The organism is Brenneria sp. g21c3, from assembly GCF_040240345.1.
Classification (GTDB): Bacteria; Pseudomonadota; Gammaproteobacteria; order Enterobacterales; family Enterobacteriaceae; genus Brenneria.
In genome coordinates this window covers 230,687-288,357 of record NZ_JBEIAB010000004.1, presented here as the reverse complement: position 1 = coordinate 288,357, position 57,671 = coordinate 230,687, and the positions used below count along the sequence as shown (strand labels likewise).

Annotated in this window: 50 protein-coding genes (2 of these 50 running past the window's edge); 13 read left to right on the top strand and 37 right to left on the bottom strand. The window is 55.7% G+C overall.

The window, feature by feature from the left end; all coding sequences use genetic code 11:
• The 6 genes from ABRZ28_RS08695 to ABRZ28_RS08670 all read left to right on the top strand — a co-directional run.
• Positions 1-693 carry the 3' portion of a transporter substrate-binding domain-containing protein gene (locus ABRZ28_RS08695; RefSeq protein WP_330520029.1) on the top strand. 153 nt of this gene lie to the left of the window's left edge, so 693 of the gene's 846 nt are visible here — the last part of the coding sequence; its start codon lies off the left edge, out of view; its stop codon occupies positions 691-693.
• Entirely contained in the window at positions 693-1,439 is a 747-nt protein-coding gene (locus ABRZ28_RS08690; RefSeq protein ID WP_319603052.1) for an amino acid ABC transporter permease, read from the top strand. Before ABRZ28_RS08695 ends, ABRZ28_RS08690 begins: the two co-directional genes overlap by 1 nt.
• Positions 1,436-2,149, top strand: a complete 714-nt coding sequence (locus ABRZ28_RS08685) for an amino acid ABC transporter permease (RefSeq protein WP_319603053.1) — start codon at positions 1,436-1,438, stop codon at positions 2,147-2,149. The genes ABRZ28_RS08690 and ABRZ28_RS08685 overlap by 4 nt, the downstream gene beginning before the upstream one ends.
• Positions 2,149-2,898 carry an amino acid ABC transporter ATP-binding protein gene (locus ABRZ28_RS08680; RefSeq protein ID WP_319603054.1) on the top strand — a complete coding sequence of 250 codons (750 nt, stop codon included), beginning with the start codon at positions 2,149-2,151 and terminating at the stop codon, positions 2,896-2,898. Before ABRZ28_RS08685 ends, ABRZ28_RS08680 begins: the two co-directional genes overlap by 1 nt.
• A 19-nt stretch (positions 2,899-2,917) precedes the next feature.
• Complete coding sequence (locus ABRZ28_RS08675; protein WP_330520028.1) at positions 2,918-3,787, top strand: sulfurtransferase; 870 nt, start codon at positions 2,918-2,920, stop codon at positions 3,785-3,787.
• 68 nt (positions 3,788-3,855) lie between these two features.
• The gene (locus ABRZ28_RS08670) at positions 3,856-4,890 is read left to right on the top strand and encodes a Gfo/Idh/MocA family protein (protein ID WP_319603056.1); all 1,035 of its coding nucleotides are present in this window, start codon (positions 3,856-3,858) and stop codon (positions 4,888-4,890) included.
• A gap of 57 nt (positions 4,891-4,947) precedes the next feature.
• On the opposite strand, the gene ABRZ28_RS08665 is transcribed toward ABRZ28_RS08670, so the two are convergent.
• From ABRZ28_RS08665 to ABRZ28_RS08620, 10 genes are all read right to left on the bottom strand, one after another.
• Positions 4,948-5,886, bottom strand: coding sequence for an aliphatic sulfonate ABC transporter substrate-binding protein (locus ABRZ28_RS08665; protein ID WP_319603057.1), 939 nt, complete (start codon positions 5,884-5,886; stop codon positions 4,948-4,950).
• Between the two features lie 8 nt (positions 5,887-5,894).
• On the bottom strand, positions 5,895-6,749 hold the full coding sequence (locus ABRZ28_RS08660) for an ABC transporter substrate-binding protein (RefSeq protein WP_330520027.1): 855 nt from the start codon (positions 6,747-6,749) through the stop codon (positions 5,895-5,897).
• Positions 6,746-7,873 carry an LLM class flavin-dependent oxidoreductase gene (locus ABRZ28_RS08655; protein ID WP_330520026.1) on the bottom strand — a complete coding sequence of 376 codons (1,128 nt, stop codon included), beginning with the start codon at positions 7,871-7,873 and terminating at the stop codon, positions 6,746-6,748. Before ABRZ28_RS08655 ends, ABRZ28_RS08660 begins: the two co-directional genes overlap by 4 nt.
• Positions 7,874-8,026: 153 nt before the next feature.
• Positions 8,027-8,779, bottom strand: a complete 753-nt coding sequence (locus ABRZ28_RS08650) for an SDR family NAD(P)-dependent oxidoreductase (RefSeq protein ID WP_319603060.1) — start codon at positions 8,777-8,779, stop codon at positions 8,027-8,029.
• Position 8,780: 1 nt separating this feature from the next.
• A complete protein-coding gene (locus ABRZ28_RS08645; RefSeq protein ID WP_330520025.1) occupies positions 8,781-10,460 on the bottom strand; it encodes an ABC transporter ATP-binding protein in 1,680 nt (559 codons plus the stop codon).
• Positions 10,457-11,893 (bottom strand): NAD(P)-binding domain-containing protein, encoded by a 1,437-nt coding sequence (locus ABRZ28_RS08640; protein ID WP_330520024.1) that lies wholly within the window; start codon positions 11,891-11,893, stop codon positions 10,457-10,459. The genes ABRZ28_RS08645 and ABRZ28_RS08640 overlap by 4 nt, the downstream gene beginning before the upstream one ends.
• A 35-nt stretch (positions 11,894-11,928) precedes the next feature.
• Positions 11,929-12,789, bottom strand: coding sequence for an ABC transporter permease (locus ABRZ28_RS08635; protein ID WP_330520023.1), 861 nt, complete (start codon positions 12,787-12,789; stop codon positions 11,929-11,931).
• The gene (locus tag ABRZ28_RS08630; protein ID WP_330520022.1) at positions 12,789-13,766 is read right to left on the bottom strand and encodes an ABC transporter permease; all 978 of its coding nucleotides are present in this window, start codon (positions 13,764-13,766) and stop codon (positions 12,789-12,791) included. The genes ABRZ28_RS08635 and ABRZ28_RS08630 overlap by 1 nt, the downstream gene beginning before the upstream one ends.
• 32 nt (positions 13,767-13,798) lie before the next feature.
• Positions 13,799-15,406, bottom strand: a complete 1,608-nt coding sequence (locus ABRZ28_RS08625; RefSeq protein WP_330520021.1) for an ABC transporter substrate-binding protein — start codon at positions 15,404-15,406, stop codon at positions 13,799-13,801.
• 192 nt (positions 15,407-15,598) lie between these two features.
• Positions 15,599-16,597 carry a VirK/YbjX family protein gene (locus tag ABRZ28_RS08620; RefSeq protein ID WP_413556103.1) on the bottom strand — a complete coding sequence of 333 codons (999 nt, stop codon included), beginning with the start codon at positions 16,595-16,597 and terminating at the stop codon, positions 15,599-15,601.
• A 766-nt stretch (positions 16,598-17,363) separates the two neighbouring features.
• On the opposite strand from ABRZ28_RS08620, the gene ABRZ28_RS08615 reads away from it, so the two are divergent.
• The 3 genes from ABRZ28_RS08615 to ABRZ28_RS08605 are packed head-to-tail and all read left to right on the top strand — an operon-like array spanning position 17,364 to position 20,322.
• Positions 17,364-18,653 (top strand): O-acetylhomoserine aminocarboxypropyltransferase/cysteine synthase family protein, encoded by a 1,290-nt coding sequence (locus tag ABRZ28_RS08615; protein WP_330520117.1) that lies wholly within the window; start codon positions 17,364-17,366, stop codon positions 18,651-18,653.
• Between the two features lie 12 nt (positions 18,654-18,665).
• Positions 18,666-19,739 carry a homoserine O-acetyltransferase family protein gene (locus ABRZ28_RS08610; RefSeq protein WP_330520020.1) on the top strand — a complete coding sequence of 358 codons (1,074 nt, stop codon included), beginning with the start codon at positions 18,666-18,668 and terminating at the stop codon, positions 19,737-19,739.
• Between the two features lie 22 nt (positions 19,740-19,761).
• The gene (locus ABRZ28_RS08605) at positions 19,762-20,322 is read left to right on the top strand and encodes a YbaK/EbsC family protein (RefSeq protein WP_330520019.1); all 561 of its coding nucleotides are present in this window, start codon (positions 19,762-19,764) and stop codon (positions 20,320-20,322) included.
• On the opposite strand, the gene ABRZ28_RS08600 is transcribed toward ABRZ28_RS08605, so the two are convergent.
• The 8 genes from ABRZ28_RS08600 to dalD all read right to left on the bottom strand — a co-directional run bounded on the left by ABRZ28_RS08600 (position 20,305) and on the right by dalD (position 30,707).
• On the bottom strand, positions 20,305-21,834 hold the full coding sequence (locus ABRZ28_RS08600) for a DHA2 family efflux MFS transporter permease subunit (RefSeq protein ID WP_330520018.1): 1,530 nt from the start codon (positions 21,832-21,834) through the stop codon (positions 20,305-20,307). The two genes, ABRZ28_RS08605 and ABRZ28_RS08600, sit on opposite strands and share 18 nt — an antisense overlap.
• A 174-nt stretch (positions 21,835-22,008) precedes the next feature.
• Complete coding sequence (locus tag ABRZ28_RS08595; protein ID WP_330520017.1) at positions 22,009-23,214, bottom strand: HlyD family secretion protein; 1,206 nt, start codon at positions 23,212-23,214, stop codon at positions 22,009-22,011.
• Position 23,215: 1 nt separating this feature from the next.
• Positions 23,216-23,698 carry a MarR family transcriptional regulator gene (locus ABRZ28_RS08590; protein WP_319603070.1) on the bottom strand — a complete coding sequence of 161 codons (483 nt, stop codon included), beginning with the start codon at positions 23,696-23,698 and terminating at the stop codon, positions 23,216-23,218.
• A gap of 499 nt (positions 23,699-24,197) precedes the next feature.
• Positions 24,198-25,178, bottom strand: a complete 981-nt coding sequence (locus ABRZ28_RS08585; RefSeq protein ID WP_413556101.1) for an ABC transporter permease — start codon at positions 25,176-25,178, stop codon at positions 24,198-24,200.
• Between the two features lie 13 nt (positions 25,179-25,191).
• A complete protein-coding gene (locus ABRZ28_RS08580) occupies positions 25,192-26,691 on the bottom strand; it encodes a sugar ABC transporter ATP-binding protein (RefSeq protein WP_330520116.1) in 1,500 nt (499 codons plus the stop codon).
• A 47-nt stretch (positions 26,692-26,738) separates the two neighbouring features.
• The gene (locus ABRZ28_RS08575) at positions 26,739-27,698 is read right to left on the bottom strand and encodes a substrate-binding domain-containing protein (RefSeq protein WP_330520016.1); all 960 of its coding nucleotides are present in this window, start codon (positions 27,696-27,698) and stop codon (positions 26,739-26,741) included.
• A gap of 99 nt (positions 27,699-27,797) precedes the next feature.
• Positions 27,798-29,267, bottom strand: a complete 1,470-nt coding sequence (gene xylB, locus ABRZ28_RS08570) for a xylulokinase (RefSeq protein ID WP_330520015.1) — start codon at positions 29,265-29,267, stop codon at positions 27,798-27,800.
• A 33-nt stretch (positions 29,268-29,300) separates the two neighbouring features.
• Complete coding sequence (gene dalD / locus ABRZ28_RS08565) at positions 29,301-30,707, bottom strand: D-arabinitol 4-dehydrogenase (protein ID WP_330520014.1); 1,407 nt, start codon at positions 30,705-30,707, stop codon at positions 29,301-29,303.
• A 185-nt stretch (positions 30,708-30,892) separates the two neighbouring features.
• Between dalD and ABRZ28_RS08560 the strand changes: the two genes are divergently transcribed.
• Positions 30,893-31,855 (top strand): sugar-binding transcriptional regulator, encoded by a 963-nt coding sequence (locus ABRZ28_RS08560; RefSeq protein ID WP_330520013.1) that lies wholly within the window; start codon positions 30,893-30,895, stop codon positions 31,853-31,855.
• A 412-nt stretch (positions 31,856-32,267) separates the two neighbouring features.
• Here ABRZ28_RS08560 and ssuB read toward each other — a convergent pair whose 3' ends face one another.
• The 10 genes from ssuB to ABRZ28_RS08510 form a co-directional block, all read right to left on the bottom strand.
• Complete coding sequence (ssuB, locus tag ABRZ28_RS08555; protein ID WP_319603076.1) at positions 32,268-33,068, bottom strand: aliphatic sulfonates ABC transporter ATP-binding protein; 801 nt, start codon at positions 33,066-33,068, stop codon at positions 32,268-32,270.
• Positions 33,065-33,856, bottom strand: a complete 792-nt coding sequence (ssuC, locus tag ABRZ28_RS08550; protein WP_319603077.1) for an aliphatic sulfonate ABC transporter permease SsuC — start codon at positions 33,854-33,856, stop codon at positions 33,065-33,067. The genes ssuB and ssuC overlap by 4 nt, the downstream gene beginning before the upstream one ends.
• Before the next feature lie 750 nt (positions 33,857-34,606).
• The gene (locus tag ABRZ28_RS08545) at positions 34,607-36,283 is read right to left on the bottom strand and encodes a methyl-accepting chemotaxis protein (RefSeq protein ID WP_330520012.1); all 1,677 of its coding nucleotides are present in this window, start codon (positions 36,281-36,283) and stop codon (positions 34,607-34,609) included.
• A 700-nt stretch (positions 36,284-36,983) separates the two neighbouring features.
• Positions 36,984-38,006, bottom strand: coding sequence for a nucleoside hydrolase (locus ABRZ28_RS08540; protein WP_330520011.1), 1,023 nt, complete (start codon positions 38,004-38,006; stop codon positions 36,984-36,986).
• 119 nt (positions 38,007-38,125) lie between these two features.
• Entirely contained in the window at positions 38,126-39,736 is a 1,611-nt protein-coding gene (locus tag ABRZ28_RS08535; RefSeq protein ID WP_330520010.1) for a carbohydrate porin, read from the bottom strand.
• 40 nt (positions 39,737-39,776) lie between these two features.
• On the bottom strand, positions 39,777-39,941 hold the full coding sequence (locus ABRZ28_RS08530) for a hypothetical protein (RefSeq protein WP_330520009.1): 165 nt from the start codon (positions 39,939-39,941) through the stop codon (positions 39,777-39,779).
• Between the two features lie 199 nt (positions 39,942-40,140).
• Positions 40,141-41,535, bottom strand: a complete 1,395-nt coding sequence (locus tag ABRZ28_RS08525; protein WP_330520008.1) for a glycoside hydrolase family 1 protein — start codon at positions 41,533-41,535, stop codon at positions 40,141-40,143.
• A 40-nt stretch (positions 41,536-41,575) separates the two neighbouring features.
• Complete coding sequence (bglF, locus tag ABRZ28_RS08520; RefSeq protein ID WP_330520007.1) at positions 41,576-43,474, bottom strand: PTS beta-glucoside transporter subunit IIABC; 1,899 nt, start codon at positions 43,472-43,474, stop codon at positions 41,576-41,578.
• Positions 43,475-43,762: 288 nt separating this feature from the next.
• On the bottom strand, positions 43,763-44,614 hold the full coding sequence (licT, locus tag ABRZ28_RS08515) for a BglG family transcription antiterminator LicT (RefSeq protein ID WP_319603083.1): 852 nt from the start codon (positions 44,612-44,614) through the stop codon (positions 43,763-43,765).
• A gap of 170 nt (positions 44,615-44,784) precedes the next feature.
• Positions 44,785-44,976 carry a hypothetical protein gene (locus tag ABRZ28_RS08510; protein ID WP_330520006.1) on the bottom strand — a complete coding sequence of 64 codons (192 nt, stop codon included), beginning with the start codon at positions 44,974-44,976 and terminating at the stop codon, positions 44,785-44,787.
• A gap of 268 nt (positions 44,977-45,244) precedes the next feature.
• Between ABRZ28_RS08510 and pykF the strand changes: the two genes are divergently transcribed.
• Both pykF and ABRZ28_RS08500 read left to right on the top strand, forming a co-directional pair.
• Entirely contained in the window at positions 45,245-46,657 is a 1,413-nt protein-coding gene (gene pykF, locus ABRZ28_RS08505) for a pyruvate kinase PykF (RefSeq protein ID WP_319603085.1), read from the top strand.
• A 307-nt stretch (positions 46,658-46,964) separates the two neighbouring features.
• Positions 46,965-47,201 (top strand): major outer membrane lipoprotein, encoded by a 237-nt coding sequence (locus ABRZ28_RS08500; RefSeq protein ID WP_319603086.1) that lies wholly within the window; start codon positions 46,965-46,967, stop codon positions 47,199-47,201.
• 170 nt (positions 47,202-47,371) lie between these two features.
• Here the strand turns inward: ABRZ28_RS08500 and ABRZ28_RS08495 are convergent, their stop codons facing one another.
• From ABRZ28_RS08495 to sufA, 7 genes are all read right to left on the bottom strand, one after another.
• On the bottom strand, positions 47,372-48,394 hold the full coding sequence (locus tag ABRZ28_RS08495) for a L,D-transpeptidase family protein (RefSeq protein WP_319603087.1): 1,023 nt from the start codon (positions 48,392-48,394) through the stop codon (positions 47,372-47,374).
• Positions 48,395-48,931: 537 nt separating this feature from the next.
• Positions 48,932-49,345, bottom strand: a complete 414-nt coding sequence (gene sufE / locus ABRZ28_RS08490; protein ID WP_330520005.1) for a cysteine desulfuration protein SufE — start codon at positions 49,343-49,345, stop codon at positions 48,932-48,934.
• Between the two features lie 31 nt (positions 49,346-49,376).
• Positions 49,377-50,600: a cysteine desulfurase SufS gene (gene sufS, locus ABRZ28_RS08485; protein WP_319603089.1), complete on the bottom strand. Its 1,224-nt coding sequence runs from the start codon at positions 50,598-50,600 to the stop codon at positions 49,377-49,379.
• On the bottom strand, positions 50,597-51,931 hold the full coding sequence (gene sufD, locus ABRZ28_RS08480) for a Fe-S cluster assembly protein SufD (protein WP_330520004.1): 1,335 nt from the start codon (positions 51,929-51,931) through the stop codon (positions 50,597-50,599). Before sufD ends, sufS begins: the two co-directional genes overlap by 4 nt.
• A complete protein-coding gene (gene sufC, locus ABRZ28_RS08475) occupies positions 51,906-52,652 on the bottom strand; it encodes a Fe-S cluster assembly ATPase SufC (protein ID WP_319603091.1) in 747 nt (248 codons plus the stop codon). The genes sufD and sufC overlap by 26 nt, the downstream gene beginning before the upstream one ends.
• Before the next feature lie 81 nt (positions 52,653-52,733).
• Positions 52,734-54,230, bottom strand: a complete 1,497-nt coding sequence (gene sufB, locus ABRZ28_RS08470; RefSeq protein WP_319603092.1) for a Fe-S cluster assembly protein SufB — start codon at positions 54,228-54,230, stop codon at positions 52,734-52,736.
• A 13-nt stretch (positions 54,231-54,243) separates the two neighbouring features.
• Entirely contained in the window at positions 54,244-54,615 is a 372-nt protein-coding gene (gene sufA, locus ABRZ28_RS08465) for a Fe-S cluster assembly scaffold SufA (RefSeq protein WP_319603093.1), read from the bottom strand.
• Positions 54,616-55,085: 470 nt separating this feature from the next.
• On the opposite strand from sufA, the gene ABRZ28_RS08460 reads away from it, so the two are divergent.
• On the top strand, positions 55,086-55,487 hold the full coding sequence (locus ABRZ28_RS08460; RefSeq protein ID WP_319603094.1) for a hypothetical protein: 402 nt from the start codon (positions 55,086-55,088) through the stop codon (positions 55,485-55,487).
• A 137-nt stretch (positions 55,488-55,624) separates the two neighbouring features.
• On the opposite strand, the gene ABRZ28_RS08455 is transcribed toward ABRZ28_RS08460, so the two are convergent.
• Both ABRZ28_RS08455 and ydiJ read right to left on the bottom strand, forming a co-directional pair.
• Complete coding sequence (locus ABRZ28_RS08455) at positions 55,625-56,041, bottom strand: hotdog fold thioesterase (protein ID WP_319603095.1); 417 nt, start codon at positions 56,039-56,041, stop codon at positions 55,625-55,627.
• Positions 56,041-57,671: the 3' portion of a D-2-hydroxyglutarate dehydrogenase YdiJ gene (gene ydiJ, locus ABRZ28_RS08450; protein WP_330520003.1), read on the bottom strand. It continues 1,423 nt past the right edge of the window; 1,631 of the gene's 3,054 nt are visible here — the last part of the coding sequence; its start codon lies beyond the right edge, outside the window; it ends in the stop codon at positions 56,041-56,043. Before ydiJ ends, ABRZ28_RS08455 begins: the two co-directional genes overlap by 1 nt.

The following is a 57,671-nucleotide window of genomic DNA, read 5'->3' as shown; positions in this document are numbered from 1 at the left end:
GCGTTCCTTGACTCCTCTGGCGTAGCCAAGGGGCTGCATATCGATCTGCTGAACGACTTCACCCAGCGCTTGTCCAGTCGTCTGGGTAAAGAGATTAAAACCACGTTGGTTCCGGTGCTGCCTGCCAACCGAGTGCAATTCCTGCAACAAGGCAAATGCGACATCCTGTTTACCTCGCTGACCGTGACGGAAGAACGCAAAAAGCTGGTGCAATTTGTCGAGCCGTACTACTACGCGGCAGGCCCGGCGCTGCTCACCAAGAAAAGCGTGACCTTTTCCCGCTGGGAAGACGTGAAGGGCAAACCCATTTGCAGCAATCAGGGCTCAAGCTGGAACCTGCCGCTGGAGCAAAAATTCGGCGCCAACATTATCGCCTTCCAGACCCAGCAGGAAGTAGACCAGTCTTTACGTGACGGCCGCTGCCCTGCCCTGGTTTCCGATGATAGCTACCTCCAGTCGCGTTTCCTTAACGATAAAGACGGCATCTGGAAAGATTACGTCATTCAGGATCTGGCCCCCTTCACCGAAGGCCCATGGGGTCTGGCCGTGCGTTTTAACGAACCTGAATATACCCAGTTCAGCTCCGACGTAATCAAAGACTGGAATAAGCAAGGAACCATCATCGAACTGGCGAAAAAGTGGGGGCTTAAACCGGCGCCGTTTGCGTTAAAAGCACATGAAGAAGCGAATTGATGTTTTATATTGCCGAGTGGTTTAAAGCGTTAAATGAACAGACGGGATGGAACTTCTCGTTGTTTTATAACGCCTGGGAAGCGAGGAAATATCTGGCCGGGCTTGTCCTGGCCGTTAAGCTGGCGATCGGAGCGCTGATGGGTTCCATGCTGATCGGCCTGCTGTGCGTGTTTGCCAGACAAGCCCGCCTGCGTGCGCTGCGCTGGTTGATAACGGCCTATGTCGAATTCTTTCGTAATACGCCGGGACTGGCCCAGCTCTATTTTTTATTTTTTGGCATAGGCTCTTATTTCCACCTCTCCACCTACGGGCCTAACGGCGAGCTGCCGTTGATATCGCCGTTTCAGTTCGTGGTTATTGCGCTATCGCTGCAATACGGCGCCTTCGTCACGGAAATCCTGCGTGCGGGTATCGAAGCGGTGCCGCGCACCACGATCGAGGCCGCCGAGTCGCTCGGCTACGGCCGCGCCAAGGCCATGCTGCATATCATACTGCCGCTGGCGTTGCGCATCAGTCTGCCCGCATTGGGCAACAACATGGCCCAGATAGTCAAAAGCACCGCGCTCGCCTACGCCATTGCGGTGCCGGAGGCGCTGTATGTCGCCCATGAAATCTGGACCGAGCACTTTAATGTGGTCGAAATGATGAATGTGGTGCTGCTGAGTTATTTGGGACTCATGACCATTTTTACCTTACTGGTGAAAATGCTTGAGCAGTGGTTGAAGGTTCCGGGGCTTGGACGATGAATATCATAGAGACGATTTTTCCGCCGCAGAGCGCTTTCGCCATTTTATTTCCCTGGCTGCCGTTGATCCTGAAAGGTTTTGGTCTGAACCTGCTGATCTCCGTATTCAGCATGATTATCGGCGTACTGGCCGGAACCTTGCTGGGGGCGGCGCAAATGACGCGCATGGCCATTATTCGCATGCCGGCGCGTTTGCTGACGTTGTTTTTCCGCAACAGCCCCTGGTTGGTCATCATGTTTTACGTGATGTTCCTGCTGCCGTTCGAAATCAAAATAGCCGGAACCTGGCTGAGTTTCCCTGACTGGATCAAAGCCGTGGTGGCGCTGGCGATCCCGGTCAGCGGTTACACTTCGGAGATTGTACGCGGCGGGTTGAAATCAATACCGACCACGCAATGGGAGGCGGCCGCGGCGCTCGCCTTCGGCCCCGTCCGCACCACGCTCAAGATCATCTTGCCTCAGGCGCTGCGTCAGATGGTGCCGCCGGCCATGAATCTCTACTGTTCGGTCATTATGGCGACATCGCTTGCCAACGTCGTCGGGGTACAGGAGATCATGACGGTTACCCAGACCATCCTGACCACCGAAACCCGGCCGGGTCTGATTCTGCCGGCCTATGGCATTACGTTGGTGCTTTTCTTTGCGTTTGTTTTTCCGATCTCCCTGTTTTCACGCCGCCTGGAGCGGACATGGCAATTTGGAACCCGCTAATGACTGATACACACGCTTCACCCGCACAGGTGATCCTAACCGATGTCCACAAATCCTTCGGCGACACTGAAGTGCTGAGCGGCATTTCACTGTCCGTCGCCCGTTCGGAAATCGTCTGCATTATCGGTCCGTCAGGATCGGGCAAGTCGACCTTGCTGCGCTGTATCAACGCGCTGGCACCGATCGATTCCGGTTCGATTAAAGTCGGCGATACCGAGGTCAACGATGCCAGACTGGATGCGCTGACGCTGCGGCGCAAAGTCGGCATGGTTTTCCAGAGCTATAACCTGTTTCCCCATCGTACCGTACTGGAAAACATCATGATGGCGCCGATTCAGGTGCTCAAACAGCCGACGCGGGACGTTGAAGCCAGAGCCCGCCGGTTACTGGCGAAAGTCCATCTGGAAGCCAAGGCGGACGCCTATCCGGGCGAACTGTCCGGCGGGCAGCAGCAGCGGGTGGCGATTGCCCGGGCGCTGTGCATGAACCCTGAAGTCATGATGTTTGATGAAGTCACCGCGGCGCTTGATCCGGAAATGGTCAAGGAGGTGTTGACCACCATTCAGGATGTCGCCCGCGACGGCATGACCTGCATTCTGGTGACCCATGAAATGCGCTTTGCCCGCGAAGTGGCCGATCGCATTTATTTCACCGACAAAGGGCGCATCGTCGAAAGCAATACCCCCCGGGAATTCTTTGATAATCCACAGGATCCCCGCACCCAGGCGTTTCTGGCTAAAGTACTGTGATCATATCGGACATAAAATAATGACGCTCTCCCAACCTGAATCTCTGGTCAGTACGGCATGGTTGTCCACCCGACTGACCGACCCCGACGTGCTGATTTTTGACTGCACCACCCGTTTGCTGCCGGATGCCAAGTCGGTATATCGCGCTGAACCGGCGCGCAAAGATTTTGCGGCCAGCCACATCCCCGGATCGCAATTCATTGATGTACAAAATGATTTATCCGATAACACGCATCGCTATAAATATATGTTGCCCACGCCGGAAGCCTTTGCCGCCGCGATGACGCGCTTTGGCGTTCGTCCCGGCGTACGCGTGGTGCTTTACTCCCGCGCCGACCCCTGGTGGGCGACTCGCGTCTGGTGGTTGTTGCGCGTTTTTGGTTTTGACAACGCCGCCGTGTTGGATGGCGGGTTTGGGAAGTGGCAACGCGAAAATCGGCCGTTGGAAAGCGGATCTGGCCGACGGCCGAACGCGGGCCGGTTCACCGCGAAAGCGCGTCCGCAACTGGTGGCTCGGCGGGATGACGTGCTGGCCGCTATCGGCGATGAGCGGATTTGTCTTCTCAACGCGCGGCTGCCGGCGCAGTTTGCCGGTCTGGAAGGCAACAATTATGGCCGGGCCGGACGGATTACCGACAGTCGCAACCTCCCCGCCGCCAGCCTGTTCGCGACGGATAGCGGCACTTTTCTTCCGCGCGATCAACTGCGCGCCAACGTCTCCGCCCTCGGTCTGGACAGTAAAAAAGTGATTGCCTATTGCGGTCATGGCGTAGCGGCCAGCGCAGTGGTCTTTGCGCTGAACTTACTGGGCCATCCGGATGTCGCGCTGTACGACGCCTCGCTATCGGAATGGGCTGATAACCCCGAACTGCCGATGGATGTCGGCTAAGCCGGCTCAATCATTCATGCGCGCTTTACCGCTATTGCCCATCATTATTTTAGCAACAGGAGTACCCATTGATTTCCATCGGACTTATCGGCGCCGGACGCATCGCCTCGGTGCATGCCCGTCATTTGCAGAACCACCCTTTTGCCCGCATCGTCGCCGTGGCCGATCCGCTGTCGACGCGCGCGGCGGCCATCGCGGCGCAGCATAACGCGCGCGTGCTACCGAACGCGGAAGCCATTATTGCGGCCGATGATATTGATGCCGTGATCATCGCATCCTCAACGGAAACCCATTGTCCGCTCATGCTGGCGGCAGTGCGGGCGGGTAAAAAAGTCTATTGTGAAAAACCGCTGGCGTCCACGCTGGCGGAAGCCGGTAATACATTGCGTGAACTGGGTGAAGGACAACATCAGGTGATGGTCGGTTTTAACCGTCGCTTCGATCGTAACCATGCCGCGATACAGGCGGACATCGCGCAGGGGCGGCTTGGTCGGTTACAAACCGTGCAAATCACATCCCGCGGCCCGAACGCCGTTCCTTCCCTGGCGTATCTCCGGGTATCCGGCGGCCTGTTTTACGACAAGATGATCCATTTCTTTGACCTGGCGCGCTGGCTAACCGGAGAGGAGATAACCGAGGTTTCCGCATTCGGTTCGGTCATCGCCGACCCGGTATTTCTGGAAGCCAACGACGTGGATACCGCGATGGTCACCCTGCGCACCGCCAGCGGCGCGCTTTGCCAGATCGATAACGCGCGTCGCGCCGTGTATGGCTATGATGACCGAATCGAGGTATTCGGTACCGCCGGGCTGGCGGAATCCTCGCGTATCACGGAAGGCAGCGTAATGCGCATTTTTGATGACAAGGTGCTGACGGAAGGATTGCCGAAAGATCCGATGATACGTATGGCGCCCAGCTATGCCGCCGCCATCCGGACATTTGCCCAATTTGTGCGTGATTTCGGCACGCCGAAAGCCATGGCGGTTCCCGGCGTGTATGACGGTCTGCGCGCCCAGATCATGGCCGAGGCGGCAACGCGGGCCGCCGCTGAACGCCGGATTGTGGCGCTTGAAGAGGTGGAGGCGGAGATCGGCTCTCTGTAGTCCTCCTCCTCACGGCGGCCCGCGTTGATTTACCTGCAAGCGGGCCGACGTAACTCCTCAGGGCGCGAGGGTGACGACGTGTTGACGAATATCCGGGCGTTTGGCGATCAGTCCCTGTTGCAGATACCAGTCGGCGATGTGCTCGATATGGGCGATGGCGTCGTCATCCACCGGCGTGACCGGCACGGTGTTGACGCGGCCGAGCTGTTCCGCCAGCCCCTCGCCCAACTGCCCCATTTGCGCCGCCCAGATTTTGCCCGCCTCCAGCGGATGCGCTTTGGCCCAGGCGTTCTCCTGCTGCAACACCTCATAAATCCACGTCAGCACCTGCGGATGGGCGCGATAGAAGGTCTCGCTGACGAAATAGCCGGCGGCGTTTTCCGAACCGACTTCCTTGCCGTTGCTCAACAGCCGCGCGTCGTAGCTCTGCTGCGCCAGCGACAGGAAGGGATCCCAGACCGCCCAGGCGTCAACGTGGCCGCCGACAAAGGCGCTGCCCGTGTCCGACGGGCTGAGATAGGATTTTTGCACCTCGTTTTCCGCAATGCCGGCGCTGCTTAACGCGCGGGATAGCAGATATTCGCCGGTGCCGCCTTTGTTCACCGCCACTTTTTTACCGCGCAGGTCGTGAAGCGAACGGATATCGCTGGCATTGCGCACCACGATGCCTTCGCCGTCGGCGGGCATCGCCTGATACGCGAAGAAACGCAGCGGCGAACCGGCGGCGATGGCGGTGACGAACGCCGTGGAGCTGCCGGTGGTAAGGTCGATCGAGCCGGCGTTCAGCGCTTCATAAGCGGGCGCGGCGGCGGAGAACGGCCCCGCCCACACCACCTTGACCTGATGGGCCGCCAGCGCTTTTTCCAACGTGCCTTTTTCCTTCGCCAGCGCCAGATCGGTGGGGCCGTGCAGAAAACCGATGCGTAACGTGATGGTTTCGGCGGCGTGGGCCGCGCCGGCGCAAAGCAGCAACGCGCCAAGCGCGATGCGAGTCATCCGGGATATCATGCTGTTCTCCGATGTGAAAGCGTTAAGGCGGCGGGAATGAAACCCACCGCAAAAAGGTCGTCCGCCTGCCGCTGCTGTTCGGCGATTAGCGCGTCGTCGGCAGGCGTAATCCCCCACGGACGCGCCGCCAGACTCTGTCGCCACTCCGTCGCATGAATGGCGGGATTAAGGTGCCGAGCCAGCAAATCCGCGGCGAGGTCAATATTCTGCACAATCCAGCGATCGTTTTCCTCCAGTATTTGCACCACCCAGGCGGCGACGTCGGGATGAAGTTCCAGCCACGCCTGACGCGTCCAGAACAGCGAGCGATTGACGATCTCGTCCCCCACCGACGCCAGCGTCACGATATCCGGCGCGGCGCGGGCGCGGGTAAGCCAGGGATCAATCGCCAGCCAGCCGTCGATTTCACCGCCGAGCAGCGCGTCCAGCGCGGGCTGTCCCTGAATATCCAGCAACTGAACGTCATCGCGCTGTAAACCCTGCTTATGCAGCAGGCGGGCAAGGAAATGATCGGTAAAAGACCCTACCATCGCCGCCAGCCGCTTGCCGCGCAGCGAGGTCAGATCCTGCCCGGCGCGCGCCAGTAGCGCGCAACTGGCGTCGCGCGGCGGCGAACCGGCGAGATAGGCCACCGCCAGCCCCGTCGTCTGCGCGGTGATGGGCGGAGTCGACCCCGTGCCGACCACATCGACGCGGTTTGCCGCCAGCCACTCGCCGCTGCGCGCGCCCTCCTGATAATCCAGCCACTCCACCTGCCAGCCGCGCGCCGCCGCCAGCGGTTCGATCGCGGCGCGGTGACGCAGGATAAACAGCGACAAGTTATTAGGATGGCTGCCAAGACGTATTTTCATTCTGCCTTACCCCCGACCGGACGATCCCACAGGTTGCCCCAGGTAAAAATGTTATCGGCGTTATCCGCTGCCGGCGCAAGCGCCAGACGCGGCAACACCAGTTCGCTGAAACGATAGGCTTCTTCCAGCAGGGGAAACCCCGAAAGAATAAACACCTCGACGCCCGCCTCCTGATAGGCGCGCAGCGTACGTTCGACGGTTGCCGGGCTACCGACGATGGCGGTACCCGGCCCCGGCCGCACCAGACCGATGCCGGCCCACAGGCCGCTATAAATCTCCAGCTCGCGCGGGTCGGCGGGTTTTCGGTTATTGTGCAATGCGCTCATCCGCGACTGGCCGATAGAGTCGGAGCCGCTGGCGAGCTGTTGCCGCGCCTCGATAGCCTCGTCGTCCATGCTGGCGTAGAGCGCGTCGACGGCCTGCCACGCCAGTTCATCGGTTTCGCGCACGATGACGTAAAGGCGAATGCCGAACCGCAAGCGACGCCCGTGTTTTTCAGCGCGCGCCTTAACCTGGGCGATTTTCTCCGCCGCCTGCGGCGGCGTTTCGCCCCATGACAGATAGGTATCGATGTGCTTCGCCGCGACTTCCTGCGCCGCTTCCGACGATCCGCCGAACCACAGCTGCGGCGGCGTATAGCCGCCGTTGCTCAAGGCCAGCCGGGCGTTATCGATATGCAGATGCCGCCCCTCGAAGGTGACGGTTTCCTCGGCCAGCAGCGGACGCAGCACCTGCAAAAATTCGTCGCTCAGCGCGTAGCGTTCGTCGTGGTCAAGGTGCAATCCGTAAGCGCCGAGCGTATTTTTATCCCCGCTCACCACATTGAGCAGCACCCGCCCTTTGGAAAACTGGTTGAACGTGACGGCCATCTTGGCCAGCAGCGTCGGTGAAATTAAGCCTGGCTGAATGGCGATAAGAAACTTCATCCGTTCCGTGTAGGGGATCAGCGATGCGCCCAGAATCCAGGGGTCGTGAGCGCCGGTGGCGAGCAGCGCGCCGGTAAAGCCCAGATGATCGACGGCGCGGGCGATCTGCTGAAAGTAGGCGTAGTCGACCTGACGACTGCCCGAGGCGGTCCAGGGCCGCGGGCCGTCCGGCGCCGTGAGATACCAGTATATCTCCATGCTGTCTCCCAATATGATGAAACCCGAAAGAAACACATCATTAACAAATGAGCGACAAGAGGGAAATACGCATAGTAGAAAAGCTTAGAACCCCGCCTCAAGGATTGATGATGCCGTTTTTTTAAATGGCGTGCGGCTATCCGCTCGCCGGCTTCAGGCCGTATAACCGCCGTCGACCGCCATCACCGCGCCGGTAATGAACCACGCTTCTTCACGGGCGACGAACTCGACCAGCCCGGCAATGTCTTCCGGCATAGCCAGTTTCTTGATTGCGCAGAAGGTCAGCATCTGCTGGACGCGCGGCGAATCATAGGCGCCGATCATGCCGGTCTTGGTCGGGCCGGGATTGATCAGGTTTACCGTGATGCCCTGTTCGGCATAATCATGGGCCATCGCCTTGGTCATCCCCACCAGCGCGGATTTGGTGGTGGCGTAGGCGGCGCGGCTTTGACGCGGCACGCGCACCGCATTGGTTGTGCCGATGGAAATGATGCGGCCGCCCTCTTTCATGTGACGCGCGGCCGCCTGCGCGCCGACAAAGGGGGCGCGAATATTGACGGCGATGGCTTGCTCCAGTTCATCCAGCGTCACGTCCGCCGCCAGCGCATTATTACCGAGCGCGGCATTGCTGATCAGGATATCGAGGCGGCCGAAGGTTGCCGCCACCTGGTCGATAACGGCGACCACCGCATGGGGATCGAAAGCGTCAAGCTGTAACGCCAGCGCCCGCCCCTCGGCCGCGCCCAGCTCCTGCGCCAGCGCCGCCGCCTGTTGCGCGCTTTCGTCGCGATGATGGGTGATCGCCACGATCGCCCCTTCCGCAGACAGCCGGCGCGCAATCGCTTCGCCGATCCCCCGGTTGCCGCCGGTGACGATAGCCACCCGGCCCTGCTGTTTTCCACTCATGTCACTGTTCCTCGGTTGAAGGGGGAAAGAGAGAACCGGCCGCCGTCCGATAAAGCCGTCCGCCTCCCGGCGCGGACGACAGCAGCAGCCGGGTATAGGCGTGTTGCGGATTAGCGAATATCTCAGCGGTCGGCCCATACTCGACAATCTCGCCGTGCTGCATGACCGCGATCTCATCGCAAACCTGCGCCGTCACCCGCAGATCGTGGGTAATGAACACCATCGCCAGTCCCAGCTCGTCGCGCAAGCTGATCAGCAATTGCAAAACCTGCGCCTGTATCGACACGTCGAGCGCCGACACCGCCTCATCCGCCACCAAAATTTTCGGATGCAGCGCCAGCGCGCGCGCAATGCCGATGCGCTGGCGCTGTCCGCCGGAAAACTCGTGGGGGAAACGGTCGGTCGCCTTCGCGTCAAGGCCGACCCGTTGCAGCAGATCGGCCACCCTCGCCAGCGCCTCGGCGCGCGGCGTACCGCGCACGGTCAGCGGTTGCGCGATAAGATCGCCCACGGTGCGACGCGGATTGAGCGAAGCGTAAGGATCCTGAAAAACCATTTGAATCTCGCCGGCATGCCGCCGCAGCTCGGCGCGCGACAAGGCGGTATAATCGAGTTCGCCCAGCCGCACCTGACCGCTATCGGGGTCGAGCAAACGCACCAGCGTGCGCGCCAGCGTCGATTTGCCGGATCCGCTTTCGCCGACGATGCCCAGCGAACGTCCGGCGGCCAGCGAAAAGCTGATGCCCCGCAGCGCCTGCACCACCCGCCCGCGGCCGAACAGCCCCGCGCTGCCGAAAGTCTTCCTGAGATCCCGCACCTCAATCAGCGGTTGCGCCTTGACGACGGCGCGGCGAGGCGGCGGCGCCATATCCGGCACCGCGTCCATCAGCGCGCGGGTATAGGGATGTTCCGGCGCGCCCAGCACGCGATCCGCGCTCCCCTGCTCGACAATATGCCCCTGTTTCAGCACCACCACCCGGTCGGCGATATCGGACACCACGCCGAAATCATGGGTGATAAACAGCACCCCGGTGCCGGTGCGCTGCTGCAATTCGCGAATCAACCTGAGGATCTGCGCCTGAGTGGTCACATCCAGCGCCGTGGTGGGTTCGTCGGCAATCAGCAGATCCGGTTCGAGCGCCATCGCCATCGCGATCATCGCGCGCTGTCGCTGCCCACCGGAAAGCTGGTGCGGATAAGCCATATAGGCCTGCTCCGGCTCGGCGATATGGACGTCCTGCAACAGACTGATGACCGCCTCGCGTCTGGCGGCGCGCGACATCCGGCGATGCAGGCGGAACATTTCGCCGATCTGCGCCCCGATGCGTTTGAGCGGATTGAGCGCGGTCATCGGTTCCTGAAAGATCATGCCGATGCGCGGACCGCGGATCTTGCGCATTTCATTGCGGCGCAGGCCCAGCAGATCGACGCCTTCCAGCTCGATGCGCCCGGACTCGACACGGACGCCGGGCGGCAACAGCCCCACGATGGCGCTGGCGGTGATGGATTTTCCTGAACCGCTTTCGCCGACCACGCAGACAATCTCGTTGCGCGCCACGCTAAGGGAGACATTGTGCAACGCCAATACCCGATCGCCGCTGGCGGGCAACGTAATGGTGAGATCGGAAATCTTCAGCAGCGGCGCGGAAGTCGGGTCGGATAACGCGTCGAGACGGCTCATTTTGCAGCGATCTCCCCCTGATTAGAGAGACCGGTAAACTCCGAATGCTCGAAATCCGCCAGCCCCTCAACGAACCAGGCAGCATCCTCCAGATAGAGCGATTGGACGATGCCCTCGACAATGCGGGCGCTGGAGAACGGGCAGCCGTTTATCCCGACGGCGCTCGGCCCGGCGCTGACCACCGCCGCCGGATTGGCGATGATCAGATTCGACAAGATCTTGTCTGACGCCGGCGAACGGCCTCGACATTCGAAATAAGGACCGATATAGGGATGACGGCCGATGCTCTGGTCGATGGCGTCATCGCCCAATTTCGCCGCATCGCGCCAGCGCAGAATATCGGCGGCGAGTTCCTGAAGGTAATCGACCTTGCTCAGATCAACCTCGAATCCGGTGCCGAAAATAATAAAGTCCGCCCGCTGTTCACGCCCATCCGTCAGGGCAATCACGATTTCGTCGCCTTCCTGCCGCAGGGAGCGCCATCCCAGCCCCATGCGCAGCGCGAAGTTTTCATAGGCCTGGCAGCGTTCGATCGACCAGAGCGGAGGCGGCACCGCATTTTCCATCGACGTGCGGGCGATCTCGAGCCGCAGGTCGTCCGGCATCAAGATAAAACTGCGGAACATACCGGCGAACTCCAGATAGCGCAGCACGTTGCGTTCGGGATGCTGCCGGCGGCGGATAAACTGGTCGACCTGCGCGGCGCCCGCGTCCAGCGCCGCCGCCGCATTGTCGAGCGCGGAAGCGGAACCGCCGATCACCGCCACGCGCTTGCCGCGCAGCGGCGCAAAGTCGAAAACATCGCGACTGTGCTTCCAGCGCGCGGGGTCAATGCCCGACATATCGAAAGGCACGCGCCCGCCGCCCGCGCCCGCCAGACCGGTAGCCGCGACCACCTTGCGCGCCACGACGACGCGCCGCCCCTGCGGACCGTCAAGCTCAACCCGCAAGCCGTGAGGGTGCGGCGTCAGACTCAGTATCCTGGTGTCGTTGACGATCGGCAGGGCAAAAGCTTTGCGCAGCCAGACGAGATAATCCATCCACTGTTCCTTCGGGATCAGGGAGAGCCGCGCATAGTCTTCGGCGCCGAACTGCGCCTCATACCAGGCGCGGAAGGTAGCCGAGGGGAAGCCGCCGTCAGGGCCATGCAGGCGCTTGTCGGTGCGCAGCGACACCATGCGCGCATAGGTCACCCAGGGGCCTTCCCGTCCGGCGGGATTTTCATCATAAAGACGGAAATTGGCGATGCCCATCCGCAGCAGCCGGATGGCGATGGCGATCCCGGCCAGACCCGCGCCGATCAGCAAAACATCGAGAACCGGCTCGCCGCTTTCATCCGTGCGCGCGCGCGGCCAAACCCGATCCGGATAAGAGAGGGTTTCACGCTCCCATGCGAGGCGCTGCTCCAGATCTTGCAGGGCGGTGTTCATCATGCTAAGTCCTTTAACGTAACAGGTCGGCGCGCCGTTCAACGGCGGCGCAGCCTGGGATTTAATCTGTCGTTCAGTCCCTCGCCTACGATGTTGATGCACAGCACCAGCACAAAGATCGCGAGACCGGGGACAATGGAGAGATAGGCCGCGGAGCGGATCATCGGCTTGCCCTGCGCCACCATGCCGCCCCATGAGACAATATTCGGATCGCCCAGGCCGAGGAACGACAAACCGGCCTCGATCAACACCGCGGAAGCCACCATGACCGAGGCGATCACCACCACGGAAGAGAGGCAGTTAGGCAGAATTTCCGTAAAGATGATACGCGCCGGATGCATGCCGATCAGGCGGCAGGACTGCACGAATTCGCGCTTAGAGAGGGTCATGAATTCGCCGCGCACCAGCCGTGCCGCCGGCGGCCATGACACGATGGCGATGGCCAGGGTGATGGTGTAGACGGTGGGGGTGAAGATCACCATCAGCACGATGACGAACATGAAGCTCGGGATGGTCTGAAAAATCTCGGTAAAGCGCATTAACAGGTCATCGACCACGCCGCGCACGTAACCGGCCACGGCGCCGATCAAAATGCCCAGCAGCGTTGCCGCCGCCGTCGACGCGATGCCGATCAGCAGCGATACGCGCGCGCCATACACCAGCATCGCCGCCACGTTGCGGCCAAGTCCGTCGGTGCCGAGCGGCAAGTCCGCGCGCACGAAAGGCGGAATCAGCGGCTCCGCCACCTGCACCCATGGCCCTGCGGGCCAGATCAGCCCGGCGCTCAGCGCCGCCAGCGTGATCAGCAGCAGGATCGCCGCGCCCGATAGCGTGACGAAACGCCAGCGCGACAGACGCGAGCGCCATCCGGTTGGGGCGATTTCGCTTGCCGTCGTCATTATTTCAGCCCTATACGCGGGTCGATCCAGTTATACAGCAGATCGACGACAAGATTGGTCATGACCACGCAGACCGACGAGAGGAACAGAATGCCGAGCAACAGCGTCAGGTCGCGGGAAAAAATCGCATCATAGGTCAGACGCCCAAGCCCCGGCCAACTGAAAATCGTTTCGACCACCACCGATCCCCCCAGCATGCCGCCGATCTGGAGACCGAGCATGGTCAGCACCGGCAATATCGCATTCGCGCCGACATGATTGAGAAAGACGCCGATTTCGCTCATGCCCTTTGAGCGCGCGGTGCGCACATAGTCCTGCCCTATCGCCTCAATCACCGAGGAGCGCATCAGCCGGGCGAAAATCGCCAGGTAGAACACCGACAGCGTTAGCGCCGGCAAAATCAGATGCTTCGCCACATCCAGCCATTGCGCATAAATATCGCCGCGCATCCCGATGGTTTTCATGCCGCCGGAAGGCAGCCAGCCCAGATGGATGGTAAACAGCAGGATCAGCAACAATCCGAGCCAGAACAGCGGCGTCGCATAGCCCAACAACGCCAGCAGCGAGATCACCGTATCAAGCGGTTTGCCTGCATGGCTGCCGGCGATCATGCCCAACAGCGCGCCGACCACGAAGGCGATGCCGATCGCCACGCCCATCAGCAGCAGGGTCGCCGGCAGGCGTTCCATGACGGCATCCAGCACCGGCATATGCCGGGTGAAGGAGTAACCGAGATCGAACGTCAGCAGATTTCGCACATAGCTGACGAACTGCATCAACAGCGGCTGGTCGAGACCATATTGCCTGCGCAGTTGATCGGCGAACCCGGCGTCGCCGCCGCCGTCGAGTCCGGCCATCACGTCGGCCATATCGCCGGGCGCCAGATTCAGCACCACGAAATTGACCACCACGATGCCGACCACGATCAGTATCGCCTGGCATACCCGCCGCACGAGGAAAATGAGATATTCAGGCATAGCGCACCTGCATCGGTTGAATACCCGCCTGCTCAACCATCGATATAGGCGGTCGAGAAGCTGCCGCCGAAGCCGAACGGACTGTTCTCGGTATTCTTCAGCCGCTTGTTCTTGACCGCGAAATAAGGAACGTCGGCAATCGGCAGGATCGGCAAATCGGTCGCCGCCAGCGCCTGAAAGCGATGGAACAGCGCCACTCGCTTCTGCGGGTTCGGCTCCGCCGCCGCCGCTTCCAGAATGGCGTCCATTTCCGCATTGGCATAGCCGGAACCATTCGAGAACGGCACGCCGGGGATGATGTTTTTCGACCAGAAAAAGCGCTGCACGCCGATAGTCGGGTCCGTCAGCGCCGAAGCGCCGGCAAACGTCAGGTCGAAGTCGTAATCGCTATAAATGCGGCGGTAATAGGTGGCGATATCGCCCGAACGGATGTTCAGCTCCACCCCGATCACGGCGAAAGCCTGCTTCATATAGGCCGCCGCCGCAGAATAAAGATCGCCGCTCGGCAGGGGGTCGATGGTTAGACTCAGGCGTTTGCCCCGCGAGTCGGGCTTGAATCCGGCCTCGTCCAGCAGCGCTTTGGCCTGCTGCGGGTCGAAACCGTAGGTCGGTACGTCCGCGGTGTAGAAGGTTTTCATCGTCGCCGGCACCGGCCCGGTCGCCGCCGTGCCGAAGCCGAAATAGACGTTCTTCAGCATGAAATCCCGATCGAGCGCATGGAGCAGCGCCCGACGCACCCGCACGTCCTGAAGATAGGGGCGGCGCAGATTTACCTCGACGAAATTATTGTTGCCGAAGGCTTCATAACCGGTTTCCGGTATCTCGATATAGGGCAGCGCCGCCAGCCGGCGCGCATCGGCCATCGACACCGGAATGCCGCCGGCGGCATCGACTTCCTGCGCTTCAAAAGCGACGGCGCGGGCCGAGCTGTCCTGCACCAGCAACGCGACGATCTGATCGGCATAGGGTTCATCCTTGGCCCAATAGTCGGGGTTCTTTTCCAGCAGGATATATTCGCCCTGTTTCCATTCGACGAAACGATACGGGCCGGAGCCGACCGGCGCCGTATTGGCCGGATTCTTCAGAATATCGGTGCCTTGATAGATATGGCTGGGTACCACCTGCGCCTCGGCGGCGAAGAGCGCATTCATCACGAAAGCCGAGGGTCGGGAGAAATGGAATACGCTGGTAAGCGCGTCCGGCGTATCGACGCGTTCAAGGGCCGCATAGGTGGAACGTCCGCGCGAATGGAATTTCTTCCACACCTCCAGCGCGGAAAACGCCACGTCGGCCGAGGTGATGGGCTGCCCGTCATGCCACTTTAATCCCTCGCGCAGCACGATGGTCAGGGTTTTGGCATCCTCCGACATGGCGACCGATGTCGCCATACGCGGATGCGGCGCCATATACTGGTCGTATTCCACCAGACCGTCGAAGATTTTGGGTGAAATCAGCGCGGTCTGCCCGGCCGAACTGACCGCGCTGACCAGCACGGTGGGCTGGTTGAGGAACACGCGGATGGTGCCGCCTTTTACCGGCGTCGCCGTCTGGGCGAAAACGCTTGTCGACCAGCCGCCCAGCGCCGAGCAGAGCGTGGCCGCCCCCGCGCTCAATACAAATGACCTACGTGAGATCTCCACCTAATAATTTCCCTGCTAATCAATTTCATCAGGCGACGATTGTAGGTGGCGGAATCAGCCCTGTTCAATGGCTTTTCAATCAATGTTTATACAAATTACGTCTTTTTATATCACATAACTGAAATAACAATTAACAAAATGGAAATAACACAACAACATTAACAGCCCGCGCGATGCGACAAATCAGTCGCCCTACGGCCAATCCCCTGCGTCGTCAGGCGAGTGTGAAGATTGACGTTCCTCGCCGGAGAAACATTCGGACATCGCGCAATCCAGTTCATCAAGCAACTGATAACGCCGACGGTACTCAGCGCGCTTCTTGCTGGCGATGCTTTCAATCGGCTTGCGCGCAATGCGCAGCGGCAGTTGAAAATAGCCGCAAGTCATTTGTCGACCGCCGATAGATAACCAGAATTGATCATAGTCGGCGTGAAGCTCGTCTTTCTTCTTATGGTGATAACGCCAGTTCTGATAAATATGGCCGGCATTATCCACGGCGATAATTTGGTTAATGCCAAGATAATGCCCTAATGAACAAATTCCCTCGAGCGCCAGTCGTTTGGGAAAGAGTCCATAGCATGCTTTGGTCGCCTGATGAATTTCAGCATGAGGAACATGTTTATCCGCGCCCTGCAAACCACCGATGAATATCGTGGGCTGTTGGCAATAATTCATCAGGGTAAAGGTAATTTTCGCTAAAACGACGCCGTTGGCGTCACAGGCTGATAAAGTGACTTCCCCCTCTTTATTCAGGTGATCGATGGAGGATATTTTCAGCATCACCTCATTACCCTGTTTATCTAACGCTTTTGCAACCACCACAGGATCTTCATTTAAACATGCCACCAGCAAATTCAAAGGCATGCGTTGCGCTATCAGGGCGTAGTGATCGCGTAACGCAAATAAGCCTTCAAGTTTACTCATTTTCGCCGTCAGGTAGGGACGATGTAACTTACAGGGCAAGTTGGGTTGCGCCTGGAGGATCTGTTCCATCAGAAAATTGGAGGCCAACGTATCTGCAAGACCGGTGGTGATACGCCAACAAAATAACGAACGGCATAGAAATTTCAGGCGGAAAAGACTTTTTTTCCATGGTTTTCCCGGTATGAATTCGCCATTAATTAATGACATCATTAATTGCCGACCGTTAGCGATGCTATTTTTTTGCAGAGGAGCCACTATTTGAGACACGATAAAAACCTTGTGATATTAAATATGATGCGTAGATAATGAGATAAAGCCAATCAATCAAAAAAACTGGCTATTAAATTCATATTCGAATCATATTATTCGGCGCATCCAATCATGCATAATAATAGCCAACGTCTTTAGCGCTTATTAAAAACTGAATTTAACAAGGAATAATGAAGAAACCATCAAGATTTGGTCAAGCCGGCGTAATATCGCAGGGCGACCGCACGAGTGTTGATTTTTTGTCATTCCCGGCGGGAATCAGTCAATGACGGTCTACGGTTTCAGTAAGCGATCCCCGCCTACTGCCGCGGGGATGACGAGGTTATTGGCGGAGATGATGGGGTTATTGGCGGAGACGATGGGTTATTGGCGAAGATGACAAGGTTATTGGCGGGGATGACGAGGTTATTGGCGGGGATGACGAGGTTATTGGCGGAGACGACAGGGTTATTGGCGGAGATGACGGGGAGATGGCGGGAATGCGCCCTAAAAGCGGGTATCAGATCGTATTTGAACGCAATATCAACGCATTGATAACCGAATGGGTAATTTATGTTCGCGATCTTGCCCTGCGTAATATCGCTATTAGCACGCCTGAGCGGAAATAGAAATAGAGAGGAATAATAATGACGTGCGCGCGTTAAAAAAGCATAGAACGAAAGTAACAATCAATATCCCTTTTAGTCAGTTAACAAATAATCCCGGCTATGTTTACCTGATGCTCTCATTCTCTCACTTCTATTGAGAAAATTTTATGGCATCCCTGAAATTCGAGACCTTGCAACTTCATGCCGGCCAGGAGCCGGATCCCACGACCGGCGCGCGGGCGGTGCCTATTTATCAGACCACCTCTTACGCTTTCGAGAATGCCCAGCAGGGCGCCGATCGGTTTGCATTGCGTGAATTCGGCAATATCTATACCCGAATCCAAAATCCCACCACCGATGTGTTCGAAAAGCGTATCGCCGCGCTGGAAGGCGGCGTCGCCGCATTGGCGGTGGCATCCGGTCAGGCCGCGCAATTTATCGCGCTGAACAATATCTTGCAGGCCGGCGACAATTTCATCTCCTCCCCTTCTTTGTACGGCGGCACCTGGACGCAGTTCAATCTCTCGTTTAAGCGCCTGGGCGTGGAAGCGCGTATCGCCGCGGATGACAATGCGAAAAGCTTTGAAAGCCTGATCGATGAAAACACTAAAGCGATCTATCTTGAAACCATCGGCAATCCGCGTCTGAGTTTCCCTGATTTCGACCAGTTCGCCGAGCTGGCGCAAAAATATAACCTGCCGCTGGTGGTGGACAATACCTTTGCCGCCGGCGGCTACCTGTTTCGTCCCCTTGAGCATGGCGCGCATGTAGTGGTGGAGTCCGCCACCAAATGGATCGGCGGGCATGGCAACAGCATCGGCGGCGTGATCGTGGATGGCGGCAACTATCCGTGGGGCAACGGCAAATTCCCGCAATTCTCGACGCCGTCGGAAGCCTATCACGGTCTGGTGTATAACGAGGCTTTCGGCCCCGGCAGCGAGTTGGGCAACATTCAGTTTATTATCCGCGCCAGAGTCGAAGGGCTGCGTGATTTCGGCCCGTCGCTGTCGCCTTTTAACGCCTTCCTGCTGTTGCAAGGGCTGGAAACGCTCTCGCTGCGCGTCGAACGCCATGTGAGTAACGCGTTGGAACTGGCCCGCTGGCTGGAACAACATCCGGAAGTGGAAAGCGTGAACTATCCGGGGTTGCCCGCCAGCCCGGCATACGATATTGCCCATAAATACCTGAAAAATGGATTCGGCAGCATACTGTCCGTGGAAGTCAAAGGCGGTAAGGCGCGCGCCAGCCGTTTTATCGACGGCCTACGGCTGATTACCCATCTGGCGAATGTCGGCGACGCGAAGACCTTGATTATCCAGCCCTCGGCCACCACGCATCAGCAGTTGAGCGATGAGCAGCAAATCGCCGCCGGGGTGACGCCCGCCGGACTGCGGTTTTCGGTCGGGATTGAGCATATTGACGATCTGAAGTCGGATATCGAACAGGCGTTCAACGCCAGTAAATAACCTGACAAGCCTATGATGACGCGCCATCACTTTCATTCAGCTTCCCCCTTTCCGCTGGAGAACGGTTCGTTTCTTCAGGGGATTGATATCGTTTTTCACACCAGCGGAACGCTGAATGCCGACCGCTCGAATGTGATATGGGTTTGTCATGCGCTGACGGGAAGTTCGGATGTGACCGCCTGGTGGCCCGGACTGGTCGGCCCCGGCAAATGTTTTGATCCCGAGCGCTGGTTCATCATCTGCGCCAATGTACCCGGTTCGCCCTATGGTTCAACCAGCCCGCAAAGTCTTAACCCGTCGACCAGCAGACCTTATCTGCATGATTTTCCACCCATAACTATCCGGGATATGGTCTTCGCCCACAGTCTGCTCGCCGATTATCTGAGCATAGACTGCATTTTTTTACTTATCGGCGGCTCCATGGGCGGGCAGCAGGCGCTGGAATGGGCCATCAGCGAGCCCCGGCGGATACGGCAAATGGTGCTGTTATCCGCCAATGCCGTCAGCTCGCCCTGGGCGATCGCCTTCAATGAAAGCCAGCGGCTGGCCCTGCTGGCCGATAAAACCTTTGACGGCATCGATCCTAACGGCGGGATGGCCGGCTTGCAGGCCGCCAGAAGTATCGCCCTGTTATCCTATCGCTGTTTCGACACCTACCTTCATACCCAGCGGAGCCACGATCGGCATAAGCTGGATAGTTTTCCGGCCGCGAGCTACCAACGTCATCAGGGCGAAAAATTTATCCGGCGATTCGACGCCTATTGTTACTGGTGCCTGCTTTATGCCCTGGACACCCACAATATCGGCAGAAAGCGAAGCAATCCGCAGCGCGTGCTGAGAAACATCGCGGCAAAAACCCTGATTATCGGGATCGGGTCGGACATTCTCTTCCCCATCCGAGAACAACGATACCTGGCGCAACATATAAAGGGTGCGCAGTTTGCTGAAATTGACTCGCTCTACGGACATGACGGGTTTCTGACCGAAACGCCGACGCTGGAAAAACACATTTCGCAATTTTTATATGGCAAAAACATGACCGCCTCGTCCCCGCCGGACCGCGCGCGACAAGCAGAACACGATTAACCGACGCAGAAAGGTGCAATTAATGACGCAAAACAACCGCCCGGCGATAAGTCCATTCACGCCGGCTCATCAGGAAGCAATCATCGATCCCCAACGGTTGCAAGATAGGATCCCCGCCCATGTGCTGCAACAGATCACGCCTTTATCGCTTCAGGCTTTTATCGTCGACAGCGAGGCCTCCGATACGCGCGTTTTCTGCGAGCGCTACGGGTATCCGCCGGCATCCTGCGCCAACACGCTGATACTGAAATTTAAAAAGAACGGCCTGGAAGCCTACGCCGCCGCGGTCTCCACGGGCGCACAACGTCTGGACATCAACGGCGCGATAAAGCAATTGCTGGCGGCGCAACGTATTTCCTTTGCCCGCACGGAGAAATCCACCGAGCTGACCGGCATGGTTCCCGGCGGGATTACGGTTTTCGGCCTGCCCGCCGACTGGCCGCTGCTGATTGATAATCAGGTGTTACGTCAACCCGTGCTCATCATGGGCGGCGGAACCCGCGAGGTGAAGCTGCTGGTCCCCTCTTCCGTGCTGGCCGCCCTTCCCAATGTCTTAACCGGCGATTTAGCCCTGCCGGACTGAGGCGTGCGGATCTTCAGACATAAACGGCGGCTTTGCCAGCCAGATAATGATGACCAACAGAAAAAAGGCCGCGCCCAAAAAGGTGAAATAGTCGATGGTAGACAACATATAGGCCTGTTTTTCCACGATGGAATCGATGCGGGCAAGGCTTTCCTGGCTCGCTCCGCCGAGTTTATTAAAATAATCAATGGCGTTTGGCGAATAGGGCGTGACATGTTCCGACAAATTGGCATGATGCATTGATTCATTCCGTTTCCAGATCCACGTCGTCAGCGATGAGGCGAAACTGCCGCCCAGCACTCGCAAAAAGGTTGCCAGCCCGGATCCTTCGGCAATATCTGCGCCCTTTAAATTGGACAGTAGAATAGTGGTAAGCGGCATAAACAGGAACGCAACGCCTATTCCCATAAAGAGTTGCACCTGCGCAATATGGCTATAATCCACATCCGTATTGAACCTGGCGCGCATAAAACATGACGCGCCAATCACTAAAAATGAGATCGTAGACAACCAACGCAGATCGACCTTGTTGGCATACTTTCCAATAAGCGGAGAAAGAACGAGGGGGAGTATTCCCATCGGCGCGGCGGCGAGACCGGCCCAAATGGCGGTATACCCCATCTGGGTTTGAAGCCATTGCGGTAAAAGTAAATTTATCGCGAAGAACCCAGAAAAACTCAGCACCAGAGAGACGGTTCCAAAGGTAAAATTACGGTCGGCGAATAACCTTAAATTAACGATCGGATTATTGTCCGTCCATTCCCAGATCAAAAAGGCGACGATGGCGATGGCGGAAATAATTGAAAAGGTCACGATAAACGGTGACTCGAACCAGTCCGCATCGTTCCCCTTATCCAGAACGATTTGCAAGCAGCCGACGCCAATCACCAGAAACGCAATACCGATATAATCAACAGGCACCTTACTCGTTTTTTCGACGCGTCCTTTTAGCTGGCGCCAGACAACAATAGTGGCGAATATACCGATAGGGACATTAATGTAAAATATCCACGGCCATGAATAACTGTCGGTCAACCATCCCCCGGTAATAGGGCCGACTATCGGCGCAACGACCGTTACCATGGCGAGAATGGATAATGCCATACTGCGCTTGGCCTGCGGAAAAATAACCAGCAGCAATGTCTGACACATGGGAAATAACGGTCCGGCAAAGAATCCCTGTAATGCCCGGAAAATCACTAATTCCGTCATGGAATGCGCGAAACCACAAAGAAAAGACGTTAAGGTAAACAAGGCCACGGATATAATAAAAAGCCGGAGCTCGCCGAATATCCGGGTAAGCCAGCCGGTGATCGGAAGCGCGATAGCATTACATACGGCAAAGGACGTGATGACCCATGTTCCCTGTTCAGAGCTGACGCCCAGATTCCCGGCGATGGTCGGCAAGGCGACATTCGCGATCGTGGAATCAAGCACCTGCATAAATGTCGCCAGCGATAAGGCCAGGGTGGCAAGAAAAAGACTGGGGGGCGTATAAGTCGAATCGGCCATATCAAACCTTCTCTCTTATCTGTCCGATAATGAATATGAACTCGCTAGCGAATGGCTCAGGGTATAAACGCATAAAGCGATTCAGCTTTCCCGATTTTATTTCTTGCTGTGGAAGTCGCCGTTTTTAATCAAAAGCGCTTATCCGGCATAATTAATCCTTATGCCGGCCTTTAATCATTGTTGACTATTCGGCAGGGAAATCCCGTTGGCATGTAAAATGCCATCGACTATTTGGTCCGCTTCTTTCAGCGCGTTATCATAAACATCGGTCGTGTAGCGCGGCGCTTCATTGACGGCCGTCGGTAATAAAGATCCGCTTTCCTCATGCAGATCAACCGTGGCCTCCATGGATAATCCCACTCTTAAAGGATGAGAGTCCAGATATTGCGGTTCGAGCTTTATTTTAACAGGCAAGCGCTGCACTATTTTTATCCAGTTTCCGCTGGCGTTTTGCGCCGGTAATAATGCGAATGCGGAACCGGTGCCGATGCCAAGGCTCTCAATCGTGCCGCGGTATTTCACATCGTCGCCGTAAAGGTCCGACGTCAGAGTCACTTTCTGGCCGATTTTCATATGCGACATCTGGTTCTCCTTGAAATTGGCGTCAACCCAGACGGCATTTAACGGCACAATGGAAAGCAGATTGCCGCCGGCGTCGACCCGGCTGCCCAGTTGTACTCCTCGTTTGGCGATATAGCCGCTGACCGGCGCGACAAGGACAGTGCGGGCATGATCCAGATACTTTTGTTTGAAATTGGCGATGGCGCTCTTTATTTCCGGATGCTGCGCCATGATGGTGCCATCCGTCATCGCAAGATTCGTTTTAAGCGCTTCGCGAGCGGAATCCAATTCTTTGCGGCGGGTTTCCAGCGTTTCCTGATAGTGGGCCAGATCCTCTCTCGATATGGCGCCGGAATTCAGCAGGTTTTTCCGTCGGTTATAATCATTCAACGCTTGTTTATAGGCAACTTCCTTAGCCTCCGCCTGAGCTTTGTAATTATCGCTGGTACTGTATAATCCCCTTACCTGCCGCACGACACTGGCAAGGTTGGCTTCGGCGCTTTCGCGTTGAATCAGGGTTTCACTGCCGTCGAGTCTGACGATCGTCTCGCCTTTTTTGGCGAAATCGCCGTCGTCGGCATAAATTTCAGAGACCGTACCCGCCACTTGCGGCGACAGGATAACAAGATTGCCATTCACATAAGCGTTATCCGTCGTTTCGTAATATTTGGCATACAACTGATAATAAAAATAATAGGCGATGCCGGAAAGAATAATGAGGGCAACCAGCAGCAATAAACCTGTTTTCCTTTTCTTTTTCTGCGCGATATCTTTGCCGATATCGCTCTCTTGGGCGTCTTCGCCATCTTCGCTCTTCATCCTAACTATTCCCCTTGCGATTTTTCATTCGGGAAGCCAGATAGTCAGCAGGAAGCAACCTGGTAAGCAACGATTTCAATTGGCTGACTTCGTTTGGCGTCAGTTGTTGCGTTAGCCGCTCGTTAATACCTGGCGTCTGTTTGTTATCAATTATTTGCTGACAAACCGTTATTCCTTCAGGCGTCAACCATAATTTCGCTCTGCGTCGGTCGCTGGAATCAACCTTACGTGCAACCAATCCTTTAGCGACCAGCCTCGCGAGCATTCTGGCTACGCCGCCCGTATCCATGTCGAGCGTTTCCGCCAGCCCTATCGGCGTATCGCACACACCTTTGTAAAGGGATGCCAGAACCTTGAGTTGAGCGGCCGTGACATTAAAATCTTTGCCCTGCTCATTCAGCACCTTGTCTTTATAGAGGCTCGCCAAATGGAGCAAATGAATCAATGTGAGAGGTAAGTCCTGTTCATTCTTGTCTCGCCCCATGCGCCAACCTTATTATATTGATTTTAAAAGTTTATTTTTTATTTGGCGCTTTACTTCGGCGCTATTGCCAAAATTACTGTCCAGACAGTAATCTGTCAATGCGGTTATGGAATAGCCGCATTATTTCCTAAAGGATGATGAATAATGAGCTGGCTGACGGACCTTCAGGTACAGGAAATGGCGCTGGAAAAAGTAAGACTATCTGGGAGGAACGCTGATTTAGCGTAACGACTGTCTGGTGGAACTGACGGCAGCGGGTCGGCACTTTCTCGATCAGGCGCGCAGCATACTGCCAGATTGATGATGCCACTCTAAGCATGCGGCGTGCGTGCTGAAACCTGTAGTTTCTCAAGTCAAAGCCACTTCACCACGGCGCTTAAAAACCTGACCGGGCTAAACCCATACAAATGGCGGCAACTGCATCGTCAGTAGTGATATGGCCGGAGATACCGGCGCGTGCTCTACCTTCACGCACCGCACCGGATAGCCTCCGCTCTGTTTATGCCCGCGCCCTGGACTTAACGCTTTCCAGCATCACGGCGACGATAATGATCACCCCTTTAACCACCTGCTGGTTATAGCCGGAGATATTCATTAAATTCATCAGATTGGAGATAATGCTCAGGATCAGCACGCCGATAATGGTATTAACCACCGTGCCGCGTCCTCCCGCCAGGCTGGCGCCGCCCACCACCACCGCGGCGATCACATCCAGTTCGAAGCCGATGGACATCACCGGCGACCCCACGCCCGTGCGGGTGGAGGCCAGCACGCCGGCCAGACCGCACGCCAGGCCGCTCAGGGCATAGACGGCGAATTTATACCAATCCACCCTGACGCCGGCAAAGCGGGTGGCGGTTTCATTGGAGCCGATGGACACCACCAGACGGCCAAACACCGTGTAGCGATACACAAAATGCGCCAGCAGCGCAAAAGCGATAAATACATAAACCGGCAACGGCAATCCCAACAGGTAGCCGGTGCCGAAATTGACATAGGCCACATCGTCAATAAAAACCGGCTGCCCTTTGGCGGCGATCAACGCCACGCCGCGGGCGATGGTCATCATGGCCAGCGTGGCGATAAACGGGGCGATATTGAAAAAGGTCACCAGACTCCCGGCGGCAGCGCCCACCAGCGTGGCGATACCGGCCCCGGCGATAATCGCCGGCATCAACCCGATTTCCGGGATTAGCAGCGCCACCGCCACCGAGACCAGCGCCATAATCGACCCAACGGAAAGGTCGATGCCGCCGGTCAGGATCACGAACAGCATGCCGATGGCCGCCAACCCGAGCGGCACGCTCTGCCTTAAGACATTGGTAATATTTTCCGGCGTGTAAAAACGGTCGGATAAAAAATTGGCTACGATCAACATGACGAAAAACACCAACAGCGTCGAGTTGTTGGCAAAAAAATGCAACGTCTTGCTCCGCAATGCGAAACCCGAATTTTTTGTCGAGTCTTTTACCGTTTCCATAATCTTTCCTCAGCTACGCTAAAGCACGTTTAGGTATGGCGAAGCGCATAATGTTCTCTTCGGTGATCCGGTCGCCCTGTAGTTCGGCGGTGATGGTTCCTTCACTCATCACATACACCCGATGAGCCAGGGAAATGACCTCGATCATTTCAGAAGAAATCACAATAATGGCGTAGCCCTTTTCGGCTAATTCATGAATCACGTTATAAATTTCCACCTTGGCGCCGACGTCCACGCCGCGGGTAGGTTCGTCAAGGATCAGTAGATCGCATTCGGTGGCCAGCCATTTGGCGATCACCACTTTTTGCTGGTTTCCGCCGCTGAGGCTGGAAATAGGATCTTCCACCGACCCCAATTTAATCGACAGCCGCTGACGCGACTGCTCGCTCACCGTCCTTTCACGGCGGTAATTTAAAATGCCGAAGCGGTTACAAACGCGTTTTAAATTCGATAACGTCATATTCTCCCGGATGGGCCGGGATAGAATGGCGCCCTGCTCTTTACGGCTCTCCGGCACCAGACCGATGCCCTGTCGCATGGCGTCGGCGGGATGGCGCACGGCGATCTCCCTGCCGTTTTTCACAATCCGTCCCGCGGTCATACGATCCAATCCGAACAGACAGCGGGAAATTTCAGTGCGCCCTGAGCCGACCAGCCCCGCCAGGCCGACGATTTCGCCTTTTGCGACGCTGAGACTGATATCTTTCAGCAGCGACTTGGTGGACATGCCGTAGACCTCAAGCACGGTTTCTTGCCGGGGAACGTTTTTCGGCGGATAAAGGTTTTCGAATTTACGCCCCACCATGCTGGAAATAATGTCATCTTCGGTGCAGGTGGCGGGGTCCAGATCGGTCACCGTTTCGCCGTCCTTGATCACCGTAATCGCGTCGGCGATGGCGAATATCTCCTCCAGACGGTGGGAGATATACAGAATGGTCACCCCCTGGCCTTTCAGCAGCTTTAGCTGGCCGAACAGGATATCGATCTCGCGGTGCGACAATACCGCCGAGGGTTCGTCCAGGATCAGGATCTTTACGTCCCTGGCCAGCGACTTGGCGATTTCCACCATTTGCTGGTAGGCGACGCTCAGGGTGCCGAGCCGCGCCGTGGGAGGAATATGAAAGCCCAGGTTGGATAATACCCGGGCGGCTTTCTGGTTCATTTTTTTCCAGTTGACCAACCGGCCGCCGAAGCCGAGATCGCCCAAGAAAATATTCTCCGCCACGGTGAGGTCCGGGGCCAGCGCCAGCTCCTGATAGATAATGCCGATATGGTTTTCCCGGCTCTGCTTCGGCGACGTGAAGTGGACCTCTTCGCCATTGATATGGATGGTTCCGCCGTCCTTGATATAGATGCCGGACAGAATCTTCATCAGGGTGGATTTACCGGCGCCGTTTTCTCCCACAATGGCGTGGATACTGCCCTTCTTCACTTTCAAATCAATGTTTTTCAGCGCATGGACGCCGCCAAAACTTTTTTTAACCTGCTCGATAACCACCGCATACTGGCCCATGAAATACCTCATTTTCAGCCCCCCTGGTTCGCCAGGGGGGAAGCGACTTAGAAAAGCGATTCAGGATCGTAGACTTTCTTTACGTTATCTTTGGTGATCAGTACGGTGGGGGTATAGACGTAATCCGGGAACTCCTTACTGCCCGCCTGGTATTTAGCGATGATATCCAGCACGGTGGCCGTCAGAACATTGGGGTTATTGGCGGCCGTCGCCTGCAGATCGCCGCGCTCCACCGCTTCCAGCCCTCTTTTATAGCCGTCGTGGGCGAAGACTTTTACCTCCTGCAGCTTATTGGCGCCTTTTAACGACAGTATCGCCCCCAGCGCCATATCATCCATTTCGCTGTAGACGCAGTTAATCTTGCTGCCGTGGGCGACGACGATATCCTCCATCGCTTTCAGACCGCCCTGCTGATCCCAGTTGCCCCAGCCCTGGCTGACGATGGTCAGGTTGGTCTGGTTATATTTGCGCAACTGGGCTTCCATCACCCCGCGGATAAAGTTGGAGCGCCGGGCTTCGCCCACCAGATTCCCCTGGTTGCCGCTGATCAGCACGCAGTTCATCGGTTTGTTGCCGAATTGCTCCACGGCATATTCGCCGATGGCGATATTGTTTCTGGCGTTGTTGGCCTGCACGCGGGTAATCACCGGCGCATCCAGGGAAATATCGCTATCGAGAATAACGGTGGGAATGCCCGCGCGTTTGGCGATTTGGGTAATGCGCAAGCCCGCTTCGGGATCCTGCGGATTCAGCACCAGATAATTAATCCCCTGGGAGATCATATCTTCAACGTCCGAAATCTGCTTGGTCAGATCCCCGCGCGCGTCGGTGGTAATCAGATCGTAGCCGCGCTCCTTAGCATGGATCTTCATATATTCGGTCAGCCCGTTGAAAAAGGCGCCGTTAAGGGTGCGGTTGGCAAAACCCACTTTGATTTTATCTTCGGCGTGGGCGGAAACCGTAACTGCTGCTGCGGCCAGAAGAAGACCCGCTAATACTTTTTTCATCTGTCTCTTTCCTTCTCTTTTTGCGATGGGGTAGACGTCAGGTAGGGCGAAGCCGTCTACTTCTTATGGTATTTGCTGCCGGTCGGGAAGCCATAGGGGCTATTGACCCCTTGTCCTGGCCTCCACCTGCTGACGGTAAAACAGCCGGTAACGGGCTAGACGGCCGCGCAGCTGTTCGGCCCGCTCGCCGTCGGCGGTAAAACGGCTATCGATCGCCGGTTTGGCGCACACCAGCGCCTCATCGCCGCCAGCCGCCAGCCAGCCGAGGCGCGCGGCGCCCAATGCGCCGCCGGCCGCGCCGTCCCGGTGCGTCACCACCGGGATATCCATCACGTCGGCAATCAGCTGCGCCCACCAGGGGCTGCGCGCGCCGCCGCCGATCAGCGAAAACTGTTCGATGCGGCTGCCGGCCTGCTTCATCACTTCCAGACCGTCGACCAGGCCGAAGGCGACGCCCTCCAGCACCGCATAACCCAGCGCGGCGCGCTCGGTGGAGTGCGTCATGCCGTGGAAGGATCCGCTGGCGATAGGGTCGTTATGGGGCGTGCGCTCGCCGGAAAGATAGGGCAGGAAGATCGGCGCCCGCAGCTGCTCGTCCCTGCTCAGCTCGGCCACTTCCGCCAGCAGGGTGGGTTCATCGGTACGTAAAATCCGGCACAGCCAGCGCAGGGCGCTGGCGGCGGTAAGCATGACGCTCATCTGGTGCCAGCGCTGCGGCAGGGCGTGACAGAACGCATGCACCGCCGACTGCGGATTGGGGCGAAAACTTTCGTTGACCACAAAAATCACCCCGGAGGTGCCCAGAGAGATAAACGCATCGCCGCTGTTCACCGCCCCGATCCCCACGGCGCTGGCGGCGTTATCCCCGCCGCCGCCGGCGATGATGACCGTTTCCGCCAGCCCCCACTCGCGGGCCACATCCGCCTTCAGGCGGGCGGAAGGCGCGGAGCCCTCCACCAGCGCGGGCATATGGTCACGCGTCAGACCGCAGGCTTGCAGCAGCGCGTCCGACCAGTCCCGTTTGGCGACGTCCAGCCACAGGGTTCCCGCCGCGTCGGACATGTCGGAGACTTTCTCGCCGCTCATCATCAGACGCAGATAATCCTTCGGCAACAGCACGGTTTTGATGCGGGCGAATAGTTGCGGTTCGTGTTTAGCCACCCACAGCAGCTTGGGGGCGGTAAAACCGGGCATCGCCAGATTACCGGCGATGCGATGCAGTTCCGGCGCCCGCGCGGTCAGTTCGTCGCACTCCGGGGCGCAGCGGGTGTCATTCCACAGAATGGCCGGCCGGAGAACCCGATCGGCGGCATCCAGCAGCACCGCGCCGTGCATCTGCCCGGACAGGCCGATGCTGCGAATGCCCGGCCAGATATCCCCATGGCGGGCGCGTAACCGGCCGATGGCCCGGTTGGCGGCCGCCCACCACTGAGCCGGGTCCTGTTCCGACCACTGCGGGTGCGGCCGCTGCACGGTCAGCGCTTCGCCTTCGCCGGCGACCAGCGTCCCCGCGTCGTCGATAATGACGATTTTTATCTCCGAGGTGCCTAAATCAAGACCGAGATACATAATCGCTCCCTCTGGGTTTAAGGTAGGGTGAAATTAATGGCTGACGGCCAGCGGCGCATTGGCATTGGCCCGCGCCCAGGCATCAAGCCGGGCAACGGTCTCGCGCAGCAACTGTTCGAACTCCTCTTTGGCGGCCAGCGGCCCGAACAGCTTCTCATCGCGGGCGTAGCCGGCGAGGGGGTCGGCCGAAGCGAACATGGCGTGGGTGGCCGCCTCATCCAGAATGCCGTCCTGATAGTCGTACGGCAGCGTTCCCTCATGCCAGCGGCGCATAAAGATAAAAAACAGCGCCGGCAGCGCCGCGGTGGCCCTGGGCTGCTGGCCGCGGGCGTAGCACTCGATGAGCGTCGGGGTGATAAATCCCGGAATTTTGGAAAACCCGTCGGCCGCCACCCGCTGATTGGTGTCGCGGATATAGGGGTTGCCAAATCTTTCCAGCACCACGTCGCGGTATTGCCCGAGATCCAGCGGACTGGGGGTCAGCGACGGGATCACATCCTCGGTCACGTAGTCATAGGCCATCCGGCGGATAGCGTCGGTGCCGGTGCTTTCATGGATATAGGACTGGCCGATCAGCGTGCCGGCCCAGGCGATGCAGCTGTGGCTGGCGTTGAGGATGCGGATTTTCGCCTCTTCATAGGGCGCAACCGAATCCACCATCTCGACGGCGACGTTTTCCAGCGCCGGACGCCCGGCGATAAAGTTATCCTCCACCACCCACTGAATAAAGGATTCCCCCATCACCGGCGCCCGATCGTCCACGCCCAGCTTTTCTTTGACGCGGGCGGCGATATCGGCAGCCGGACGCGGCGTAATACGGTCGACCATGGTGTTTGGCGTAGTGGTATGGCCGTTCACCCAGGCCAGTAAATCGCCCTCGCCCTGTAAGGTCAGAAATTCGCTCAGTCCGTCATGGAACCGTTCGCCGTTGTGGCGCACATTGTCGCAGCTCAGCAGCGTGACCCCGCCGCTGTTCCGCGCCCGGCGGGTACGGAGAATATGCGCGACGGCCCCGTAAATGGTGCGCACGCCGCCTTGCAGATCGGCCTGGATGTCGGCGTTGGATTGATCCAGCCTGAAATGGGTGTCGAGGTAATAGCCGCCCTCGGTCACGGTAAAGGAGATGACGCGCGTCGCGGCGTCGGCGCCCTGCTCAACCAGCGCCGACAGCTGCGGGTCCCAGGGGATAATGGTGCGCAGAGAGGTGATTTTTTCATAGCTGCGCTCCCCGGCCGGCGTTACGGTTTCCAGGACGTATTCTCCATTTTGTTGCGCCAGAGTCTCCAGCAGCGGATTGGCATCGTCACGAATATTGCCCAGCGCTATCGACCAGCGTAGGTCGCCCTGCAGCAACAGGCGGTGCAGGTACCAGGCCTGATGCGCGCGGTGAAATGAACCGGCGCCGATATGCATCCAGGTAAAGTGCTCTAAGGTGGTCATAATATCTATTACCTCGCAACAGGATGATGAGCATAAGCTCAAAAAATGAGTAATTGTCTGGAAAAAGAGCATAGTTGAATAATAGCCCAATGAATGAGCTTTAGCTCACATATCGCAAATGAGCGATTTACCCGCCTGTCGCCGGCGGGTTATAGTTTTGACACTGCTAAAAATGAGTACCATCAATGAGTAAAACCGATAGGAAATTGGATCACGCCGCGCGCGCCGCCTGGATGTATTACGTGGCGGGCAAAACCCAGCATGAGATCGCCGAGCTATTGGGGGTTTCCCGTCAGGCGGCCCAGCGGCTGGTGGCGCTGGCCTCCGAGCACGGCCTGGTCAGGGTCAATATCACCCATCCGGTCGCCGACTGCACGGCATTATCCCAGCAGTTGGCCCGCCAGTTTCGCCTGTCGACCAGCCTGGTGGTGCCCTCCGCCGGTATGGACAGCGCCAGCCTTAATAAGATGATCGCCGTGGCCGGCGCCGAGCTGATGGCGCAGTTTATCCACCGGGAATCCCCGCAGGTCATCGCCGTGGGTTCGGGACGGGCGCTGCGCTCCACCATCAACGAGCTGCCGCAAATCGATCGCCCCCAGCACAGCTGCGTATCGCTTATCGGCGCCATCGCCGCGGACGGTTCCTGTACCCGTTACGACGTCCCGCTGTGGATGGCGGAGAAAACCCAGGGCAAATACTTTATTTTGCCGGCGCCGTTATTCGCCGACAATCTGACGGATAAAGAGCTGTGGTGTAATCACCGCATCTATCGCATGGTCACCGAGAAAGCGGCGCAGGCGGACGTCACCTTTATCGGCATCGGCCAGATGAACTATCACTGTCCGCTGCATTACGACGGTTTTATCACCACCGAAGAAGTGGAGAGCCTGACCGCGGCGGGGGTGGCGGCGGAGATCGTGGGACACTTTATCGGCGCCGACGGCCAGCGGGTGCCGAGCGCGATGGACGACCGCCTGACCAGCGTCACCATCAGGCAATACCCCGAAAAACCGGTTATTGCCTTTGCCGGCGGGGAGGAGAAGTTCCGCGCCATTCAGGCGGTGCTGCGCGGCGGCTGGATAACCGGCCTGGTCACCGATGAAGATACCGCCAGAAAACTGCTGGCCGCTTCAGCGCGCGATCTTTAAAGGCCGCGCAGCGTCTCTTCCGGCAGCGCCAGGGATAAATGCTCGTGGTTGGTTTTGCCCTGCCTGTGGGGAGTGGGTTCCTCGCGGATCAGCGCGCTGTCCCGCTAATCAATGATAAACGACGGCTCCCGCCGCGCGGGAAGCTGACTGATGCCGGCGTCGGGAACATCCCCGTCCATCTCGGGATAGAGAATGCCGCAGCGCCGGGTTTAGCCGCGCGGCCAACGGTCAACGGATCGTCGTCGATATACACGGTGATATTCTGCACGATGTGATACATCGCCTTCGCTCAGCGCAGAATCAGCAATTGCCCTTCGGTGGCGCGAACCGGTCGCGCCGTTCCCGGAGGCGTACACTGAAAGTGTAAAAAACGCGCCTCCTGCGGGCTTAATAGCGGCGTTTTACTGACTGATTAACGCCCCTCGTGGTACTTGAGGCCGCTATTCTCATCGTCCCCGGCGCGTTTCTCCTCTTGGCGATTAAAGATATGTTCCAAAATTTCCTGCTCCAGCGCCGCCAGACGGGGCAAACCTCGCTGTCGCGGCCGGGGCAGATCGATAGTCAAATCCAGGCCGATGGCGCCCTCCTCTATCAGGATCACCCGGTCGGCAATACTGACCGCCTCACTGACGTCGTGGGTCACCAGCAACACGGTGAACCCCTGTTCCAGCCACAGGCTTTCTATCAGCTGCTGCATTTCAATACGGGTCAGGGCATCCAATGCGCCGAGCGGCTCATCCAGCAGCAGCAGGCGCGGGCGATGAATCAGCGCTCTGGCCAGCGCAACGCGCTGTTTTTGCCCGCCGGAGAGCGCTGCCGGCCAGTCGTTTTCCCGACCGGACAACCCCACCGCCTTCAGCGCTTCCCGCGCCTTGGGCTTCCAGTCGCCTTTCAGGCCGAGGCCGATATTTTCAATCACCGTTTTCCAGGGCAGGAGTCTGGCATCCTGAAACATCAGACGGATATCCTGCTGCAATTGATGTAGCGGCTGATTGCCCGACAGCAGCCGTCCCGAACTCGGTTTCTCCAACCCGGCCAGCAGCCGCAGCAGCGTACTCTTGCCGCAGCCGCTGCGCCCGACCACCGCGATAAACTGTCCGGCAGGGATCTGCAAATCCAGGTTATGCAATACGGATCGCTGATTAAACTGTTTATCGAGCCGTTGCGTAACCAGCGGAATGCCCTGATTAACGGTGTAAATACGGGCGCTCATGCCTCACCTCCGGTTGACTGATAGGAAGGATGCCAGCGCAACCAGTTGCGCTCCAGCAGACGGGCGGCGACATCGGCCAGCTTGCCGAGCACGGCGTACAAGATAATAGCCATCACCACCACGTCGGTTTGTAGGAATTCGCGGGCGTTCATCGCCAGATAGCCGATCCCGGAACTGGCGGAGATGGTTTCCGCCACAATCAGCGTCAGCCACATCAGGCCCAGCGCAAAACGCACGCCGACCAGAATGGAGGGCAACGCGCCGGGAAGAATCACCTGACGAAACAGCGCAAAGCCGGAGAGTCCGTAATTGCGCGCCATTTCCACCAGTCCGGCATCGACATGGCGCACCCCGTGGTAGGTGTTCAGATAGATAGGGAAAAAGGTACCCAGCGCCACCAGAAAAATCTTGGCCGACTCATCAATCCCGAACCAGAGGATCACCAGCGGGATCAGCGCCAGATGCGGCACGTTGCGCACCATCTGCACCGTACTGTCGATCAGCAGCGCGCCAAAGCGCGATAGCCCGGTAATCAATCCCAGCAATAAACCAATGCTGCCGCCGATGCCGAAGCCAACTGCCGCCCGCCAACTGCTGATCGCCAGGTGTTGCCATAATTCGCCGCTGTAGGCCAGCGTCCAGCCGGCCTTAAGCACCGCGCCCGGCGCCGGCAGTATACGGGTAGACAACCAACCGGACGTTACCGCGCCCTGCCAGGCGATAATCAGCAGCGCCGGGATCAGCCAGGGGATGAGTCGCGTCAGCGTCTGTTTAATCACGATATTCATCGTACTTGCTCCCTTATAAAACTCCGTCAAAGCGTAATAGATGATAGATTACTCCGGTCGCGCCCACTCTGCCTGCCTGATATGCGACCGAATCATAATTGCGCCATAAAATAGAAACAATAATAAGCATCCTAGCCTTTATCAACCGGCAGTATGAAACATCAGTTATTGATAAGGATATCAATTATTGATCTAACGAAACATTGAAAGGAAAATTATACTTTAATTCGGTTAGATTAATTTATTCCCACACCAAACCCGCTATCCGCAAGAAAACAAATAATCAAAAAAACCTATTAATTCAAACTATTAAAATAAAATTACCATTAACCACAGCAAGTATGGTTTTATTAAGATAGCCATAAAAGACCTATTCAACAGCGAAAAAACAGAAATATAAAAATACACATCGCCGTTACAGCGCGCGTATTTTATAAAGCATACTGTTTATTTTATATCCTTTACAGAATGCCTGTCAGCCACGCGGATATCTCTATTAGTCGACAGGTTATTTATCTTCTCCCCTGGCTCGGGCTGAATCGACGGACGCGCTGTGGGAATAGCCTCGCGGAAATGGGGGAAAGACAAAACGCCGCTAAACGCTCGCGCATAAACAGATAGAACGACGACGGGAAGTTGCCGATGACTTCGCACCGGCACTTCCCGTAAGGATGAGGCGCCGCGACAATCCGATCAACCCAACCTGTTGGCAGGCCGGCGGCCGTTATTATCGCACTTGCCGATTGATGCTTAAAAAGAGCTCCAGCCCCCTTCGGCGGACGCCGATTTGGCGCCGGCTGCCGCAGGTTTAAGCTCCAGGGCCGCGTGCGGCGCTGAAGCGGCGGAGGCCGATTTGCCGACCGGCGCGGCACTTGAACGCGATTGCCCTTCCGTCAGTTGGAATACGCTGACCACCTGCTCCATCTGTTCGGCCTGCTGTTGCAGAGACTGGGTGGCAGCCGAGGCTTCGTTCACCAACGCCGCATTCTGCAACGTCGTCTGCTCCATCTGTGTGACCGCGACGTTGACCTGATCGATACCCAGGGACTGCTCCTGACTGGCGCTGCTGATTTCGCCCACCAGATCGCTGACCTTGCGCACGCCGCTCACGATGTCCAGTATTGACGCCCCCGCCTGCTCCACCAGGCGATTGCCCGTTTCCACGGTCTGTACCGAATGGTCGATCAGCTCTTTGATCTCTTTGGCCGCCGAGGCGCTACGCTGGGCCAGGCTGCGAACTTCCCCGGCCACCACGGCGAAACCGCGCCCCTGCTCGCCGGCGCGGGCGGCCTCCACCGCGGCGTTCAACGCCAGGATATTGGTCTGGAAAGCGATGCCGTCAATCACGCTGATAATATCCACAATCTTTCTCGACGAGGTATCGATGGCGCCCATGGTCTGCACCACATCGTTCATCAACTGCCCGCCAGACTGCGCCTGACCGGCGGTGGATTGCGCCAGTTGATTGGCCTGCTTGGCGTTATCGGCGTTCTGCCGCACGGTGGAAGCCAGTTGTTCAATGGCCGCGGCGGTTTCTTGCAGCGCGCTGGACTGCTCTTCAGTGCGGCTGGACAGATCGAGGTTGCCCGCCGCGATTTGCGAAGACGCCCCGGCAATCGATTCCGATCCCTGACGAACCTCGCCCACGATGGTGCGCAACTGGGTCGTCATCTCCTGCAAGGCATGGAGCAACTGCGCGGTTTCATCCCGGCCTTCGGCGCGCACGTTCTGCGTGAGGTCGCCGCCGGCCACGGCATTGGTAATCTGCACGGCATGCTCCAGCGGCCGCACAATACTGCGGGTGAGCATCCAGGCGATCAACGAGCCGGCGATGGTGATCAAAAGACCGATGATCCCCAGAAAGAGATAGCCGTTGCCTGCATTGCGGGAAATATCCGCGCCCAGTTGGTTGATCGTGGCGCGCTGCTGGTCACGCAGGGCTTGCAGCGTATCCAGATAATTACGCGCGGCGGGTTGGAAGTCCCGGTCAAAAAGCTGTAGCGCCTGTTCGCGCTGGCCGTTCGCATTGGCGGCGGAGATAGCGTCGCGCGCCCTGATATAAATCTGGCGAACTTCGCCCAGTTTTTCGAACAGCGCCTTTTCCTCCGGGCTGCTGACCAGTTTGGCGAACTGCTCCTGCCGTTCGGCGGAACCTTTTGAGGCGGCGGCATTGTCCGCGGCGAACAATTCAGCCAATGAACCATCGCTACTGCGCGCCACCGCGGTAGAGCGCTGTACGCTGGCGCTGATGACGCTGAACCAGTCCGCCACCAGCCGCTCTTTACGCAGCGGCTCCTGCATCATCCGCTGCGTGCTTTGGTCAATCTGCCGGAGCTGATAAACGCCGCTGACCAGCATAACCAGAGAAAAAATGATGAGTACGCCAAATCCCACCGCCAACCGAATACCTATTCTGAAATTCTTCACTATCCCGCTACCTCCAAAGATATAAGGCTGGCCAATTGCCCGCCTTTTACGTTGATGACTCGCATCTCAATATGGATTTCATACGTTTTTGATAGCAGTGATGACTACCTCCCGACATGCCAAGGGAAACGGTCGCAAAGCTAGCGCTGAAAAAATGCTTGCCGTTTTATGGAACAAGGCCTGACGCCGGGTTAAAAATGTTTTAACCCGCTATCTGCGCATGGGGTGTCCGGTTGCAACGATATGACGGGAAATGTTCCCAACGACACTGTCATTTATCGGCTGTTGGGAAAAGAAGTTTATATACGTTATCGATAAAAACGATCAAACAGCTGTATTTAATAGATTAAACAAATAGATTGCTTTGTTTTGATCGTTAAATACTATTGCACTGTTTGGCCGACTTGACGTTTTGCCTGAACTTAAAGCGCCAACGGCATATTCCAACGCGGTTGATTAGCGGCAAGAAGACGGTATACATAAGCGTATCGCGGGGAGAAAGCGCGGTCAGAGCGGCCGGAATCGGTTAACGCCGGACGCCGGCGCGGGGTAACGGCAGCGGGCCGACGTGAATGTCGGCCCGCTGCGTTTATTGCCTGATTCGGCATCTGCGAGAGGTCATGTGCGAAATTCGCATCACGGGCGTAGCCGGCGCTTACGCCGTTTCCCCTCCGCGCGCCAAAATTGAAAATCAGCCAGACTAATGCTTCACGCCATAGGCCAGCGCCAGCTTGGCATAGAAATCCTCCAGCGTGAATCGGGCATCCACCGCGTTATAGACCCGAATTTGGCGGGCGTTCGGCTGCGGCGCATAGGTGAGATCGTCATTCAGCAGCGGCGCGGCGCGCAACGTGTAATTGTACTCATGATCATCCAGCAACAATGATACCGAGGGATTATCACCCAGCACCCACACTTCGCTTTTCGGCCAGGGAACATCTTTTACCACCTCGGAAATCCTCTGATTGAATTCAATAAGCTGCTGCCAGAGATATTCCCCGACCTGACCCTGCGGCTTCACTTTCAGCGCCAGTTCGCTCAGCGATACCCGAACGGACATATAGACATTGTGCGGTACCTGCCATAACGGCACCTGCGATTTAAATACAACATTGGCGCCTTCGGGATCATTAAACATGTTGTATTCCCAACCCCCTTTGGGATAAGGCATACCGCCAATCCACACCACCGTCATTTTTTGCGCAATCGCGGGTTCGGCCAGCAAAGCGGCGGCGACATCCGTCAACGACCCCATGACCAACACAAACAGCGGGGAACTCTCCTGTTTCATGGCTTCATCGATCAGCGCCCTGGATCCCTCGCTCAACGTCGGCGACTTTTCTCCTTTTTTAAGCGCATCCGCGGCGCCGCGATACACCGGCACATCGGTTTTTTGCATCAGCGTCAGCAGATGTTTCAACTCCTGATAACTCTTTTCCATACTGGCGCCGGGATCGGATTTCATCAACGCCGCGGTACGGGCATAGTGGGCGGCAATAACGCCCTTAACCTGAAAGGTCGGCGTCAGCAGCGCATGCGCCACCGCGAAATCATCATCCGCTTCATTCTTGGCGTCGCTGCTGATTATTACCCGAACCTGTTTACGCTCGACGACATCAAACAAAGGCTGCACGCCAGCAAACGCAGGCGCTGCCGCAAGCATGAGCAACAATAGACTAACAACGCCGTATAGCCTCGCTTTCATTAAGCTGTATTTATTCATTAGTAAACCCTTCTCTATATTCACATCCAGCCCCTCTTTTTATTCAACGTCCGGATGTTCTCAAATAGGCTGAGGAGTCGCCGCCCCCACCGCTGGCGATGATTTAAACCACCGCTTATTTACCACCAGACTTCCGCCTGTACGCCTACGGTAAATTGATCGCTCTTACTATCCGCAAACTGGAATTGACTGATTTCATTATCTAACGCCTTCAAATAAGTGCCATAGAAACGGATTTCAGGGCGGGAAGTCAGCATGCTGGTGTCCACTTTGATGGTATGGAACAGCGTTGTTTTATAACCCGATTCATGATATTCCACCCCGCCCTGTTTATTTTTCTGATCAAACCATCCCAATTCAATACCGGTTTGGTTGTTGTTTTCCCATATATAGGCAGGACGAATAACCGCGCGAAAACTTTCAAAATCGGTATGCGCGCCGGTATCATAACTATAGATATCACTGCCGCGGGAATAGACTAAAGCGTTAGCCATGATCACTTTAGGATGTAAATAATTTTCACCCTGAGAAATTAAGCGAAACGCTTTTCCATAGCTGTGCTCGCCATAATAGTCGTCGTTATAACCATAGGACGGGTTGGCGTCGGAAATCAGCGCATAGCCGCTGGCGATGGAGTTATCCGCTCCTTGCAGAGTCAATTCATTAAAGCCTCCGTCAGTGAAGTTCTGCCTTAAAATCACGCCGGCATGCCAGGCATCTTTCACGCTGTAATAGCTGTCGTCATTTTCATTGCTACGCGTGGTGTCGTTATGGTTCGCCATCGCATATCGGCCGAATACTTCCAGCGTGGCGTTATCCCACAGCGGAAGCTCTTTATAGCGCAATTCCACAGAGTTGGTATTGACCTGCTGCGAATTGCCTGATGTCGCGTAATCCACCGCGTGGGCGTTCAGATCCTGACGCGTCAGCGCGACGTTCAGCTTACCCGGCCCAAGCTGCCAGTTTTCAATACCGACGCCGGCCCCTGCGTTGGTGCGGTGGCTCTTCCAGTCCAGCATCTGGATTTCATAGACCGGCATGTTATGTTTACCCACCCAGAAGTCCGCTTCCGGCGCGAATGGCAGAAAGCCCTTGGTGGTCAAATAGATATCTGAAAATGCCAGTACATTTTCCGAATCCTTGTCAAACCATCCGCCGCTGTATTGCAACCCGACATTGCCATCCAGCATAACCACGGCTTTGGCCGTTTTTCCATCCTGATCATAGACTTTCTGCGACAATTCCAGATCGAACCAGGCGCCGTTTTCGTTACCGAAACGCCCCACCGAACCGATCGCATAAGATTTCGGCGCGCCGCGCGAGCCGGTCGCCCATCCGGAACGGAAATATCCCCGATAGTTGAAGCCAATATCATCCTTGATGAATTTGCTGAGTTCATGCAGCGTCAGCGATTTTTGTTCCGTCGCGGTCGCCGACTGCGCCGTTCCCGCCGGCTGCGTCTGAACCACTTCAGTGACAATCCGCTCCTGTCCCGTCGGTTTTTCAATACTGCCGGCGGCGACCGCCGTCTGGCGGCGTTCGGCTATCGCTTTATATTCCCGTAACTCTTTTTTTGTCGATTGTAATTCTTGCTTATTCTCCGCCAATTCTTTTTCTAATAGGGCTAATCTTTCTTCTATCGTTAATGGCGCCGCTATCGCACTATTAGATAAAATCGCTGAAGAAATTAATAATACTATAAGTTTAAGAGGATAGTGTTTTTTACGCATAATGTTTTCCAGATAACATACAGAGTTAAAACAAAAAAAATCAAGATGCCATTAACAGCATCCATGGATGATTTATAATAAAAATACCGCGCGGTAACCGCGCCTGTTTAATATCTGTTTTTTTATTTCCTAAAACCAGGACGAATAAAATAGCCTGGCGAACAACTCCACGCGTGACAATAACGATTAATTTATTCACCGCCATCTGACCAAGCCAGCGGACTCTCTCAATCAGAGGTGTCTCAACAGATATTCGCCCCCTGAATCGGCCCTGTTTTAATACACGAAGCAAACACGGCGGCTTTTATAATAATGTTCGTCTATTCATGCCAATATCCCTTCAATAGAAATAAATCGCTGGCCGACGCGTGCGGGGCGCGCCGGCAAAACCGAAAACGTCGCCGCTATTTCAGCGCGGCGCCATTACTGTTAATCACGTCGCGATACCAGTAGAAACTTTTCTTCCGCTTGCGCGTCAGCGAGCCATTGCCCTGATCGTCGCGATCGACATAGATGAAGCCGTAACGCTTCGACATCTCCGCCGTCGACGCGCTGACCAAATCGATCGGCCCCCAGCTGGTATATCCCAGCACTTCGACGCCGTCCTCCAGCGCTTCCGCCACCTGAATCAGGTGATCGTTGAGATACTGAATGCGGTAGTCGTCATTAATGCTGCCGTCGCTTTCAATCCGGTCTTTGGCGCCCAGCCCGTTCTCCACGATGAACAACGGTTTCTGATAGCGGTCATACAGCACATTCAACAGGATGCGCAGCCCTTCGGGATCGATTTGCCAGCCCCATTCCGAGCTCGCCAAATGCGGATTCGGCACCATATTCAGGATATTCGCGCGCGCTTTTTGGTTATGCTCGTCATCCGTCGTCACGCAGCCGCTCATGTAGTAGCTAAAGGAAATGAAGTCGACGGTTTCTTTGAGCGACTCCCGATCGTCGTCGGTGATGTGTAATTCGATGGCGCGCTGTTTAAAGAAACGCGTCATATAGGCAGGATAAGCGCCGCGCGCCTGTACATCGCCAAAGAACATCCACTCCCGATTCTGCTGCAAGGTTTCCAGCACGTCGGCCGGCTTGCAGGTCAGCGGGTACAGCAACCCGCCTAACAACATGTTGCCGATTTTTGCATCGGGGATGATTTCATGACAGGCCTTTACCGCTTTCGCGCTGGCGACCAACTGGTGATGGATCGCCTGATAAATGGCCGCCTTGTCGCTGCCTTCCGGCAAACCGACGCCGGTAAACGGCGCATGCAGCGACATATTGATTTCGTTAAACGTCAACCAGTATTTAACCTTATGCTGGAAACGTTGAAATACCGTCCGCGCATAGCGTTCAAAGCAGGCGATTGTCTGACGATTGCCCCAGCCGCCATAGTTTTTCACCAGGCCGTACGGCATTTCATAATGCGATAAGGTGACTAATGGCTGAATGTTATGCCTGGCCATTTCATCAAATAACCGATCGTAAAACGCCAGTCCGGCTTCATTGGGCGTTTCCTCATCGCCCTGCGGGAAAATGCGCGTCCAGGCGATCGAGGTACGCAAAGTCTTGAAGCCCATTTCGGCGAACAGCGCGATATCTTCCGGATAGCGATGATAAAAATCGATCGCCACATCTTTGATCCCGCTATCGCCCGCCGTTCTTTCCACGATCGCGCCAAACACGCCCTGCGGCTGCAAATCGGAGGTGGATAACCCTTTACCGTCCGTTAAGTAAGCGCCTTCCACCTGATTGGCCGCAATCGCGCCGCCCCATAAAAAACCGTCAGGAAAACGATGGCTCATCTTTAATCTCCTTCCCAATTCGGGTGTTAAATGTGTTAAATCAGCGAATTAACGTTAAGAGCGGCGCCTGTTCGGAGACGAATCCTTCCGCGACAGGCAGCACGTCAATGTAGTCGTCGCTATTGGTAATAATGACCGGGGTGGTGGTGTCATACCCCGCCGCTTCAATGGCCTGATAATCAAACGCCACCAGCAGATCGCCCCGCTTCACCACATCCCCGCTTTTCACGTGGGCGGTGAAGTACTGCCCGTTCAGTTTTACGGTATCAATCCCGACGTGAATCAATATTTCCGCACCCTCGTCAGACGCCAGACCAATCGCATGGTGGGTTTTGAACAATGATGCGACCGTTCCGTCGACCGGCGCAACCACTCGCCCGGACTGCGGCTTGATGGCGATCCCTTTTCCCATCAGACCGCTGGCGAAGGTCTGATCGCCGACCTGATCCAATGGCAGGGTTTCGCCTGCGATCGGGCTGCCGACGGATTGCTGACGTGCCGAGGCGTCCGTGGTAGCGGCGCGTTTTTCCTGCGCGTCCGCAACGGCCGGAACATCGGCCGCCGGTTCCTGTTTTATCCCGAACAGATAACTGGCCAGCGCGGAGAACGCAAAGGCGACGGCGGTACCGATGATCCCCCCCCAGACGGAGATATCCATGCCGGTTGACGGGATGATTTGCGTAAAGGCGAAGATGCTGGGTAAACCGAAAGAGTATTGCGTCGTGCCGAAATAGCCGGCGATGGCGCCGCCAAGCGCGCCGCCGATGCAGCCGAATATAAACGGACGGCGCAAGGGCAGATTGACGCCATAGATTGCGGGTTCGGTGATGCCGAAAATCCCCGCCGGAAACGCCGAACCGGCGATGCCTTTCATCTTCGGATCCCGGGTGCGCAAGGATACGCCCAGCGCCGAACCCGCCTGCGCCAGCACCGCCGGCGTCAATACCGCGATCAGAGTGTCATGCCCCAGGGCGCTGAAATTGTTGATCATCAGCGGGACGAATCCCCAATGCAGACCGAACATTACGAACATCTGCCACAGGCCGCCCATAAAACCGCCGGCTAGGGTTTGGTTGGCGCTGTAGACCAACTGATAGCCATGCGCCAACTGGTAGCTTAACCAGGTCGTCACCGGACCGATGGCTAAAAACGTCAGCGGCACGGTAATCAGCAAACACAGGGCCGGCGTCAGGAAGTTACGGATATTGGCATGCAGAAAGCCATTCAACGGTTTTTCCAGTTTGCAGGAAACCCATGCGGCGAAAATAATCGGAATCACCGACGAGGCGTAGTTGATAAAGGTAATCGGAACGCCGAGGAAATGCAGCGGCTGGTAGCCCGCCGCCGACATGGCGTTAAATTCTGCAATCATGGTCGGATGCACCAACGCGCCGCCGATCGCCATGGTGACAAAGGTATTGCCGCCAAATTTTTTACCGGCGGTATAACCGAGGATAATCGGGAAAAAATAGAATAATGCATCGCTGGCGGCAAAGAATAGCTTATATGTTCCGCTGCTTTCCACCAACCAACCGCAGGCCAGACTTAACGCCAGGAATCCTTTTAATATCCCGGACGCGGCCATCACCCCCATTAAAGGCGTAAAGATGCCGGCAATAATATCGATAAAGCGGGAAAATATATTTTCCTTATTATTATCCTGACTTTTATTATCCGAACTGGCGGACTCGCTTATACCGGAAACCTCAAGCAAGTCCTGATAAACTTCACCGACATGATTACCCACCACGACCTGAAACTGGCCGCCGCTTTCCAGCACCATGATAATTCCCGGGTTATTTTTAAGCGCCGCGACATTGGCTTTTTTGCTGTCCTTTAATTTAAAGCGCAGCCGTGTCGCGCAATGTATTACGCTATTTATATTATCGCGGTCGCCAACACCTTCAAGTATCTCACTGGCTAATGTTTTGTATTTCATCGACTATCCTTAACACCCAGTAACCACACAATTAAATCAGGACGTTACACACATCCAACGCTGTTTTTAGACGAAAAAAAAACCCAAACTGCTTTTCTTCTCCACCGCACAGGGTGGAACAGAAGCCGTTTAGGTTTTGCCTGTAAAACTGATATTCAGCCGTACAGTTACAATCCTGATTTTGTGAACTTGCCTAATGCGGAAATTCTATTATTCAATCTCTCATTCGTGCAAGCAGCTTATTTTCTTTTATCACTATTATGTGATGAACAGCAAACTCCTACCTCTTCAATCCTTGTTTTTTTCCAATAATTCGGTTCTTACCCGCTCAATATGAATGGTCAGAAACATCAATTCTTCTTTCGTCAAACGATATTGATACTGTTGTTCGATATGCTGCTGTATCTTTTCCGCACACTGATAAGCCAGCCGATATTTTTCCTTCACGACATCATGCAATGATTCATCATCGCTAAATACCGTATTTTTTCCAATCAGTCGTTGCGCAAAAAACTTAAGATGAGTAACGAAACGGTGATAGCTTAATGCCTGTTCATCATAATCCAGGTTTAACTGATACTTCACAATATTCAGGATTTCCTGCATGATCTTGGTGATATGGATCACTTCCGGCATTTCACTATCAAGTTGCGCGTTAACCAGATGCAATGCAATAAAGCCGGCTTCATCTTCCGCTAATCGCACGGACAGACGCTGCTCAATGATATCCAGCGCCTCCAGGCCAATCAGAAACTCCTTTTGATAGAGACGCTTGATTTCCCATAAAAGCACATTGCGGATATCGACCCCCTGCTTGTGCCGCTCGATCGCGAAGTGACAGTGGTCGGTCAGCGAAATGTATACGCTGTTTTGCAACTTTCCCGGCAAACGCGTTTTTGCCAGCGAAATGATCTTGTCCGCCGTGGTGATCACCTCCAGCGGGATCTCCGACAGCAACTCTCTCAGGCGCGAGGTCAGTTCCCCGCTTTTCAACGCAAACACTTTTTCAATCAGCGATTCGTCCAGGGAATCGCCGGTATGCTTTTTGAAACCCAGCCCGCGTCCCATCACAACCGACTCATTATTATTCTCGTCGATCACCGTCACGACATTATTATTGAGTATCTTGGCAATTTTCATTATGCATACCTTGAAAACGCAAAAAACCAGATATCCGCTAAACAACGGATACCTGGTTTTGCCTGCTTGCGCAGTAACAATCCTTAATTGTGGATAAACTACCACTTGAGGGCATCTTCTCAACATCTCCTGGAAAGAAACGTGACAGGGATCGAGATAAAACATTTTGTTTACATTTTCTTTTCTTTTTCGTCGAAAAAAGTGATGAAGATCACATTATTATCATCACTTTCTCGCCCTGCGCCCGCCTTCAACATGCTACTTTTCTGAGCAAGTTGCGCAACAAACCCCGGCAAAAACGACAAATCGTGACTTTTTTTGCGTAAACAGGCTAAAATAGACGCCTTGATGCCTCTAGCCACCTTGTTTCTCACCGGCTAATAACTATAATACGGAACGTTGTTTCAATTGAATGGTTTCAGCTAATTAACGTGCCACTATCATTAAAATCGTCATCCAAGGCATCGCTTACCCTTATCTCGTTGAACAAGCGCGATAATCGGTTAGGTAGTTCATCATCTATACTTATCTCTTTCAGACTGTATCCAAATGAATTCTTCCCGGGGGTTCATCTCTCGCAACCTTCGGTTCACTCGTTTTTTATCCATCACAACTTGTAGAAGCTATCGTATGAAAAAGACAAAAATTGTTTGTACTATCGGGCCTAAAACAGAATCAGAAGAAATGCTGAGCAACATGCTGGATGCCGGCATGAATGTTATGCGCCTGAACTTCTCGCATGGGGATTACGCCGAACATGGTCAACGCATCAAAAATCTGCGGGCCGTGCTGGCAAAAACCGGTAAGAAAGCAGCCATTCTGCTTGATACCAAAGGACCGGAAATCCGTACCATCAAACTGGAAAACGGCGCTGACGTTTCTCTGACCGCCGGTCAAACGTTCACCTTCACCACCGACCAAAGCGTCATCGGCAACAAAGATCGCGTTGCCGTTACCTACGCGGGCTTCACAGAAGATCTGAGCGTGGGTAATACCGTGCTGGTTGATGATGGATTAATCGGCATGGAAGTAACGGCCATCAACGGCAACGAAGTGGTCTGCAAAGTGTTGAATAACGGCGACCTGGGCGAAAACAAAGGCGTTAACCTGCCGGGCGTTTCCATCCAACTGCCGGCGCTGGCGGAAAAAGACAAACGCGATCTGATTTTTGGTTGCGAACAGGGCGTCGACTTTGTTGCCGCCTCCTTCATCCGTAAGCGTTCCGACGTTGAAGAAATTCGCGAACACCTGAAACAGCACGGCGGCGAAAATATCCAGATCATTTCCAAAATCGAAAACCAGGAAGGTCTGAACAACTTCGACGAAATTCTGGAAGCCTCTGACGGCATCATGGTCGCTCGTGGCGACCTGGGCGTTGAAATTCCGGTTGAAGAAGTTATTTTCGCCCAGAAAATGATGATCGAAAAATGTAATCTGGCGCGTAAAGTCGTTATCACGGCGACGCAAATGCTCGATTCCATGATCAAAAACCCGCGCCCTACCCGTGCGGAAGCCGGCGACGTCGCCAACGCCATCATCGATGGCACCGATGCGGTCATGCTGTCCGGCGAAAGCGCCAAAGGGAAATACCCGCTGGAAGCGGTGAAGATTATGGCGACAATCTGCCAACGTACCGACACCGTGATGAAATCCCGTCTGGATATCATCAAAACCCTGGGCAAACTGCGCATCACTGAAGCCGTGTGCCGCGGCGCGGTGGAAACGGCGGAAAAACTGGACGCGCCTTTGATCGTGGTCGCGACCAGCGGCGGCAAGTCGGCGAAATCCATCCGTAAATACTTCCCTAACGCACGCATTCTGGCGCTGACCACCAATGAATTGACCGCCCGCCAGCTGCTGCTGACGAAAGGCGTTGATACGCTGCTGGTAAAAGAAATCGCCTCTACCGACGATTTCTATCGTATCGGTAAAGAAGCGGCGCTCAACAGCGGCCACGCGCAAGCCGGCGACGTGGTGGTGATGGTTTCCGGCGCGCTGGTGCCAAGCGGCACCACCAATACCGCATCCGTACACCGCCTGTAAAAACCCGTTACTTTTTCATATATTTAAAAAGCGCCTTTCAAGGCGCTTTTTTATATTCTGCCGTTATCATCACGCAATAAATAAGCATATTTAACTTGCGGTTTTAATAACAAAAAGCTAAGACTTTTCTGATGGAAATGGCGCTGTTTTCTTTGCTTTTTTCACTATTTTGTAAAAGCCGCTGCTTCTTTGAGCTAACGATCAAAATTAAGCATGTTCTCATCAAAAATTTATTCTCATTAGAAAAAAGTTTGTGTAATACTTGTCACGCTACATGGAGATTAACTCAATCTAGAGGGTATTAATAATGAATCGTACTAAACTGGTGCTGGGCGCGGTAATCCTGGGTTCTACTCTGCTGGCCGGTTGTTCTAGCAATGCTAAAATCGATCAACTGTCTTCTGACGTTCAGACTCTGAACGCTAAAGTTGATCAACTGAGCAACGATGTGAATGCAATCCGCACTGACGTACAGACTGCTAAAGACGAAGCAGCTCGTGCTAACCAGCGTCTGGACAACCAAGTTCGCACTTACAAAAAGTAATCGAACTGGTTAAGTAATACAAATGGCGCAGAATATGCGCCATTTTTTTATCCTCTTTTTCAATCCGCTGTTCAAGTCGCTCGCCAGATCATCCCCCGTTTTTCCGCTCTCTCGCCCGTGAGAACAAACCCGGCGACGTTCTCCCTCGCGGCCGGATTTGCTGATTCACCCTATTCGGCTGCGCCGATCGTGGTGATAGGCGCCGCCTGTTGCGTCTCAGACGCCTCTGAAACCGCCTGTAGCGCTTCTTGATAGCTATTGATGTCCTGACCCACATTTACCAGTACCGGCATGCCTGAGCGGCGCGTGACGGCGTCTGCGACGGCGTTGGCATCCGTCTGCGCATGATCGATAAATGCTTTCGTCTTTTTACCGATGGCGATCGGCATGGTTTGCGGGTCGTCCTGATCCGATTTAGACAGCGGCTGGTGAACCTCGACATAGCGTTTGCCATCAGGCTCAACCGACGTTTTGATCGCGTCATTGATGATTTGTACCCGCGTACCGACGGGAACGGTATTGAACAACGCTTCGATATCTTCAGGGCGCAATCGGATACAGCCGGAACTGACGCGCATGCCGATGCCGAAATTCGCATTGGTGCCGTGGATCAGATACACGCCGCCATGCGCCGCCAACCGCAGAGCAAACAGCCCCATCGGATTATCAGGCCCGGCTGGCACCACCGCGGGCAGCACTATTCCTTGCTCTTCCAGATAGTGCTTACGGATATTCGCGGTCGGCGTCCAGGTCGGATTCGCGCGTTTCTCGGCGACGGAGGTCACCATCAGCGGCGTTTTACGCCCCAGTTGACCAATACCGATGGGATACACGATGACGGTATTCGTCCCTTTCGGATAGTAGTAAAGCCGCAACTCCGCCAGATTCACCACAATGCCTTCGCGCGGGGTATCCGGCAGCAGCATCTGCGTCGGGATGGTTAACGTTGAGCCGGCTTTCGGCAGGTAGGGATCGGTGCCGGGATTGGCTTCCAGCATCCCTAACAGACCAATTTTAAATTCAGCGGCAATAGCTTCTAATGGACGACCATCATCGGGGACGGTATAAGCGATGTTTTCGCCGATAAGACGACTGTTTGGCGGCGGCAGCGGGTATTCCGTGGCGCTGGCCGCGCTACTCGCCGCCAGATACGTCGCGAATACCATACCAAGTAACGTTAACGCACGTTTCATACTAGGTTCCCTACTTACTGATGATACCCAATAGACCTCAAGAAGCAGGCAGGCGACAACCGGGCTTGGTCAGCGCCGCCGACACGCCTGCAACCAGAAAGATGACGGGTATATGTCGGTTTAAAACGATGCCTGGCGCTCTTTTTTTCAACCAGTATCATGCTCTTGCTATATTAGCATTGTGGTAACAAAAGATTATTTCATTTAAAAATCAAACCATTGATATGCATTTCTTTACAAAACGCAGGGTCAGAATAAAATTTGGCGGGAAATAAATATACGGGACTAATTCCGAAATATCAGAATGTTAATTTATATATACCCATAATTGTTATGGTTTAGGGGATAAAAAGAATGAAATCTTAAAAACGCATTACGCGACATGCCGTTCAGAAAAATGAATACCGCATGATTTAAAGGGATTAAGCGAATAAAAATTGCAGATGACGGACACCGAGCGCCCGCGATGAAAAATCACCCGGCGCGACGGGCGGCAAGCCCGTCATAAAACAGCGCCGGACGATTGGAACGACGAGATTAGAACTGCATCGCCTTGGCGCGAATCGCTCTCAACATCGCTTCCAGCCCCTGCGATCGTGATGGCGTCAAATGCTGACTCAGCGCCAGTTCCTGAAAGAAAGGACGAACGTCGAGCGCGACGATCTCCTGCGCGTTCAGCCCCTGATAGAGACTGAACACCACGGCAATCAATCCTTTCACAATCGCCGCGTCGCTGTCTCCATGCAGCGTGACCACGCCTTGTTCGTCACGCTGCATCACAATCCATACCTGACTCTGGCAGCCGGCAATCAGGTTTTCCGCCTGGCGCCACTTATCCGGCAAAGGCGCCAGCCGCGCGCCCAGTTCAATGATATAAAGGTATTTTTCTTCCCAGTTATGACAGCGCGAAAAATTACGCACCAATTTCTGCGGTTCCGGCAGACTTGCCATTTTTTCCTCCCCAGGCAACAAAACGGACGGTTTAGTTGCCCAGTAATCGATGGACGCGTTGCAACCCGGCGACCAGCCGGTCAACTTCTTCGCGTGTAGTATAAACGGCCAGCGAGGCGCGGCACATACTGGAAACGCCATAATGCGCCATCAGCGGCATCGCGCAGTGATGGCCGGTGCGAATGGCGATACCATACTGATCGAGGAAACTGCCGACATCATAGGCATGATGGCGGCCGAGGTTAAACGCAATCACGCCGTGCCGTTCCGCCGGCCCATACAGAATTAAGTCCGGCACCTGCGCCAACGCCTCCAGCGCATAGCTCATCAGCGAACTTTCATAGCGCTGAATCGCTTCACGCCCCAATTCCGTCACATAGCTCAGCGCGGCGCCCAGCCCCATGATCCCAGCGGTATTGGGCGAACCGGCTTCAAAGCGCCACGGCGCATCGGCGTAGGTGGTGCCGTTGCTCAGACTCACTTCACGGATCATCGCCCCGCCGCCTTCCCAGGGCGGCATCGCCTGCAACAGCGCGCTTTTGCCATACAGGACGCCGATGCCCGACGGCCCGTAAATCTTGTGGCCGGAAAAGACATAAAAATCGCAGTCCAGCGCCTGCACATCGACCGGCTGATGCATAATCGACTGCGCGCCATCCACCAGGACGACGGCGCCGACGGCTTTTGCCTGCGCGATAATCGTTTTAACCGGGTTCAGCGCGCCCAGCACGTTGGAAATGTGGGTCACCGCCAGCAGCCGGGTACGTTCATCCAGCAATGCCGGCAGTTTGCTCAAATCCAGCGCGCCGTCCGCCGCCATCGGCAATACGCGCAGTTCGATGCCCCGCTCCTGCGCCAGCATCTGCCAGGGAACGATATTGGCATGATGCTCCATCTCGGTAATCACCAGATTATCGCCAGGCTCAAGGAAAGTCCGCCCGTAGCTGTTCGCCACCAGGTTGATCGCTTCCGTCGAACCGCGCACAAAAACGATCTCTTCCGCCGACGCGGCGTTAATGAAAGACGCGACCTGTTGGCGCACCGCTTCCATCGCGCTGGTGGCTTGCGCGCTCAGCGTATGAATACCGCGATGTACCGCCGCATATTCATGCTGGTAAAAAGCCAGCTCGCGATCGATCACCGCCTGCGGTTTTTGCGCGCTGGCGGCGCTGTCCAGATAAGCCAACGGCTGACCGTTCACTTCCGTCGCCAGCAAAGGGAAATCAGCGCGAACTCGTTCGATTGGATAACTCATAGCTCTGCCTTTAATAAATCCGCCTGTGCATTCGGCAAGCGTTGCGCAATGCGTTTCAATATCACGTCTCTTAATGACTCATCGGCGATGGCCTCCGTCAACTCGGCGGCAAAAGCAAAAATGATCATCTGCTGCGCATCCTGCCCGGTAATGCCGCGCGAGCGCAGATAGAATAGTTGCTCTTCATCAATGCGGCCGATGGTGGCGCCGTGACTGCACTTGACATCGTCGGCGTAGATTTCCAACTGCGGCTTGGTATCGACTTCCGCCAGCCGGCCCAGCAACAGGTTATTGTTCGTCATCTGACCATCGGTTTTCAAGGCATGCGGCGCGACTTTGATCATGCCGTTGAACACGGCTTTCGCCCGATCGTTGACGATGGTTTTATGCAGTTGCCGGCTTTCGCCATAGCCCTGGTTATGTTCCAGATAGGTGCGCGTGTCGCACACCTCGCTGCCGATCGGCATGATAAGGCTGTTCATCACCAGATTGACGCCTTCGCCGTTGATCTGCGCGCTGGTGTGATGCCGGGTCAGGCCCGCGCCCAGCAAAAAGCTCTGGCTGCGAACCCGCGCATCGCGCGCCAGCGTCAGATCGTTATGGGAGAAGTGATAACCGGCAGCCGCTTCAAACGCCAGCTTCATGTGATCGACCCGGCTATTCTCACCGGCGTTGATCGTCAATCGCGCGCCGGTAAAGTGCGCCTGCTCGTTCAGACTGACATAGTGTTCGATAATGCGCGCGTCGGCGCCGCGCCCGACATTCAGATGATGGCGGTGATGAACGGTATTCAACGACGAAGCCTGACCGCTGCTGACGTGCAACAGATACAGCGGTTTTTCCGCCTGTACGCCGGCGGCCAGACGAATCAGCGTGCGTTCGACGGCCAGACTTTCGGTCAGGTGTAAAAACACTTCCGGCTGAATTGCCGCCGGAAATTCACCCTGCTGATCCGCCGCATCGACATCAACCTGATAAGGCCCCCGCTCGGCATCGCTCAGCGCCGCGCTGAACTCGCCATCGACGAACACCAGACGCCAGCCGTCAATCGGCAGCGCCAACGCGTCCAGCGTCGCCTTATCCACCTGCGCGCGGGCAGAAACGAACTCATGCGACAACAGCCCGTCCAGCGGCGTGTATTTCCAATGCTCATGTTTACGATGAGGCAACCCCAGACGCAGCACTTCCTGCCAGTGCCGATGCGCATCCGCCGAACGTCTGGCGCTGTAGGTTTCAAACAGGTTGTGCCATTGCTGCAAGGCTTTTTCCTGTTTCCGCTCCGCGCTGGTTTTATTGGCGGCAGCGTTATTGTTGGTCGGTAAGCCAGCCATAGCCTTGCTCCTCCAACTGTTTCACCAGCGAGAAATCACCGGATTTAACGATGCGCCCCTGGTAGAGAACGTGGACATAATCGGGCTTGATGTAGTCCAGAATACGCTGGTAGTGCGTCACGATGATAAATGAGCGTTGCTGGTCGCGCAGCGAGTTAACGCCATTGGACACGATTTTCAGCGCGTCGATATCCAGACCGGAGTCGGTTTCATCAAGAATGCACAAATCCGGCTCAAGCGCCGCCATTTGCAGAATATCGTTCCGCTTCTTTTCGCCGCCGGAAAAGCCGACATTGACGGATCGCGTCAGCAGGTCGGCCGGCATATTCAGCAGTTTGATCTTATCTTCGATAAAATCGGCGAAATCAAAGCGATCCAGCGGCTCCAGTTGCCGATATTTACGCACCGCATTGACCGCGGTTTGCAGGAAAAACTGGTTACTGACGCCGGGAATTTCCACCGGATATTGAAACGCCATAAAGATGCCTTCGCCGGCGCGGTCTTCAGGCGCCAGCTCCAGCAAATCCTTGCCTTTGAAACTCACCGAACCGTCGGTGACTTCATATTCTTCACGTCCCGCCAGCGTCGCGGAGAGCGTACTTTTCCCTGAGCCGTTCGGCCCCATAATGGCATGAACTTCACCCGGCTTAACCGTAAGGTTGAGTCCCTTGATGATCTCTTTGCCTTCCACGCTGACTTTCAAATTTTCGATACTTAACATGCTCTATCCTTCAGGCGTCTTGCACCTTGTGACGCTCATCATTTTGTTCGCGACCGATAAGAAATATCGGCGACCGACTCATTAACCCACACTGTGTTCCAGGCTAATCGCCAGTAACTTTTGCGCCTCTACCGCGAATTCCAGCGGCAGCTCAGAGAACACATCCTTACAGAAGCCGTTGACGATCATCGAGATCGCGTCATCTTCGCTAATGCCGCGCTGTAAACAGTAAAAAAGCTGATCTTCGCCAATCTTCGAGGTGGTCGCCTCATGCTCCAACTGGGCGGTGTTATTGCGCACTTCCACATACGGGAAAGTATGCGCGCCGCAGTCGCTGCCGATCAGCATCGAATCGCACTGGGTGAAATTACGGGCGTTAGTCGCGCTCGGCATAATTTTCACCAGCCCGCGATAGGTATTTTCACTGTGTCCGGCGGAAATCCCTTTGGAAATAATGGTCGAACGGGTGTTCTTACCGATATGGATCATCTTGGTGCCGGTATCCGCCTGTTGATGACCATTGGTCAGCGCCACGGAGAAAAACTCGCCCACCGAGTTATCGCCGCGCAGGATCACGCTGGGGTATTTCCAGGTGATGGCCGAACCGGTTTCCGACTGCGTCCATGACATTTTCGAATTTTCGCCGGCGCACAGCGCCCGTTTGGTCACGAAGTTCAGGATCCCGCCTTCCGCTTCCTGACCGGCAAACCAGTTTTGCACGGTGGAATATTTCACTTCGGCGTTTTTATTGATGATCACTTCAACCACGGCGGCATGGAGCTGGTAGCTGTCGCGCACCGGCGCGGAACACCCTTCGATGTAGCTGACGTAACTGTCGTCATCCGCTATCAGGATCGTACGTTCAAACTGCCCGGTTTTCGCCGCATTGATACGGAAATAGGTCGACAACTCCATCGGGCAGCGCACGCCTTTCGGCACGTAGACAAAGGTGCCGTCGGAGGCTACCGCGGCATTCAGCGCCGCAAAGAAGTTGTCATTCGACGGCACCACGGAACCCAGATATTGTCGAACCAAATCAGGATGTTCCTGAATAGCTTCGCTGAACGAACAAAAAATGATGCCCTGCTCCGCCAGTTCATGACGGTAAGTGGTCGCCACGGATACGGAGTCGAAAATCGCGTCCACCGCCACCGATTTGCCTTCGCGAACCGGCACGCCGAGTTGATTAAACGCGTTTTCAACTTCACTGGTCAGATAGTTATTGACCTCCGCCACGCCCGACTGCTGGGTCGCGCCCGGCTGGGAGCCGCAACTGTCGTCGCAATGACCGCAGGAGGGCGCGGAATAGTAACTATATTCCTGATAGTCGAGCGACGCATACTTGGCTTTCAACCAGTGCGGCTCTTCCATTTCCAGCCATGCGCGATAGGCATTAAGCCGGAACTCCAGCATCCACTCAGGTTCATTACGTTTGGCTGAAATCGCCCGGACAACGTCTTCGTTGATCCCGTGCGCCAGTTCGTCCGTCGCCAGTTCGGTGAAGAAGCCTTCTTTGTAGCGCCCATCCCCCATCCAGAACTGAACATCATCGGGTACTTCTACAGTGCTACGTGTCATAATTTTTCATCACTTAAATGCCAAAGCTCTCGCCACATCCGCAGGCATGCTGGGCTTTGGGATTATTGAACTTGAACACCTGATTCAGCCCTTCACGGACAAAATCGAGCTCGGTGCCATCGATAAAAGGCATCGCCTTTAACGGTACGTAAAGTTTTGCCCCGTCGCGTTCGAACAGCAGGTCATCCGGCGCGCCGTCGCGCACCAGATCCAGTACGTAAGCAAATCCGGCGCAGCCGGATTGTTTAACGCTGAGTTGTAAACCTTTTACTGCGGCATCCTGCTGCATTAAATTTTTTATTTGTTTTGCTGCGCTATCCGTTAGCGTTAAACCTTGCCAGACATTTTCTTCTAGTGAAAATGTCCCTACATTTTCCGTCTGCATACGGCATACCTCATTACGTGTGTACCAGTTTCAGGCTGGTTTCCCCTAATGTTAGTGATAATGCGTCTGGCTTCAACCACTTGCTTCGCAGGGCTATTGTTAACATTTGATGATAAGCGACGGCGATTATCCCGTTCAGTCGCTGTTTTCAGACGCGAAACACAACGAAAATTTAAATATAACCACTTGATAAATATTTATAAAAGTACAATTACCCAAGCTAATTTCCGCACAAAAATTATCAAATCATTATCATTACTTTAACATATATAGGCAGCATCTATTTATAAAACAGGGAAACTAAATGAAGATTTAATTTCATCAACCGCGCATTTTGTGGCGGGCCGTCGCCGATGACGCGTTAAAACTTCTCCAGGCGCTTTTTTATCGCTAAAGGCCATTTTGCCCATTGATCCCGACTATTTTTATAAATATGATAATGATTATCATTAATATTCAAGGGCGATAGCATGCTTTCCGTAAATGCCTGGCTGCAACATCAGATTGACGAATATAAATTTCAAATCAGGGACGCCACGGTCGATTTCTATATGGCGGAGGCCCGCCTGAATCGCCCGGAAAGCCATATTGATCATCTGAGACGCTATCATAACGCATGTATGGAGATGGTCGATTTATGTCTGAGAAACGGCGACGACGACAGTTATTTGCATGCGCTGATAAAGCTGCATAACCGATTGATTAAAGAAATAAATAATGAGGAGCGCTGCCATCTGTTCCGGGTACAGAGCTACTACTTTGCGCGTAATACGTTAAAGTGCATTTGTCACCAGCTCAGCATGCAGGGCTCGTGGGCCAAAGCCACCGCATTCCAGACTGATTTCGTCAAACGCGTCCCTTTCCTGCCTTGAGCAATGACCCCGCCGTAGCGCCGGCGGATATCACATCGGATGCGGGCGCTTCGTCTGAACCGCTGTTATCAAGTATAGCAGACGACAAAACCGACCGGGCCGATGCCGATCGGCCCGGTCGGTTGCGCGGCGGCGGACTAAGGGCTAATGACCGCGGTCGTCAGTCGGGATGAGCAACACTGCCGATCGTCGGCATCGAAAATATCGATCTGCCAGACCTGATGACGCCGCCCGACGTGCAGCGCGCGGCACACGCCGCGAACTTCCCCCCCGGCAACGGCGCGCAGGTGGTTGGCATTAACCTCCATCCCGACCACGTGCTGTTCTCCTTCGGTACACAGATACCCCGCCATTGAGCCAAGCGACTCAGCCAGAACAACGGAGGCGCCGCCGTGCAATACGCCATAAGGCTGGCGCGTGCGGGCATCCACCGGCATCACCCCTTCCAGACTCTCGTCCGTCAGTTTCGTAAAGCGAATGCCCAGATGCGCCATCAAGCCGCCCTGAGCCTGCTGATTGAGTTGTTCCAGCGTAAGCCGCCGTTTCCACTGCATCAGATAATCTCCAGTAACGCCTGTAACGGATGGCGCAACGCCCGACCTTCCATCCGCTTCACCTGGCTGCGGCAGGAATAGCCGGTTGTCAGGCAGCGCGTTTGCGGTAATTTCTGCAACGCCTGTTGCCACGACAGCGCGTAGATGCCCTGAGAATTGGCCAGATTATTGATTTCATGGCCGTAGGTTCCCGCCATGCCGCAGCATCCGACGTTGACGTTTTCCAGTCTGGCGCCGAAACGGGAAAAAATATCGGCCCACTGCCGGCTACTGGCCGGCAACGCGGTGCTTTCCGTGCAATGCCCCAGCAGATACCAGGATTCGCCGGCGGCGGTCTGCGGCGCGTCTTTCGCCGGCAGCGTCGTCAACCATTCATGCACCAACTGTACCTTAAAGTCGCCCCGTTTATCCCCCAGAATTTCGCGATATTCGTCGCGATAACACAAGACCAAGGCCGGGTCGACCCCCACCATCGGCATGCCCAATGTCGCCACGCGATTAAGGAAGTCCGCGGTTTTGGCCGCCGTTTTGGCGAAACTGTTTAAAAATCCTTTAATATGCTGCGCCTTGCCATTGGGCGAAAACGGCAGCAGCACCGGTTTCAACTGCAATTTTTCGACCAGATGAACAAAATCGGCCACCACCTGGGCATCGTAATAGCTGGTAAAGGGATCCTGCACGATCAGAACATACTGCCGACGTTGCTGTTCGGACAATTTCTCCAGTTGTTCCAGCGTGGTTCGGCAGGCGCTGTGGCCGGCAAACTGCTGACGCAGCGACGGAGAGGAAAGCAGCGGCAGATCGACCATGCCAATCTGCCGACGGCTCAGCGCATTCACCCAGGGCATTTTCAAAAAGAAGTTAAAGGTTTTGGGGCTGCGCGCCATCAGCGGCGCATAACTTTCCACCCCCGCCACCAGGTAATCCCTCACCGGACGCAAATAGCGGGTGTGGTACAGTTGCAGGAAACGCGAGCGAAAACTGGGTACATCGATTTTAATCGGGCATTGCGTCGAACAGGCCTTGCAGGCCAGACAGCCCGACATGGACGCTTTGACCTCGTGGGAAAAATCATATTCCCCCTGATGGGCATGCCAGGTGTTGCTGACTTTCTGGATGAACGCCCGCAGGCTGAGCTTCTGCTGCGGCAATGCTTTCTCCAGCGCCAGCGGATCGACGCCCTGTTCCGCCAGCAAACGCAACCATTCCCGCACCAGCGTCGCCCGACCTTTCGGCGAGTGAATACGGTTGCCGGTAATTTTCATCGACGGACACATCGGGCTGCGCGCATCGAAATTGAAACATAAGCCGTTGCCGTTGCAATCCAACGCGCCGCGAAAAGAGGTACGCACCGCCAGCGGGATGGCGCGATCGTAGGTGCCGCGCTTGGCGGCGTCCACTTTCATCATCGGCGCGTCCACGTCCAGCGGCGCGCAGATTTTCCCCGGATTAAGACGATTATCCGGATCGAACGCGGCCTTGATGCGCCGCAGTTCGGCATACAGTTCGGGGCCGAAAAACTCAGGGCTGTATTCGGCGCGGAACCCTTTGCCATGTTCCCCCCACAGCAGACCGCCGTATTTGGCGGTTAACGCGACGATGCTATCGGAAAGCCGCTTCATCAATATTT

Coding starts and splice junctions, on each gene's coding strand:
- ABRZ28_RS08690 (WP_319603052.1), top strand. CDS start 693: ATGTTTTATATTGCCGAGTGGTTTAAAGCGTTAAATGAACAGACGGGA.
- ABRZ28_RS08685 (WP_319603053.1), top strand. CDS start 1,436: ATGAATATCATAGAGACGATTTTTCCGCCGCAGAGCGCTTTCGCCATT.
- ABRZ28_RS08680 (WP_319603054.1), top strand. CDS start 2,149: ATGACTGATACACACGCTTCACCCGCACAGGTGATCCTAACCGATGTC.
- ABRZ28_RS08675 (WP_330520028.1), top strand. CDS start 2,918: ATGACGCTCTCCCAACCTGAATCTCTGGTCAGTACGGCATGGTTGTCC.
- ABRZ28_RS08665 (WP_319603057.1), bottom strand. CDS start 5,886: ATGACTCGCATCGCGCTTGGCGCGTTGCTGCTTTGCGCCGGCGCGGCC.
- ABRZ28_RS08660 (WP_330520027.1), bottom strand. CDS start 6,749: ATGAAAATACGTCTTGGCAGCCATCCTAATAACTTGTCGCTGTTTATC.
- ABRZ28_RS08655 (WP_330520026.1), bottom strand. CDS start 7,873: ATGGAGATATACTGGTATCTCACGGCGCCGGACGGCCCGCGGCCCTGG.
- ABRZ28_RS08650 (WP_319603060.1), bottom strand. CDS start 8,779: ATGAGTGGAAAACAGCAGGGCCGGGTGGCTATCGTCACCGGCGGCAAC.
- ABRZ28_RS08645 (WP_330520025.1), bottom strand. CDS start 10,460: ATGAGCCGTCTCGACGCGTTATCCGACCCGACTTCCGCGCCGCTGCTG.
- ABRZ28_RS08640 (WP_330520024.1), bottom strand. CDS start 11,893: ATGATGAACACCGCCCTGCAAGATCTGGAGCAGCGCCTCGCATGGGAG.
- ABRZ28_RS08635 (WP_330520023.1), bottom strand. CDS start 12,789: ATGACGACGGCAAGCGAAATCGCCCCAACCGGATGGCGCTCGCGTCTG.
- ABRZ28_RS08630 (WP_330520022.1), bottom strand. CDS start 13,766: ATGCCTGAATATCTCATTTTCCTCGTGCGGCGGGTATGCCAGGCGATA.
- ABRZ28_RS08610 (WP_330520020.1), top strand. CDS start 18,666: ATGATGACGCGCCATCACTTTCATTCAGCTTCCCCCTTTCCGCTGGAG.
- ABRZ28_RS08605 (WP_330520019.1), top strand. CDS start 19,762: ATGACGCAAAACAACCGCCCGGCGATAAGTCCATTCACGCCGGCTCAT.
- ABRZ28_RS08600 (WP_330520018.1), bottom strand. CDS start 21,834: ATGGCCGATTCGACTTATACGCCCCCCAGTCTTTTTCTTGCCACCCTG.
- ABRZ28_RS08595 (WP_330520017.1), bottom strand. CDS start 23,214: ATGAAGAGCGAAGATGGCGAAGACGCCCAAGAGAGCGATATCGGCAAA.
- ABRZ28_RS08590 (WP_319603070.1), bottom strand. CDS start 23,698: ATGGGGCGAGACAAGAATGAACAGGACTTACCTCTCACATTGATTCAT.
- ABRZ28_RS08585 (WP_413556101.1), bottom strand. CDS start 25,178: ATGGAAACGGTAAAAGACTCGACAAAAAATTCGGGTTTCGCATTGCGG.
- ABRZ28_RS08580 (WP_330520116.1), bottom strand. CDS start 26,691: ATGGGCCAGTATGCGGTGGTTATCGAGCAGGTTAAAAAAAGTTTTGGC.
- ABRZ28_RS08575 (WP_330520016.1), bottom strand. CDS start 27,698: ATGAAAAAAGTATTAGCGGGTCTTCTTCTGGCCGCAGCAGCAGTTACG.
- xylB (WP_330520015.1), bottom strand. CDS start 29,267: ATGTATCTCGGTCTTGATTTAGGCACCTCGGAGATAAAAATCGTCATT.
- dalD (WP_330520014.1), bottom strand. CDS start 30,707: ATGACCACCTTAGAGCACTTTACCTGGATGCATATCGGCGCCGGTTCA.
- ABRZ28_RS08560 (WP_330520013.1), top strand. CDS start 30,893: ATGAGTAAAACCGATAGGAAATTGGATCACGCCGCGCGCGCCGCCTGG.
- ssuB (WP_319603076.1), bottom strand. CDS start 33,068: ATGAGCGCCCGTATTTACACCGTTAATCAGGGCATTCCGCTGGTTACG.
- ssuC (WP_319603077.1), bottom strand. CDS start 33,856: ATGAATATCGTGATTAAACAGACGCTGACGCGACTCATCCCCTGGCTG.
- ABRZ28_RS08540 (WP_330520011.1), bottom strand. CDS start 38,006: ATGAATAAATACAGCTTAATGAAAGCGAGGCTATACGGCGTTGTTAGT.
- ABRZ28_RS08535 (WP_330520010.1), bottom strand. CDS start 39,736: ATGCGTAAAAAACACTATCCTCTTAAACTTATAGTATTATTAATTTCT.
- ABRZ28_RS08530 (WP_330520009.1), bottom strand. CDS start 39,941: ATGGCGGTGAATAAATTAATCGTTATTGTCACGCGTGGAGTTGTTCGC.
- ABRZ28_RS08525 (WP_330520008.1), bottom strand. CDS start 41,535: ATGAGCCATCGTTTTCCTGACGGTTTTTTATGGGGCGGCGCGATTGCG.
- bglF (WP_330520007.1), bottom strand. CDS start 43,474: ATGAAATACAAAACATTAGCCAGTGAGATACTTGAAGGTGTTGGCGAC.
- licT (WP_319603083.1), bottom strand. CDS start 44,614: ATGAAAATTGCCAAGATACTCAATAATAATGTCGTGACGGTGATCGAC.
- pykF (WP_319603085.1), top strand. CDS start 45,245: ATGAAAAAGACAAAAATTGTTTGTACTATCGGGCCTAAAACAGAATCA.
- ABRZ28_RS08500 (WP_319603086.1), top strand. CDS start 46,965: ATGAATCGTACTAAACTGGTGCTGGGCGCGGTAATCCTGGGTTCTACT.
- ABRZ28_RS08495 (WP_319603087.1), bottom strand. CDS start 48,394: ATGAAACGTGCGTTAACGTTACTTGGTATGGTATTCGCGACGTATCTG.
- sufE (WP_330520005.1), bottom strand. CDS start 49,345: ATGGCAAGTCTGCCGGAACCGCAGAAATTGGTGCGTAATTTTTCGCGC.
- sufS (WP_319603089.1), bottom strand. CDS start 50,600: ATGAGTTATCCAATCGAACGAGTTCGCGCTGATTTCCCTTTGCTGGCG.
- sufD (WP_330520004.1), bottom strand. CDS start 51,931: ATGGCTGGCTTACCGACCAACAATAACGCTGCCGCCAATAAAACCAGC.
- sufC (WP_319603091.1), bottom strand. CDS start 52,652: ATGTTAAGTATCGAAAATTTGAAAGTCAGCGTGGAAGGCAAAGAGATC.
- sufB (WP_319603092.1), bottom strand. CDS start 54,230: ATGACACGTAGCACTGTAGAAGTACCCGATGATGTTCAGTTCTGGATG.
- sufA (WP_319603093.1), bottom strand. CDS start 54,615: ATGCAGACGGAAAATGTAGGGACATTTTCACTAGAAGAAAATGTCTGG.
- ABRZ28_RS08460 (WP_319603094.1), top strand. CDS start 55,086: ATGCTTTCCGTAAATGCCTGGCTGCAACATCAGATTGACGAATATAAA.
- ABRZ28_RS08455 (WP_319603095.1), bottom strand. CDS start 56,041: ATGCAGTGGAAACGGCGGCTTACGCTGGAACAACTCAATCAGCAGGCT.